This is a genomic window from Aurantivibrio infirmus, assembly GCF_054767315.1.
This window is the reverse complement of the sequence record NZ_BAAFSK010000002.1, coordinates 461,370-519,040: the sequence shown is the minus strand read 5'-3', so window position 1 is coordinate 519,040 and position 57,671 is coordinate 461,370. Positions and strand designations below refer to the sequence as shown.

Below are 57,671 nucleotides of genomic sequence, written 5' to 3'. Positions count from 1 at the left end.
CATGAAGATCCTAGATTGCTGAATAAAATGGAGAGGTGAAAAGGTGGCAAATTATACAAGAATTAGTCCATTTTCGTATGCTTTTATTCTTATATGCTTAACTTGCGCTTGCTTACTTCACCAATAAAAAAGTCGATGGTAAAAGCAATATAGTCCTGCCCTACCATCGACTTGAATTAACCAATAATTAGTAGCCTTCGCTAAACTACGATTTTCGCCCAATTACCACGTTGCCAAATAATCACAAACAACGCCGTTTGCAAAATATAGAACGCAAGCATAATTAAAAATATCGCGATAAGGCCTTGTTCAAAATAAACCCCTATCAACCAGTACAAAGGTAAACGCATCAACCATTGATTGCTAAAAGTGATTTTGAACACCACACCCACGGCACCAGCGCCTACCAAACCCATCGACAACACACGTCCGAAGCTTTCAACCCAAATAGAAACCAACATGATACGCAAGGGCAACACCGCTAACTCGACGGTCTGAGAATCGGCCATAAATACATCGAGTATTGGTCGTGCATAAATACAAGATACAAGACAGAGTAAACCCAGAATCCCACTCGCCACCGTTGATATTTCCCAACCCCAGCGTTTCGCATCAGCAACCGCTTTACGCCCCAACGCACCACTTACTAGAGAAGTAGAGGTAACCCCCAAACCAATCGCGATCATTAAGGAGGTCATCATAATGGTGGCGATAACTTGAAACGCTGCGAGCTCTTTGGTGCCCAAAGTCGCAACAATTCTCACAAACACCAACATGCCTACTGCGAATAAAAATTGCTGCACGCTCATTGGGATAGATATGGTAAGCAAGCCTTTCAATTGTGATTTATCAGGCATCCCTTGCAATATGTGACCACGACCTAATACACGGTAAGCAATACAACAATGCACCAATACACCCACAATATTCGCAAGCGTTGTCCCGAGTCCGGCACCGGTAATTTCCAAACGTGGAAAACCAAAATTACCGAATATCAAAACGTAGTTGAATCCTGCGTTACAAAGAAGTTGGATTAACACGACGATTAATCCATAAATGGGTTTACCAATGCCGAGCCAATATCCACCAAACGCCATTGCTAGACCACCGAAAAATATTGCCGGCAGTACTGCAAATAAATAATCACGCCCGCCAGCGACAACTACTGGGTCGGGAGTCATTAATACGGATAACAAAGGTAATAATAAATAACTTAAGGGTAACAATACCAAAGCAATCATCCCGGCCAACACCATTCCCGAAGTCAAGGTCATCGACAATCCTTCGGTACGCCCTTCTCCGATTCGCCTTGATACAACAGTTTGTACTGCGGCGCTCACTCCCATTAATAACGAAAAAACCATGAAGAATTGATTTCCACCCACGCTCATCGAAGCCAAGGCGCTATCGCCCAACTGCCCGATCATTCCCGTATCAATCGCACCCATTAGATTTTGCGTCAACATCGCTGCCAACACTGGCAATGCGATAACAAAAATTGTTTTAAGTCTCGCTGCACTTAAAAAACCAGCAACAGTGTTTTGCGATTCTCCTGAAATATCGTCGGAAGAATTTTTAGCAACCTCACTCATAATCGACCCCTTGAAAAAAGTTTTGTAAAAACACTTGCAATTGTTTTTGACGGTGTTAAAGTTACTGCACTCCTCGGAATTCACCCGGGGATTTTTTTTGCCCTCCTCCTTCTAAAAACCGCCCATTTACGCATATTGCAAAGTTCAAGTCGAGGAGAAATTTGTTTTTCTACTCGAAGACGATATGAATCATGCGTAGAAACAATTATTTATTTCGTGTTCACCAAAAAATATTACAAGACTTTGATTTACGTTTTGTGAATTAGTGCTTTAACTGATTCGGTCAAATCACGTTATTCTCATTTACTAATAATAAAAATATTCCGAGCAATGGTTTTATGAAAATTCCGAAGCGTCTTAAACCACTTATTGAAGAAGGCTTAGTTGACGATGTCATCAGCCAACTCATGAGCGGCAAAGAAGCCGATGTGTTTATTGTCAGATGCGGTGGCGAAACGCGTTGTGCAAAAGTATACAAGGACGCGGTCACACGCAGCTTTAAAAAAGCCGTTTTGTACCACGAAGGGCGTAAAACTCGCGGTGGCCGCAGTGCTCGCGCAATGACAAAACGTTCACGCTACGGTCGCGAGCAACAGGAAGATGTTTGGCAAAATGCGGAAGTCGATGCGCTATCACGTTTAGCCAATGCGGGCGTTCGCGTTCCCACAACTTATGGCTGTGTCGATGGCGTCCTGCTAATGGAATTAATCCAAGATGAAGAAGGTTATGCCGCACCGCGTTTAAATGATGTCATTCTAACAATTGATCAAGCACTTGAAGATCATGCAGTGATGATGGAATACGTAAAAATGATGTTGTGCGCGGGAATTATTCATGGTGATTTATCTGAATTTAATGTTTTACTTGATGAATATGGTCCAGTGATTATCGATTTACCTCAGGCAGTTAATGCCTCCGCCAATAACAATGCGCAATCAATGTTAGCGAGAGACATTAACAACATGAAAGATTTTTACTCGAAGTTTGCCCCAGAATTAAAGGCCACTCGCTATGCAGAAGAAATGTGGTCTTTATATGAGGAAGGAAAATTGAGACCCGAGACTCAACTAACGGGGCTTTTTACCGACAGCGAAATACTCGCCGATGTCGATGCAGTAGTGGAAGAGATAAAAGCCGTCGAGAAGGAAGAAGAGGAACGCAAAGGTAGAGAGGAATAAATGGAACTGTTGGCTTAATTGATAGCTTTGGGCTGCAAAAATTATTGTAAGTAAAAAGGCCACAGCTAAAAGCGTGGCCTTTTTATTTTTGAGGTTCTATTAGTAAACCCCGAGATTAGCAAGTCGTGCGCGATGAATCGAAACAACTTTGGGTTGTTTCGACCCTTCGGGGGGTAACTCGCAACTTCCTGTTGCTCGGCCTCTGGCCAGCAAGCTGTTCAAATCTGCTCCTGCAGATTTGTCGACTGTCGCTCGTTGCTAACTGTTGCACAGTTAGTCGAACGGGTGCGTTCTTTCGGCGATTCTCTATTGAGGAGATGGCCATACAAAAAAAGGCCACTCCCAAAAGAGTGGCCTTTTTATTTTTGAGGTTCTATTAGTAAACTACCGGGGTTAACGTGCGGTGCGCGATGAATCGAAACAACTTTGGGTTGTTTCGACCCTACGGGGGTTAACTCACAACATCCTGTTGTTCGGCCTTCGGCCAGCAAGCTGTTCAAATCTGCTCCTGCAGATTTGTCGACTGTCGCTCGTTGCTAACTGTTGCACAGTTAGTCGAACGGGTGCGTTCTTTCGGCATGAACCGCCATACAAAAAAAGGCCACTCCCAAAAGAGTGGCCTTTTTTTGTATGGTGGGTCGTGCGCGATTCGAACGCGCGACCAATTGGTTAAAAGCCAACTGCTCTACCGGCTGAGCTAACGACCCATATTTTGTATCTGCGGGCTGACTAATTAGCTCACGCAAAGGAGCGCATATGTTAATGATTTAGGCTTAAAAAACAAGGGCTTTTGTAATTTAATTATTGGCTTGCAGATCAGGCGCTTAGCTTGCTTTGCAAGGGCTTACCAACCCGGTAAGCCGCCGTTTTCTAGGCTTGGTAGCGGGTTGGGTCGACGATGCCAGCTTCAGAGAAACCCGTTTTACGCAATCTACAGCTATCACACTTGCCGCAGGCTTGGCCTTGCGGATTGGCTTGGTAGCAGGACACAGTCATTGCGTAATCAACATTGAGCTCAGTGCCTCGCTTGATGATGTCGGCTTTACTGAGATCGATTAGCGGGGTTTGAATTCTGAGCGTCGATCCTTCGACGGCTGACCGAGTTGCAAGATTGGCCATTGTTTCGTAGGCCTTGATGTAATCAGCTCTGCAATCGGGATAGCCTGAATAATCGACAGCATTGACGCCGATAAATATATCGCCTGCTCCAAGAACCTCGGCCCAGCCTAGAGCAATGGAGAGGAATACGGTATTGCGAGCGGGTACGTAAGTCACCGGGATACCTGGCGTTTCATGCTCCGGCACATCGATACGTTCATCAGTCAGCGCTGAACCACCAATACTGCCTAAATCGAGGCGGACAACTTTATGTTCTGCGGCACCCAATAACTGACTGAGTTTGGCCGCTGCATCTAATTCCGCGCGATGCCTTTGCCCGTAGTCGAAGGCTAGACTGTAGCATTCGTAGCATTTGCTCTTGGCGATAGCGAGCAATGTCGTTGAGTCCAGGCCACCCGAGGTGAGAATAACGGCTTTTTTTGTAGTCATGTTGAAAATGGTCTTACTTACTTTTTATTTAACAATCAAAACTTAAAAGTTTACTGATTTAGAATACTGAGAGCATCTCAATAAACGCTAATGTCCAGGCTTATCGCCCCATAAGAGTTTGTGCTGCTGAAGCTGAAAGCGGACCGACAAATTATCTTCGATAATCCATTCTGCCAATTTTTTCGCCTCTAACTGTTCAAAACTCGGAGAAAACAACACTTCATCAACCTTTTCAGGCAAATCAAATTCAGCCAATTTAAATCGAGACCATTCGTAATCTTCGCGATCACAGATAACAAATTTAACCTGATCGTGGCGATTCAGGTGAGCTAGGTTGCGATATAAGTTTTTAGACACTTCGCCAGAACCCGGCGTTTTCAGATCTACGACTCGACTTACCCGGCTATCGACATTCTCAATCGGCATTGCCCCGCTGGTTTCCAGAGAAACGTTATATCCTTCGTCACACAACGCAACCAACAAAGGCAAACAATCTGGCTGCGCCAAAGGTTCTCCCCCAGTAACACAAATGTAGCGAGGATTAAATTTTTTAACTGCAAGTAATATTTCTTCAATGGTTTTTTGCTCACCACCGTGAAATGCGTATTCTGTGTCGCAATACTGACAGCGTAAGGGACAACCCGTTAAGCGCACAAAAACCGTCGGCAAACCCACTGTACGCGCTTCACCTTGGAGAGAATAAAAGATCTCGTTGATTCGTAAACTATGGTTTTGCATCGCTAAACGTTTGGAATTCTTTTCTGAGAATGAATGACGGTGTAGGGAAGTTTATACGAAAAATACTGAGGACTAAAATTCGGAATCTTGAAAACACAAAAACACGAGCTGCTACAAATAACCCGCGTTTTTTAGCAATTTAAGGGCAATTTTGGCTAACTAGGGAAAATTCTCATTCAGGAATATTTCTGCCAAGCTCGCAGAATCACTACCGCTTTTACTCACCTCGATCATCAAAATTTTCGCTTGAGCTTTGTCGCCCATATCAAAATATATCTTACCAAGCTTATATTTTCCGTCGGGCGTCTTGGAATGATTTGGAAATTTTGTTACCAAATCACTAAACCACTGTCGCGCTTGCTGAGGCTTGCCATCAACCACATACAACTCGCCAAGCCAATAATGCGCGTTCGCGGCATACTGGCCATTAGGGTAAGCAACGAGTAAATCATTCAAGGCCGCTATCGCGTTTTTATAATCCTTCTTATTAAGGGCCATATCCAAGGCTTGCTCGTAACTCACTCGCTCATTTTCGTTGTATTGAGGTGCAGCTTGAGAAGAATTTGGAGCGCCATTACGCGAAGAACTCGACACGGTGTTATTCGATGAAGAACTTATGCCGCCTGCTTGTCCGCCTGAACCAGTATCGGAATTTAGCGTTGGCGCGCCACCACTGAGACGTCGATCTAGATCGATATAGTCGTCAAGATGCTGCTGCTTAAGTTTATTGAGTGTGTAACCCTGCTCCTCAACCAAACCCCGCAACATTTGCACCTCTTGCTGTAGTTGTTGAACTTGAAAGTACAACTCCGCAAGTGCGTTCGCGTCGGGCTGAGTATTTCCGGCAGAATTACCAGTATTTTGGACCACGCTGACCGGAGATCGAGATTGGCCAATAGCGCGGATCGTAGGAGAGGACTCCACCACTTCAACTTGCGCGTTGAGAGCGGACGGCTGAATGACAAACACCGCTGCCAGCATGGCAGCGGTGAAGGTTTTACTTCTAATCATTGTAAAGCTACTTGATTACGACTGAATTTTATTTGAGTTCAACGCGACGGTTCTGAGCCCAAGCATTTTCGCCACTACCTAAAGCCGCTGGACGCTCTTCGCCGTAGCTAACTGTTTCGATGCGTGAACGATCAATTCCTTGCAAAACCAAGAAATCTCGCACGGCATTCGCACGACGCTCACCCAAAGCAATGTTGTATTCGCGAGAACCGCGCTCATCAGCATGACCTTCAAGGCGAATACCTTGCGAGTTGTTGCGGTAGAATTGAGCGTGTCCAGTCAAAGCAGCCCGGCTCTCTGGCTTGATAATTGACTGATCGAAATCGAAGTAGAAAACAGTTGCTAAGTCTGGGGCTTCCATCTCTTCACTGCTTAAACCATTATCATTGCCGCTTCCAACTGTTACAGGCTCTTCAACAGTTGTGTCGACAACAGGCTCATCGACTGTATCGCTGCTGCTGCAGCCCGCAACCAAAGCTAGAACACAAGCCAAAGCCAATAGTTGTTTTAAAGAATTAGTAACCATCTTTCACTCCCAATTGTTGTTAGATGTAGAACGTAGTTATACAAATGAAATTGTTGTTTTTGAACTCTTCGTTTACAAGAAAAGCGTTTAGTTTAGTCTATAAAAGGCGACCATGCCGGTTCTCGTACATCACCCCTGGTCGACAAATCAAACCTTGTCAATGCATCCATGGATACTGCCGCCAAAATTCCGCGACCACGATTGTCTTTGGTTGCATACATTATCATAGCGCCATTCGGTGCGATACTAGGCGATTCATCTAGCTGTCTTCTTGTCTCTCTCGTTAAGGTCCGAATTTCGCCAGACTTGATATCTTGAGAAGCAATATAGTCGACGCCGTTATCACGATGGATAAATACAAAAGATTTCCCATCAGGAGACACCGTCGGCGCAGCGTTGTAATCGCCTGCGAAGGTTAAGCGCTCTACCCGCCCGCTTGCAAGGGTTACTTGATAAATTTGTGGTTTTGCACCGCGATTTGAGGTGAAAATGATAGCTTTTCCGTCTGCTGTCCAACTTGGTTCAGTATCAATTGCTAAATGTCGGGTTACACGGGTTAAGGCTTTTGTTTCGACGTCTAGGATATAAATCTCTGGATCACCATCTTTTGACAGGCTAATTGCCAATTTTCGGCCGTCTGGCGACCAGGCTGGCGCCGCATTTATCCCTCTGAAATTGGTTAATTGCCGACGTTCGCCGGAAAAAATATGCTGGATATAAACGGCAGTTCGCCCGCTTTCCCAAGACACATAGGCGAGCCATTGGCCGTCCGGAGACCACGTGGGAGATACCAAAGGCTGACGTGTTTCCAACAACATTCTCGGCCTTGCGCCATCCGCATCCGATAACATCAATCGATATTGGGTTTGGCTTACTTCTTCGATATATACCAACTGAGTTGAAAAAATACCACGAATACCCGTCGCTTTTTCATAGACCTTATCGCTAACGAAATGCGCAATATCACGCAGTTGATCAGGGCTGCCGTCAACGGCGAGATTTAAGATTTTACGCTGAGCAAAAACATCGAACATTTCGAATTCAAGGCGAAAATCACCGCTCGCGTTTCGAGTGAGATTACCAATCACCAGAAATGCTGCCTGTAAAGCCCGCCAATCTCGGTAAAACACCTCAGATTCTCGACTTGGAGACGAGAGCATATCCGAACGAGGAATTGGCCGTAATTGACCACTGCGCTGTAAATCCGCGCTAACAATTGCAGAAATATCTTCCGCCAAAGGACCTCCACTCCAACCCATGGGCGCGATGGCAATCGGCGTTGGGTTGTTTACCCCACTAGTAATTTCAATGACCAGTTCAGCACGAACAGCGGCACTCAAAGAAATGCCTAGGAGCAAAAATAAAATGTGTTTCATTGACGTAAATCCCCTGGATTAAAAACCATTCTAAATTGGCGAAAATTTTGTTCGAAAACTACAGACGACACTTCTCGTAATTCAGGAAAACGTTCGGCTTTCCTCACCGCCTGTTGTGCGGAACGATCGAAGGCATCGTTACCACTACTTTTCGCAATTGTCACATTGACAACTTGACCGTTAGGTATCAACTGGATGATAAGTTCACAGCTCATGCCGTTGCGAGCTGACGGTGGCCTGCTCCAATTTTGACTCACCCTATCAACCATCAAATCGGAAAAACTTTGCGCCATAACCGCATCTTCCTGCGCTTGCATCAAGGCACGCTCTTGTTCAAGCTGATCTGAGAACGCCTGCTCACGTTTTTTGCGGTCTTCTTCTTCACGCTGTCGCTCTTGCTCAGCTTTCGCTAAGCGTTCTTTTTCCGCAGCCTCTTTTGCCAAGCGTTCTTTTTCAGCTTTATCTTTCGCTTCTTTTTGTTGTCGCTGCTTTAAAGCTTGTGCATCAGCTTGCTTGCGTTTGATTTCTTCCTGACGTTTTTTTTGTTCTTCTTGTTTTTTACGATCTGCCGCGTTATCGACCACTTGTTTTTTTGGTGGAGGTGGGGCCACATTTGGCGCAGTCGCCTTCATTTGCACGAGCTCTGCCGGAATATAACGCGGCGTTTCAGTTTGTTTTTTTGACGTACTTGGAGTCCAACCCCATATCATAAATACCAACACCGCCGAGTGTATGCCAACACTCAGCGTGACCGGAAAAAAATAAGACGATGAATTAGGCATTCGCATTCAATCTTACTCAAAAAAAATTATTAATCGCATAAAAATAAACACAAGGAATCTTTGAAATAAGTAGGAGATTTTTGCGCTAGCAAGGAAGCACCTCGCGGAAAAGCGGAATTGACACGTAGTCAATGAGCATTTGAGCAAGGAGCTGACGCCGCTAGCGTGAAAATATACACTTATTCAAAGGTTCCTTAACTTTTTGGTGGATCTGTTACTAAGCCAACCGCAGGTACACCAGCATTTTGCAATTCAGACATCATCGACACCACCTTGCCATAAGGCACACTGGTATCACCATAAATCAATACCCGGGTGTCTGGCTTCTGGCGAATCACTTTCGACACCAATTCTTTTATATCCGCTAAGGGTTTTTCCGCCTCAGGATCACCACCAACACTCAAAAAATAACTACCATCAGCTTTAATAGAAACAATAAGCGGCTCATCTTCTTTTTGATCTACTGGTGCCGAAGGTGCTTGCGGCAAAGTGACTTCGACACCTTGCATCAACATTGGTGCCGTCACCATAAATATAATTAACAACACCAGCATGACGTCAATGTAGGGCACCACATTGATTTCCGCCATTGGTTTACGCTTACCTTTTCGAAGATCTGCTGACATATGATCCGTAACCGTATAAAACTATTTGGAGTGAACTTGACGATGCAGAATGGAAGAAAATTCTTCCGAAAATGTTTCGTAGTTATTACACAGCGCTTCAGCGCGAGCGGAAAAACGGTTGTAGGCGAGAACTGCAGGAATCGCCGCAAACAAACCAATAGCCGTTGCAATCAACGCTTCAGCAATACCCGGGGCGACAGTTTGCAAAGTTGCTTGTGAAGCGACACCGAGCCCGCGAAAAGAATTAAAAATACCGATAACGGTACCAAACAAACCAATGTAAGGGCTTACAGAAGCAACACTCGCCAAAAACGGTAAATTAGTTTCTAGCTTTTCTTCTTCTCGACGCAGAGCAACACGCATCGCTCGCTGAGTACCTTCCATTACCGCATCTGGATCAGTTGAACCTTTTTGTCGCAAGCGGCCAAACTCTTTAAAACCAGCGCGAAAGATATTTTCGATACCTTCTATACCCTGCTTGCTTGCCCGCGCATTACCATCACGAAACAGTTGATTTAAATCCACACCAGACCAAAATTCCTTTTCGAAGGCAACAAAAGATTTATACGCATGGGATTGATATCGACCGCGCTGCACAATCATGATCCACGAGGTTACCGATGCGGCAAACAAGATTAACATCACGAGTTTTACCGCCAGTGTCGCTCCGGAAATTAAAGCCCACAGCGATAGTGTTTCTGCTTCACCCATATAATAGACGCCTTTATAAATTTACGGGCAACACTAAAAATCATAATTTTTAATACTGCCCTATACCTTTGTATGTTTAATAAAACCACAAGAAAACTTTAATTATTTCTGCTCTCTTATCTACAAAAAATCGGCATTACTGCCGACCAAGTTTTCTATTAATGTTCTAGTGACTGAAGCAAAGCATCGCGGAGTGCCGCCGGCATTGCTGTTGGTTTCATGTTCGCTTGGCTAACACAGGCCACTTTTACTTCTGCCGAACACAAAACGTGATCTTCTCTTTTTACAGCTTGATCAAAAACAACATAGCTGCGGGCTAGTTTTGTTGTCTCTGTTGTCGCCAACAAAAGCTCACCCAATTTTGCAGGTTGCAAAAAATTAATAGCCATAGAGTGCACCACTAACAACATACCACCCTCAATTGTGGCGGGCTTATCATACCCTAACTGGGTAATAAATTCGGTACGGGATCGCTCCATAAACTTGAGGTAGTTAACATGGTAGACAATTCCACCTGCATCCGTATCTTCAATGTAGACTTTAAGGGGTAGAGAAAATTCCCTAATCATAAACAACTCTATAAACCATAAATGTTAATTTTGGGTAAATTTATCATACTATCGCTGCTTCACCACTTCTTTACCCAATACCGAAAACCTTCACAAACGATTTTAATTTTGTATTTTGAGCTCACCCGATCGCGAGGCATGGTTAATCACACTCTATTGATCATCGATCAAGTCAGCTTGATTTTGCCCGCTTTGCGGAGGTGGTTTAATACCAAAATGATTATAGGCAAACTGAGTGACGATTCTGCCTCTCGGCGTGCGAGTAATAAAACCTTGTTGAATTAAATAGGGTTCAACAACATCTTCAAGTGTGCCGCGCTCTTCACTGATTGCCGCTGCGATACTGTCAATACCCACCGGGCCGCCAGCAAATTTTTCGATCATGGTCATTAACATGCGCCGATCTAAATGATCGAAACCCAAATTATCGACCTTGAGCATATTCAAAGCAGCGTCCGCTATCTCACCGGTAATTCTTCCATCTGATTTCACCTCGGCAAAATCTCTCACTCGACGCAATAAGCGATTGGCTATTCGCGGCGTGCCGCGAGAACGCTGGGCGATTTGTTGCGCGCCGCGTGTATCAATTTCAACCTTACTCAGTTTTCCTGAACGACTAACAATGTGAGTTAAATCATCGATAGAATAAAATTCTAGGCGTTGCACAATACCAAAACGATCACGTAAAGGTGACGTTAACAAGCCCGCTCTCGTGGTTGCACCAACCAACGTAAATTGCGGAAGATCTAATTTAATCGACCGCGCCGCTGGCCCCTCGCCGATCATAATATCCAATTGAAAATCTTCCATCGCCGGATAAATAACTTCTTCAACTACAGGACTTAAACGATGTATTTCGTCAATAAACAATACGTCGCCCGGCTCTAAGTTTGTCATCAGTGCCGCGAGATCTCCGGCTTTCTCCAACACTGGACCCGAGGTACTTTTTAAATCCACGCCCATTTCTTCGGCAATAATATTTGCCAAAGTTGTTTTACCTAATCCAGGGGGACCAAAAATAAGCGTATGATCTAAAGCTTCTTTACGATTTTTTGCAGCACTGATAAAAATTTCCATTTGCTCAGCCACAGCAGGCTGACCAATGTAATCGGCAAGAATTTTTGGTCGCACCGTACGATCCTGGTGATCTTCTTTCGGCTGCGCGGACGCTTCTATTAATCGATCGTGTTCTATCATGGAATATATTTTTCTTTAATTTTTCTTCGTTTTTTATGAAAATGTATAGGAGCTTCTGAATAAGCAGGAGATTTCTACGCTAGCACGGAGCCGACGCCGCTAGCGTAGAAATATACTCTTATTCACGGGATCCTAGGCTAGACTGCGTAGGGCTAGGCGTATCAAATCCTCACTGCGTTCCGTTTTATGTTCTTTTTGTGCTGCCATGACAACTTTTGTTGCCTGCACAGGTTTATAACCAAGCGCAATCAAAGCACTTTCTGCTTCGGCTATCAATGCATTTTCAGATATCGCCACCGGCTCATCATTATCTGCCACCGCATTGCCACTATCTCTAGACGTCGCGGGTAAATGCCAATCTTTCAGGCGATCGCGTAATTCAATCACTAAACGTTCTGCAGTTTTTTTGCCAACTCCCGGGACTTTTACCAAAGCATTTGGATCACCTTCGTGAACATGACGAACGATCTCCGAGGCCTCCATCCCCGACAGAATCGCCAAACCGAGTTTTGGGCCGACACCATTCACTTTTATCAAGGTGCGAAATAATTCACGATCTTTTTTATTGTAAAAACCAAACAATTGTTGCGCCGTTTCTTGCACAACAAAGTGAGTATGAAGTACCACCTCAGTATTGATATCGGGCAGGTGATAAATACTCGTCATCGGAACTTGAACTTCATAATACACGCCGTTTACATCCACCAATAATTCGGGAGGGCGCTTTTCAACTAATATTCCTCTTAAACGGCCAATCATAAAACGGGTTTCTCTCTAAACAATTTATACAATTCTTCCGCGCCTGAAAGTTTTTGCGCGCGATACTTTTATCAAATGTTGCTGAGTGTTTGCATGGCAAAGCGCAACCGCCAAGGCATCCGCTGCATCTTCCTGCGGCACGGCAGGAAGCTTTAACAAGGTTTTTACCATGTGCTGAACTTGTGCTTTATCCGCTGCACCATTTCCTACTACAGACTGTTTAACTTTTCGCGCCTCATATTCTGAAACCGGCAACTCCTGATTAACTGCCGCCACAATTGCCGCACCTCTTGCTTGCCCTAACTTCAAAGCAGAGCCAGCACTTTTCGCCATAAATACCTGCTCCACCGCCATTTCTTGCGGTGAAAACTCTTGGATAATTGAGGTAATGGAATCGAAGATTAACTTTAAACGCAGCGGCAGGGAATCGTCGGGGATACGAATGACGCCGCTAGAAACGTACTCTGCTCGCGAGCCAAGTACATTGATAATGCCGAACCCGGTTTTTCTCGAACCAGGATCTATTCCTAAAATCAGCGCCATAAATGAAGTGTTTTACCCGGAATTTCCAGAGTTTATCGCCTTCTATAGATGAATGCCACGATCCTAAAAATAGAATCATGGCCGCTCATAACAAAATCGCTGTTTTTTAGTACTTGGTCTTTTACTAATACGTCTTAACTTTCTGGTTTTTCTTTTTTTCGTAAGCGAATGTTGAGCTCTTGAAGTTGCGGATCATTCACTTCACCCGGCGCATCAGTCATGACGCAACTGGCAGATTGCGTTTTGGGGAAGGCGATCACATCGCGAATCGAGGTTGCGCCGGTCATCCACATCACCAAACGATCTAAACCAAATGCAATACCACCATGAGGCGGCGCACCGTATTTAAGGGCATCGAGTAAGAAACCAAATTTCTCTTGTTGCTCTTCAGGCGTAATTTTTAATACTTTGAACACCGCTTGCTGCATCGCCTTATCGTGGATACGCAGAGAACCGCCACCCAACTCGGTACCATTAAGTACCATGTCATAGGCGCGGGACAAGGCGTTTTCTGGTGCTGCCAATAATTCTTCAGCACTACATGAAGGCGAAGTGAAGGGGTGGTGAGAAGAAGTCAAACTACCATCGCTGTTTTCATCGAACATGGGGAAATCTACTACCCATAATGGCGCCCACTCACAGGTGTATAGATCAAGGTCTTCGCCAAGCTTACAGCGCAATGCACCCAGCGCTTCCGAAACAACTGAGGCTTTATCGGCGCCGAAAAATAATAAATCGCCATTTTCTGCAGCCACACGCTCCAAGATCGCAGCCCGAACATCGTTTGGTAAAAACTTAACGATAGGCGATTGCAAACCTTCTTCGAGATTATCCTTATCGTTAACTTTTATATAAGCCAAGCCTTTCGCGCCGTAGATGCTGACGAACTTGGTGTAATCGTCAATTTGCTTGCGGCTTAGTTTTTCGTTGCCGCCGGGCACTTTCATCACGGTAACGCGGCCTTTCGGATCTTTCGCAGGCGCAGAAAACACTTTGAATTCAACTTCTGTCATCAAGTCTTTAACGTCAACCAACTCTAATGGAATTCGTAGATCAGGCTTATCGCTGCCGTATTTTGCCATCGCATCTTTATAGGTAATACGGGGATACTCACCCAAATCCACGCCTCTGAGTTCTTTGAATAGCGCTCGAATCATGTCTTCGTTAATCGACATAATTTCCTCATCAGAAATAAACGAGGCCTCAATATCAATCTGAGTGAATTCTGGCTGACGGTCTGCGCGCAGGTCTTCATCTCGAAAACATTTAGCGATCTGATAATAACGATCGAAGCCCGACACCATAAGTAACTGCTTAAACAGCTGAGGTGATTGCGGCAACGCGAAGAACTTACCTTGATGAGTTCGCGACGGCACCAAATAATCCCGCGCGCCCTCCGGAGTAGCACGAGTCAGAATCGGTGTTTCTAAATCGATGAAGCCTTGCTGATCCAAATAATTACGTACAAACATCGATACTTTTGAGCGCAAAATCAGAATTTTTTGCATATCTGGTCGACGTAAATCGAGATAACGATACTTCAAGCGAACATCTTCACCCACGGAATTGTGTTCATCTAATGGAAAGGGAGGTGTTTCTGAAGTGTTCAATACCTGCAACTCGGTTCCATAGACTTCAATTTCTCCCGTTGCCATATTCGGGTTTATCGTGCTTTCAGATCGCGCTCGCACTTTCCCTGTCACCTGCAAGACATACTCACTACGCACTTTGTCCGCCAACTCAAAATTGTCTTTGGTGTCAGGATCGAAAACCACTTGTACTATTCCTTCGCGATCGCGCAGGTCGATAAAAATTACCCCGCCATGATCGCGACGGCGGTCAACCCAGCCACATAACGTGACTTCTTTATCGATATATTTGGCATCTATGAGGCCGCAATAGTTACTACGCATAAAATTTCCTAACTCTGGTTGGTTTGCCGTGAAGTAAGGCCTCACGGGCATATAGCGAATTTAACTCGCAGTGGAAGAAGGCTTGGTCGTTGCTCCCTGAGCCTTCGTCGTACTACTTTTGTTGTCTGCGGATTTACCGCTTGAAGATTGGCTGTCAGTTTTCTTATCTGTGCTGGCTTTGGAGCCAGAATCAGATTTGGCGGTATCTCCAGAACCTGATGTTTCATTACTCACACCATTTTTCTTGTTGCCAGTTTTAAAATCCGTCTCGTACCAACCGCCACCTTTTAAGCGAAAGGCTGCAGCCGACACTTTCTTTTTAAGCTCTTCGTTATCGCAGGAGGGGCACTTTGTTAGCAAAGGATCACTCATCTTTTGCAATGCCTCCATTTCGTGGCCGCAGGATTGGCACTGGTATTCATAAATCGGCATTTCTTCACCTATAAAGTCGAGTTTTAATATAACTCGATAATTCTTAATAACGTTTCGGCGACTTTTAGCGTAGCCCAGTCAAATAGCGGCGCATTATACCCTAGCACTGAAGCGGCGAGGAACTGGCATTGTGTCTGTTTTTTCGTTTTTGTTGAGGATTACAAAAAGCGATTTGAAGGACGCCCAAGACCAAATATTTACATCAAGCAAGATTAAACGGCATTTTGAATTTTAATAGATACGCTTATATACAAGCGCCATTTCCTATTCAATCTAAGGAAAATGTAGCCTATCTTCTCAAAATTTTGAAAAAAACACTTAAATCACCTGTTTTTTGGCTTTTTTGTTAATTTTTTGTTGCCGGATCCATTTTTATCCTATATATATAGCGCCAGCCGTAACAATGGTCAGTTTGAAGCTATAAATACAGGGGTTTTTGTTAGTGTAAAGCGACAAGATCCTTGCTGCTGATAACGTAACAACTTAATTACAGAGACATCTGCGACATCGCTGTCCCTGTAAATTAATTACCATCAACTTAATAAAAGGATACTCGAATGGCTGCTCGTAAGACTGCTGCTAAGAAAAAAGCTCCTGCTAAAAAGAAAGCTCCCGCTAAGAAAAAAGTTGCTGCTAAGAAAAAAGCACCAGCTAAAAAACCCGCTACTAAAGCACTTAAGTCAGTAAAAGAGCGATACAGTAAAACTCAGATTCTAAACCACGTTTCTGAGACCTGTGATTTATCTCGCAAGCAGGTTTCTGCGGTCTTAGATGAGTTAACAAACGTCATCTCTGCACACATTTCTAAAAATGCATGCGGCGAGTTCGTTTTACCTGGTTTATTAAAAGTTGTTACCGTTAAGAAGCCAGCACGCAAAGCACGCAAAGGTATTAACCCATTCACTGGTGAAGAAACTATGTTCAAAGCTAAGCCAGCGAGCATTCAGGTTAAGATCCGTCCGCTGAAGAAAATGAAAGAAATGGCAGGCTAAATCTAGCGTGTTGTGATGTTTTCATCGAAAATGCCGCTCCTTTTGAGCGGCATTTTTGTTCTCAAAAAGCGTCTTATTCAAAAACAAGGCATTGCAGAATGTCTTCTTCAATAGACTTGCAAAAGAATTCCTCTGCAGTCAGTTAATACTCGCTTACCTAAGTTTCCAATTCAAAATCATCGCCTTTGAGCGCACTGCGAAGTTTTTGGACGATCTCTTTTTCTGCGGCTTTAGTATAAGCACTCGCCGCAACCGCCCCCCAGACCGGACCAGGCCAAGCGGGATCAGTATCAAAACGAGCAACATGATGCATATGCAACTGGGGCACTATATTTCCTAATACCGCGATATTCATTTTCTCCGGCACAAATACATCCGCCATAACTTCGGCCAGATGGCAGGACTCACGCATTAATTGCATGCGGTCCTCTTTGCCTAAATGATGAATTTCTTTCACTGATCGTCGCTGTGGCACTAAGATACACCAGGGATAATTGGCATCTTTGTGAAGTAAAAGGAGTGAAAGTTCGAATCTTCCAAGGATCAGGGTATCGGCTTCGAGCTTTGCATCTAATACAAATTGGGGATCTCGTGGGAACATGGCCAACCTCGCAATTGTTCTCAACAAACATTAAAATAATTCATTTTTAACGGTGCTTACGCTTGAGCACCACTTTAGAGTACAGAGCAAAACAACTCAATCAATTCAGCAGCCTAAACCGTCGACGTGATCGCGAAAACTGGCATCTGCAATTTAAACTTTATCAAGACCGAGATCTAACTATTATGCGAGCAAGTCGTTTTTTAATAGCTACCCACAAAGAAACTCCTGCCGATGCGGAAGTCATCAGCCATCAACTGATGTTAAGAGCGGGAATGGTTCGCAAACTCGCTTCCGGCCTCTACAACTGGCTCCCCTTGGGTTTACGCGTCCTACGAAAAGTAGAAAATATTGTTCGCGAAGAGATGGATAAATCTGGCGCGCAAGAAGTTTTGATGCCCGTAGTGCAACCCGCCGAGCTTTGGCAAGAATCAGGTCGTTGGCAGAAATACGGCGCCGAATTACTACGCATCACTGATCGTCATGATCGAGAGTTTTGCCTCGGCCCTACTCACGAAGAAGTCATCACCGATCTCGCGCGTCACGAACTGAAAAGTTACAAACAATTACCTGCCAACTTTTATCAAATCCAAACCAAATTTCGCGATGAGCGTCGACCTCGTTTTGGCATAATGCGTGCGCGGGAATTCATGATGAAAGATGCTTACTCTTTTCACAGTAGTGAAGACTGCCTAAATAGCACCTACGATCTGATGCATCAAACATACTGCAATATTTTTGATCGCATCGGCTTGAATTATCGTCCGGTCATGGCCGACACCGGCTCTATCGGCGGCTCAGGCTCTCACGAATTTCACGTGCTCGCTGAAAATGGCGAAGATGCCATTGCCTTCAGCAGTGAAAGTGATTTTGCTGCAAATGTCGAAAAAGCAGAGGCCTTAGCAATTCCAAGTAAAAACGAAGCAGAAAAAGAATTAGTCGAAATTGCCACACCACAACAACATTCTATTAACGACGTTTGTGAATTTCTCAAAACCAGCGCCGACTGCGTTGTAAAAACATTAATCGTTGTTGCGGAAAACGAAGAAAACCCAGAAGAAAAAAGTACTGAGAAAAAACTCATTGCTTTAGTTTTACGTGGTGATCACGAACTCAATGAAATTAAAGCGGGCAAGATTTCTGGCGTCGCTTCACCATTGACTTTTGCAACCGAGCAAGAAATAAAAAATGCTATTGGTTGCGGCACCGGATCAATCGGCCCTTGTGGTCTACCCATTCCCACGATTGTGGATCGTAGCGCCGCCACTTTAGTTAATTTCATTTGCGGCGCTAACAAAGATGGTTTTCATCTCAGCAACGTTAACTGGCAACGCGACGCCACTGCAACGCGCATTGAAGATATTCGCAACGTCGTCAGTGGCGATCCAAGTCCCGACGGCAAAGGTACATTGGAGATTAAACGCGGCATCGAGGTCGGCCATATTTTTCAGCTCGGCACTCAATACAGCCAGGCAATGAATGCAACGGTTCTGGATGAAAATGGCAAAGAAACCGTTATGCTAATGGGCTGTTATGGGATCGGTGTTTCGCGAATTGTGGCCGCCGCCATTGAGCAAAACAATGACGAAAATGGCGTCATCTGGCCAGAGTCTATCGCGCCCTTTCAGGTTGCATTAGTGCCAATCAATATCAAAAAATCCCCTGCCGTCGCGGAGAAATGTGAAAGCCTATATGAACAATTACAATCAGCTGGATTCGACGTCATTTTTATGGATGACCCCAAAGCGCGATTGGGCGGCACCTTGGCGGACATCGAGTTGATGGGCATCCCCCATCGAGTAGTTGTTGGTGACCGCGGCTTAGAAGCTGGAACCCTCGAATATAAATATCGACGCGATGTAGACAAAAAAGATATTCCCTGTGATGAGCTGCTAGACTTTTTATTGGCGAGTCAAAAATAACTTTTTTGCTTAAACGCTAGAACGCAAGTTTAAATGCGCTTCCAAATTGAATTTGAATTATGCCGTACCTCTCACGCCATCATCAAAAAACCTTGTCGTTATTAGCGGCGGGGGTTTTATGGCTGACGATTTCAAGTTTTGCTTACACCGCAGAAAACAATGCCAATTCATTGCAAATCGTCACGCCCTCTGAAGTTGATGACACACGCCCTGAAGTTGATGAAGAGTTACGACGCGCACTGAAATCGGCGATTGAAAGCAGTGATAGTTTTGGTGATCGTTATGATGCCGAAGTCTGGTTGGTGAGTAAATCAGGCCGGCTGGAACGTTTCGTCAAAGATCCCGACAAACGCTTTGAACTATTACGCAGTATTCATCGCGCTGCAACACAAGCCAAAATACAACCTGAAATAGTTTTAGCGGTAATAGAAATTGAAAGCCGTTTTGATCGCTATGCAATTTCCAGAGTCGGCGCTCAAGGGATGATGCAAATTATGCCGTTCTGGAAAGAAGAAATTGGTCACTCTGAAGATAATTTATTTGATATCGAAACCAATCTTAAATATGGCTGCACAATTCTAAAACACTATTTGGATCGCTCCGAAGGTAGGCTTGCCGAAGCACTAGCGCGTTACAACGGTAGCTACGGAAAATATTGGTATCCTGAAAAAGTAATGGTCGCCTGGGAAAAAAATTGGCGTTAATAAAAAATTGGTTTTAATAAAGTACCGTAACCTCTTCTGCAATCATCTGTATCCCTTTTTCAATAACCTCTGCTGACTGGCAATAAGATATACGAATGCATTCGAATTGATGCGGCCAATCTTCTTTAAGCCCGACAAAAAAATGTTCTCCCGCCAACACCAGCAAACCTCGCCGCTTTAATCGCTCGTACAATTCTTGACTGCTGATCGGCAAGCCTTTAAACCACACCCATAAAAACATTGCACCCTCTGGCTGATGGATCGCATAAGGTAAGTCTGCAAAATATTTTCTTACGCAGCGCTCGGCAACATTTGCAGCACCTTGATAGAAAGGTTTTACGAGGTCATTACTCAGTGCAGTGATTTTATTGTCGTCTAATAATTTATCCAAAATAACAGGACCAAGATTTCCCGCCGCTAAACTCAAAATAGTATTCGCCTTAGAAAAGGCGCGAATCACTTTTTCTTGCGCAATAACAATACCTGTTCTTGCCCCAGGCAAGCCTAATTTTGAAAGACTCAACACTAAGATAGTATTTTCACTCCAATAGGGCTTGGCATTTGAAAACACGATATTGGGGAATGGCATACCATAGGCCCCATCAATAATGAGAGGGATATCAAACTGAGCGGCAAGAACATCTAAACGGGATATTTCTTCATCGGTAAGGACGTTGCCCGAAGGGTTTGTCGGTCGAGAAACACAGAGCGCGCCGATGTTATCTTGCAGATCCAAGGTGTCGAAGTTAACGCGGTATTTAAAAGTATGCTCATCAATCGTTTCGATATCAGGTTTGTTCGCAACAAAAAATTCTTCAGACAAACCTGAATCCGCGTATCCAACATACTCTGGAACAACAGGAAGGAGTACACGCTTAAATTGACTGCTCTCGAATTCACCCGCAAACAAATTGAACAATACAAAAAAAGCGGACTGACTACCGTTTGAAAAGGTAATATTTTTTTCGGTAATAGGCCAAGCAAACTGGGTCGACAAGTAGTTAGCCAGTTTGGCAATAACTTCCCCATCGCCTTGCGGCGACTGATAAATTCCCAATAAGTTATGTAAGCCGTCATCACTTTGCATCGTTGCTTCAAGCGCGCGTCGAAACTCCGCTTCAACCTCAGGGATTCTCGCCGGATTCCCACCACCCATAAATAATAATTCTGGGCTGACTCTGAGCGCATCGCCTAAATCATCCATTAAGGGAACAATGGCTGACTCGCCAGTGAACTTACTGCCAAATTTTGAAAACTTCATTTAACTCACTTCGCCTTCTTTAACCAAACTTCAAGTGGGGACAGTAGTTTGAAGATTACTTGGCCTAAACTCAACAAGCTTTTGCGAAAGCCCGCTAATACGTTGATTACTTCAGCTTTAATTGTGCTTGCTCCTATAACACTAGCTGGTAGTATTGCCTGCAAATTTTTAGAGGTCTTCGCTAATTCCAGACTCTATAAGTCGCTTTCTGAAAACGTAAAGGATTCGTCACGATGAACATATTAAAGGCCTATAACTTTCGTCCATTCATTTTATTTTTTATTACCTTTGTCTTTGCATTCCCTGCCCTTGCTGCCAAACCGGAAGTAGTAATACTAGCCACCGGAGGAACAATAGCGGGGGCTGGCGAAACGTCCGTCTCGCAAACTTATACCGCCGCAAAAGTACCAGTCGAAAAACTGCTCGCAGCTGTACCGCAAATACAAGACAAGGCCAACGTAAGAGGTGAGCAAGTCGTGCAAATCGCCAGTCAAGCAATGACCAATGAAATTTGGTTAACCTTGGCCCACCGCGTTCAACATCATCTCAATCAAAAAAAAGTATCTGGCATAGTCATTACCCACGGCACCGACACTATGGAAGAAACCGCTTTTTTCTTAAGTCTTGTTATCGACAGTGATAAGCCGGTCATTCTCGTTGGCTCCATGCGCCCAACAACCAGCTTGAGCGCAGACGGTGCGGTAAACCTGTATAACGCCGTCGCCTTAGCGGCAGATCCGCAAGCAAAAAACTACGGCGTAATGGTGGTAATGAACGATAAAATCTTCGCCGCCAAAGACGTGACCAAATCACACACCACTGCCGTCGATACTTTTGTTGCGCGCAACAATGGCGAACTGGGACGAATCGAATTTGGCAACATTAATTTTTATCAACCCGCCAACACAAAAACGTCATCGCCTTTTACTTTAACGGACATTAAAAGCTTGCCAAGCGTAGACATCGTATACGGCTATGCAAACGCTTCGTCGATCCCCGTAAGCGCTTTAGTCATGAACGGCAGCAAAGGAATTATTCACGCCGGTGTCGGCAATGGAAACCTTTTTCCAGAAGTCGAAGAAGCGCTAATCAACGCAAGAAAAAAAGGCGTTTACGTTGTGCGTAGCACAAGGGTGGGTAGCGGCCACGTTATTCGCAACGCCGAAGTGGAAGATGATAGGTGGGACTTTATTGTTTCTGATGATCTAAGTCCGCAGAAAGCCCGGATATTATTGATGCTGGCTTTAACAAAATCGAAAGATACAAAAGAGATACAAAAGTGGTTCTACCAGTTTTAGTTTTAGAAAGACGTTTTATTACTCTTTATAGCACTTAGCTCTCAAACACTATAAAAACTCAGAAAATGTTGTTTAATATTTCAAAGATAAATTAGAACTGGTATTTCACATAAGCTCTGACGGTACGGGGTTCGAATACGTGAAAGTGACTATCACCAACCGGTGACAACTCTGTTGCCAATTGCGACTCGTAAAAATATTCGACATCGTGATCGTCAGAGTCGAAAAGATTGAGCACGTCTAGAGTGATTGACCATGCTTCACTGGCTTTGTAGCCTAAGCGAAGATTTGCCAAGGTGCTGGCATCAGCCACTTGACCGCCATCGAGCGGGTATTCGCCAAAATGTCGAAACCTTAAATTAATATTTAATTTATCTCCTAAATCTGCATTAACTCCCGCACTAGCCACGTTTTTAAGCGCTCCAGAAATATCTCGCGAGCCATCAACAGCGCGATCATACTTTGCATCCGTATACGCATACTCAAAATCAAAGGTAAAAATATCATTAAGATAATAATACGCGGTTAACTCTAGTCCTCGGCGAGTTGAACTTTCACCAGTATCTTCGGTGCCACCCTCGTCACCGACAAAAATCAATTCCGAATCGACCTGTAAATTCCACAGTGCAATCGAAGCATTGAGTTTGTCACTAACAAACGCGCGCAAGCCCAATTCATAACCCAAAGTTGATACCAAGGGATCAACCGTATCGAGCGCTTGATTTGCATCAGTGGGGTCTACCTGAATAGTTGTGCCCCGCGCATCGTTGCTGTGAAAACCTTCACCAATGCTCGCGTAAGCTTCTACGTTGTCGTTTATTGTGTAGGACAATCCGAGCGTTGTGGTAACAATATCGTCATCGCGACTACCACCATTGACACTCAGGGTAGTGGTATCGCCTGCACGTAAAGGATCAACGTCAAAATCGAAATAGTCGTAACGCAATCCAAACGTCGAACGTAATCTTTCGCTAAAATGTAATTCGTTCTGCCAATATAAACTGCTGCTCCACTCATCAACGGCATCAACGCGACTCACACCAATTTCTTGCCTTGCTTGGGTATTTAATAATCCCACTTCATCAATTTTGTCGTAACGAAATTGCGTACCGAATGTATTAGTGACCGACATACCCGCCCACTTACTATCCAGAGAATAATCTATATCCCAACCGAATATTTTTCTATCGTCTACTTGTTGAAATTGATCGCCCGAGGGATCAGTAAAATATGAAAAATTTGAATAGAGATTGAGTGAATAATCGATAACATATGCCGTGGCATTCACATTCGAGGCCTGCCCCTCGCGACTCCAACTACCCGATAAACTATAACGACTCGATTCACCGCCGACCGTCGTATCTAAGGAACCTAAATCAGAAATTAAACCTTGATCAATTGCGCGTTGGGGGATTTGATCGGCTGAACGCCATTCGTTGTCATAGGCCATCAAACTAACACTGAAAAAATCGTCACCGTTTTGCCAACGTTGTTTCAACCAAAGATTTTTTTTACCAACATCTTCTTCAATGTCTTCCCAGGGACCGTCATACCCTTGAAGTTCAACACCGTAAAATAAATCACCGTTAGCGATCTGAAAATCACCAATAGCCAATACGCGTTGAAAACTGTCCTTGCCTAAACCAACTTCAACACGCTGACGACCTTTATGATCCGTACTACGAATATAACTCGCTCCTGCTCCAGAAAAATCGCCAACGTTAGCGTAGTAAGATCCTTTTTGATAAAAAATTTCTTCGACGGTTTCAGGAATTAAAAAATTTAGGTCCGTATATCCTTGGCCGTGACCATGAGTCCGCATATTGACCGGCATCTTATCGACAAAAGTGGCAAAGTCGGTGCCGTGATCCAAATTAAAACCGCGTAAAAAAAACTGATTGGCTTTACCAGAACCACTGTGCTGTGTTGCCACCATCCCCGGTACCGCTTCAAGAACTTCGCCGGTGCGCAGAATGGGCCGAATTTCTAATTCAGCCTGCGACACCAAACCTTCTGACGCGGAACTGGCATTCCCGACTAAATTCGCCCGGCGACCTACCACTTCTATTTCATCGATATTGCTAGACTGCGCATTCAGGTCAGACATAACCAGACAAGAAAGCGCGATCAAAAACGGAGAGGATTTAGAGGTCATGGCTATTGTCCTTAGGGAAATATCTATATAGCCAGGGTATACGCATAAAGTCGCAGCTTGGATTCCAAAAAATTAAAAAACGAGAAAATGGAAATCAGATCAGATACATATTTATGAGGCGAATAATTATCTTCAGTGATCACAAATACAGGTCACGGGGCAGCCTTCAATTCCTACCCAAGTTCTGGGGGGCAACTCGACATTCCACACGGCCGGCCTCGACAACGTTACCGCTCGAGACGATGGATACCAAGTCGTTAAGAAAAGCGAGCGATTGTTTTTATCTAAATAGATCCTTCAGTTTTCCCCAACAAATCTTCAGTATCAGCTAAGGTCTGAGCAGCCTGCGTAATCAACCAATTTTTAAATGCATCAACATCTGTATCGTCATTTCTATTTTCCGACCATCGAGCAATATGTTTTTTGGTCGAGCGCATCGGCTCGAAATTACTTAGCGGTACTATCAATGTGCCAGCTTTGAGCGCATCGTGAACTAACAGCGATCTAGCCAGCGCCACGCCAGCGCCATTAATTGCGGCGGACACCATTAAACCCATATCGGCGAAACGCAACTGCGCTTCAGCTTTGTTGCGCTCACCGATATTTAAATACTGGAACCACACTGGCCAGCTCCATTCGCCATCTCCGCTTGTGGCCTTATGTAACAAAGGCATATCGACCAGCATGTTTTCATGGCCTAAAAGTTTACCGCCCGGCAACAAGCGGGGACTGCAAACAGGAAATACGAGCTCGGTAAATAGCGGCGAAGAGTTTTCGTTTGTCGCTTTCGTGGATTTTTGCCAACCAATCCAGATATCAATGTCTTTTAATCTATCATCTGGCGCATCTCGCGGAATTAGCTCTACAGTTAATCCAGGGTGGCTCGCCATAAAATCCATCAACCTTGGTGCTAACCATAGTTGGCAGAGCGCAGTTCCCGCGACAACGCGCAAACACCTTTCCTGGTTTTTTCCTATACGACCAAGTGCATCCAACGCGGCGACGATATCCGGTAATAGTTTTTTTCCTTCACGGCTCAACTCGACGCCTGGATTCATCCGATGTATCAACTGTGTGCCGACAAAATTTTCTAAACGGCGAATTCTATGGCTTATCGCACTCTGGCTTAAGCACAATTCTTCCGCTGCGTGGGTAAAACTCAAATGAGTCGCAACGGCTTCAAAGGCAATGCATTCGGGTAAAGGCGGGAGACGTCGCATGAAATAACTCCAATTCGTAGCGCATGACGAAAATTTATTCGCCCATTAATTTCCATCACTTGGCTTTGGCAAAGATAGCGAGGATTATAGACGAAATTGAATTTGCTTATTAAATGTAGAGAATTATCAACATAACCATGAGGCAAACCATGAATACAAACAAGCAATTAATGACAAGAATATTTGAACGAGTTGGACAAGGTGATGGGTCATTATTTTCTGAACACCTCGCAGACAATGTAGAGATGACCATCACCGGCCAGTATTCTTGGTCACAAACTTTTAAAGGAAAAGAATCAGTACTTAATGATCTGTACGCTTATGTCGCGTCTGTAACCGAGTTACCGCGAAAAACAATTGCACTTAATATTATTGCCGAGGGTGAATATGTCGTTGTCGAAGCCAAAGGGCAAATGACATCAAAGAAAGGGATACCCTACAATAATGACTATTGCTTAATATTCCGATTGCAGGAAGGAAAAATTATCGAGTACAAAGAATATCAAGACTCGACACTTTGCGAACGTGTTCTGGGAGCGTATCCAAATAAAGGTGAAGTAAGGAAAAGTCTTATCTGACCCCACTTAATACAACTCAATAAAATCAACAAGAGGAAGAGAGGCACACCAAAAGTTTTACTTGATCTCATTTATTGTTTAATGAGATCCCAATGCTCTCTCTTTAAACGCTTCCGTGGAATTATCTCTGGAATCCCCGTGCTGAAGTGTGTATTTATCATGCTCCAATTTTTCGAAAGCTTTCATCGCAATTAGGCGCTCCTCTTCAGACAACAATCGCCACTCAGCTTCTGTGTGGCCATAATGAATTGCTGTACAAGCGCTACATAGAAAAAGAACTAACACCACGCCAAAATTCCTATACATATTCCTTCCTCGATGATCGATGTGGAAATTAATACGGCGGCTAAAAAAGCATGAGATTCAACACCAGCATGTCTCGATACTTCGGAGCCAATATCATAATTATCTAAAATATTTTTACTGGCTCCGAAAAACGAAACGACATTTTAAACACTACTACTCCAACTTAGCTTTTTCCGCGGCTTCTTTATCGGCTCTTCTTCCTCCCGCCAAAATACCTTCCAAACCAATATTGCCTTCATGACAAGCATATTCATAAAAACCCGGTGAAGCCCAAAATTCATATTCACCACCCCAAGCCTCGCCCCAGGTTTTCGGATCTTCGACTTTAAATTGATATAACAAGCGATCATCCGCTACTCGCGTAAATCGCTCAGTCACTGTTAATTGATCCGAAGCGCCAAAGAAATTTTGACTGGGATGATAATCTTTGGTTTCTACGACCAAGGTATCGCCTTCATACCAACCAATTGAATCACCCAGCCATTGCTTAACGCCATCATTCCGGTGCTCGCCACCGATACGAATAACACGGTTATCATGAATCATCTCGACAGTGAGCGAGACGGCATTTTTGCCTTGGGTAATTAAAAAATTATTGTTATACAGTGTTGGCCGATGTACCGGGCCGGCTGACGAATTCATTAAAATACAACGTTCTGAAATTCCGCGCTCTTCTGGGTTATCGCGTGGCCCGGCAAAAGACGCAGCCTCGGTAAACGCGCCACCCGGCGGTAAACGACGGCGAGCAATTTTTTCAGCGCTAGGAAGACGCGGTGGAATGCGACCGCTTTCTGGAAAAGTAATTAACGAAGATCGCGGCTCACCACCCACCCGCATCACCCGTGTACCGGGATCAGTCCAAAAACGGTTGTAACCCGCTGCAGTATTTTTATCTTGTGGTTCCGGCGCATTTGGATCGGTGGCAACATTACCTGCTTCTCGATAATCTTCAGCCTCCCCTTGAATCTCTCTAGCTTGCTCTTCCGTTAACACTAATTGATTGCCAAATTCCTCAGGCCGCTCAAAGGGCGTAGTCGTCCCATTACTCCAAACGCCACCAATATCCGGTTGCCCCCAAGAATTGCGAGGTGGCGAATAACTAGAAGATTCAGACCTTTGATCACAAGCCGAAAGGGCCAGACCCAAAACAATACTTACTGATAGGAAATGAATTATTTTCATCGAGAATCACCTCATTATGATTTATTGTTTTTATTTTCCGTACTAAGTCTGCAATAACTATATTTGGATGTTGTTATGAATTTATCGCTGTCACTCCGAACAACTTTTTTACCTCTTATCACTTTCGCTAAAAATTTTTAGTCACGCCTGAATGGAATCTAGAGCGATTTTACTTTTACAACTATAAAAATTAAAAACCTTTATGAATTAATCGACCATTTAACTTCAGTCAATACAGAAAGTTCTGCATTCCTTACAGTTTTTTACTTGGGTTGTTTGGCATCACTCACGTACCGTTAGCGCAGGTAACAAAAAATGATTTCCGTAACGTTACTGAATTAGTAATTTTTATACAACTTCCAAATAGACCCCATTGATCATTTTCAGTCATTTTTCTAATGGTATTTTTTACGCCAGTTAAGCAGGTTCTCAATGAAAAACAATAAAGTTAGCTCCACAAGACGTTTGTTGTGTTATTTCAGCTTACTTATACTGTCCTCTCAATACGCGTGCGCTCAACATGCCGGTACTCAGGGCGAAGATGCCCCCGGTGGGGTGGTTGTTAAAATAAAATCACTCGATATTGATATGCATGGTGTTTTATATAAACCCGAACAACTAAAAAGTGATGAACTAAAACCCGCGCTAATATTTGTACACGGGTTCTATCCGTATGGCGCGCGAGCGGGTGAAGCGATGACGTATTGGGCGAAGGATATCGCCAACGAGGGTTATGTAACCCTGGCAATAACCCTGCGTGGCTGGCCAGAAACAGGTGGGCAAGACGACTGTGGTTTGAAACAAGCTGACGATCTCGCTAATGCCATAACATGGCTTTCTAATCATAAAAATGTCGACCCAAATAGAATCGGCTTGATTGGCTCTTCACAGGGTGGAATGACCGTACTCAGTGCGGGCGCACTGAGTGATTCAGTTAAAGCGATTGCAGCTTATTTTCCCGTGACCGACGTTAATTTGTGGGCAGAAGAAACAGACATGGGGGAGATGGGTATAAAATTTTATATCAATGGCATCTGTAACTCAGGTGGAACCCAACGAGAAAGATCGCCATTGTTCGCTGCACCAAATATTACAGCATCTGTTTTACTTCTTCATGGTGACGCTGACACGCGTGTTCCAATTAGACACAGTGAGTTAATGTTACAAGCTCTGCTCGACGCCGGGAAAAATGCATCGCTACACAAAGTCCCAGGTGGAATGCATGGAAGACGAGGGGAAGGATGGAATACTCATGAATCGGTGCTGCTTAAATTCTTTGCAAAAAATCTGTAGCAGATAAATTAATTTGGTAAGGCCAAGGAATAAAGCTTACTCCTAAAGATGACTGATTTATGGAACATTAAGGTCAGATAAAACTTAAATTTATTGTATGGATGGATCTCCTCGAAAAGTCTTATCTGAACCCACTTAATTTTTCTTAATTTTTTTGACTATGTTTGCTATGTATTTTGTAGTCACGACCGGCATTGGTGACGATGAAGAAAGAAAATGAACAGTCCAAAAGCATATTCAATTGCAGCGCCAATAAAAGCTCCCATGTAAAAAGGCACACTCAAATATGCTGAGCTGTAACCTGCAGCTATCAGAGTTAAGCCAAAGGCCCAATAGACTTTACTACCGTATAGGGTAGTAAACATTAAATAGCGGACACCAATGAATATCAACATGGCTGGGAAAAACCATTCGATATGAACCAATGAAACCGCATAGGCGATGGGATAGCAAAAAATCAATATGCCGGTACTTTCTAACCCGAGAAAGCCCAGTGAGTTTCCCTTAGCATTGGCGCCGGGCCTGCCAAAAATTTTACTCAATACTATTGATATGGGAAAAACAAACATGCCCGCAATATATAAAACAATAATGCTAGCAAATTTAGAGAAATTAATTGCAACCAAGCCGGTAATCAGCCAGGCTGAAGCAGAAACCAACGCACCCGTAGCGCCACCGTAAAATGCATATCGCATATCCGCTTGTGCTTTATCTAAATCCATACACAGCCTGTAAAGTTGTCATTGATTGCAGACAATTGATCATTCATAAGTTCGCAATAATTCAATTGTTATCTGACTCTAATTTTTCAACTCCAAAATCATAAACTTCTCTTCCGAGGCTTTATGTTCCCACTGAATACCACGAAAAGTCTTATCTGACCCCACTTAATTTAATTGGACGGCCTTTGTGGGTCGCCGTTACTTCTCATTATTCATTCTAACAAACTATTTACTCTGCATTTGGATCTTGTGGAACTGCAACACTTACCACTCCGTTTTCATACATGCACTCATTCAATTCGACAGCAATTTTATTTGCATTTTTATAATAAGCGTTCTCTTTGTCTAAAAAAAGTTTCTTGTGTCTGCCATCAATATAGTCTCCTGTTCCATAACTTCTACGATCCTCCTCATACGCCAAATCTCTCAGCCTTTTAACCATCCTTGCTTTTTTATCAAAATCGCAATCCGTGCTAGCGGCATTTACCAACTCCGGTGCTGCTTCTTTACCATCTATGGTCAACCAAGTAACTTCATAGCGAGGCGTCCCAGAACATGACGCAACTAATGATGCGGCTAATAATATTGGAAGGTATTTCATACGCTAACTCCATTCAATGTATCGATAAATAATTAGTTTTATTAGAATGTTTTATTTGCCAATAGAGAGATAAAAATCAATTACACCAAAACCCAAGAAATCGCCTAGAAGAAAGTATTTTGGTATCGATTAAAACTAACGTACAAATTTTTTATTAGACCGTTAAGACTATCGGTAAAAATGAGACGAATCAATTTTTAATTAGTTAGAATAAAGTACTGGAAGGTTGTTAATGGGGACCCACAAATTTGTCAGGAACAAATTTGGACAGCTGTTATTTTTAACTGTCGGAAGCGGCAGACTCTGGTCTACCCAGACGAAGTCCAGCTTCATAAAAACTGAGCACTCGAAAATCAATTTACTCTGACCCCATTGATCGCACATTGATCGCATGGATGGACCTCCGAGAAAAGTCTTATCTGAACCTTATTAATTTATTTTTTGCGTAGATATTATTTCCGTTAGTGTATTTTCGACATCGCTTAGCTGATCCAAACAAAGAGCTTTTATACTCTCAAGTTTCTCAGCATCGATAGACTCGATCTTTGATTTTCTATATCCAATCCCTTCTAATTGCGCATCGACCTTATCAACATACCATTCGCCAAAATTTGTTATTCCAAAACAACCAAAGCGCTGCGCGGTGGGGTTATCTTTCCGCCAATCACGCAGCGCCATCAAGTATTTTTCTGGATCAATTGGAGCATATTTACCGGATATCCATGCCAAATCTTCAGTTTTCGTTGCGGAAAATAAATTCTCTTCAACTAACTCCAGCGTTTCTAGAAACGCTTCGTACTCACCGGATGACAATCTTTCGGATAATTCCAATGTTTTATCCCATGTAAGAACGGGAGTAGTGTTTAATGCGGTGATAACCAAAATCGCCACAGTAGACAGTAATCCAACCATGAACATTCTGTACATATTGTTTTCGGCGATCGCTTTACTAGAGTGTTTTAAACGAACAATACAGAAAGTTGCCGTAATCGCCATCAACAAACAATACACAATAAAAAAATGGATGCTAATCCTACTTTCCAAATATTCTGCTTCGATTATTCTATTAGAGTTGGCCGAGAGAAATACAATCAGTAAAAAACTGAAAAATATAATACTGAAAAATGCCAGTCTTGATTTTTTTTCTGCTAACACACCAAGACCATAGTAGAGCGGAAAAGTTACCATTAAAAGTACGATAAGAATCCCATTATTATCTAATAAACCACCAGCAGCGCCGATAAGGAACGCTAACCAAAGCGAAAAAGCCCTCACCTCGATAAATCGCGTATTAGCGGAGTTCCCTCCCGAAAATCCACCACCGTATCTTTTGAATACCATATTTTTATCTTGTTTTAAGTATTTTAAGAAGGAATTAATTTTTCCTAATTGGACGGCCTTTGTGGGTCGCCTTTAATTGACATTATTTATTCTAACGCATAAGGGGACGGAGGGAATAAAGTTTAACCTACGTCAGTTGGTCAAAACATATATCCTCCGCCACCTTTATTGCTAATTCGATTTAGTCTATTAGTAATTTTTTTACCGAATATGTTCGCTTTCTAAATTCAAACTTCTATCTATTTGGCTTTTGTAAATTGAATTATTGAATAGAAGTTACAACGAGGCAGTAGTCCCTTTTCAATAACGAACATCCATTTCCAGTGCGAAATTCGAACCATTATGTATGAACAAGTGTAAAACGCAAATAAGCAGGATTACTTAGTGGCGCCGATATCATCCCATTCGAACACTTCAAATCTCACGGGTGATTCATTGTATGAATGAGCAATCCATACAAGTCACACCTTTTATCTGTCTACTATTTGGATTTGAATCGGATTAAAGACGGGATGATAAAAACTTCGGTGGGCCGAAGCTCGCCCAAAGCTGGGTTCGAGCGACAGCTCGAACGTTAACGACAACTCCGCGCGAAGCGCGAAAAGAGATTGTTAGCTGGGCGTCGCTCTTTTGCGTCCATGCAACCGCGACACTTGTGAATCCATTCACATCGTACTCCGGCTTACGAATTTCAATTTGGTGCCCACAAATTTGTCAGGAACAAATTTGGACAGCGACGATAGGAGCTGGGTGAAACCCGAGCCACAGGGAAGTGGCGAGTCAACCCGGACGAAGTCCGGCTTTGAATGTAAGCGCGCTCGAAGAGCGCACTCAAATATGGTGCCCAAAGCCGGACTTGAACCGGCACGGCTTTCGCCACTACCCCCTCAAGATAGCGTGTCTACCAATTCCACCACTTGGGCATATCTTCATGAAACAAAACTACTGTGTTCTAAACTTCTACTGAGGTAACTTCCCGACACGCTAGCGTGGTCGCTCCTGCGCTTCCTGCGCTCGCGACACTAGTGACTCCATTCACGTCGCCTACATCTTTTTACCTTAAAACAAGCACCACTTGGGCAATAAACTTAAAAATTATTTATTTTCAGCTACGGTTTTCTATATGACCAACACGCGGCGTGGCCGTTCTCGGGAGTCCTGCCCTTCACGGCATTTGCACATCCTGTGCTTCATCTACCAATCCCAAAACTTGGGCATATCTTCATGAAACAAAACTACTGTGTTCTAAACTTCTACTGAGGTAACTTCCCGACACGCTAGCGTGGTCGCTCCTGCGCTTCCTGCGCTTCCTGCGCTTCCTGCGCTCGCGACACTAGTGACTCCATTCACGTCGCCTACATCTTTTTACCTTAAAACAAGCACCACTTGGGCAAAACTTAAAGCAAAAAATTTCTAGCTCTTTATTGCTCCGGTACCGCAGGCACTGCCTCTTCAACTTCTGCTGCGGCTTCTTCTATAACCGGTGCTGTATTTTCGGTGGCTTCAGAAACGGTGTCTTCAATTACGGGGATTCCGGAATTGATTTGTTCTTCGGCGGGAACGCTTGGGATGCCGGTCTCTTCTTGGATGACTGGGATACCCAGGCTTGAAGCAACTTGTGATTTCTCTTTTGCTAATACCGCGAGGCCAAAACTGGTGGCAAAAAAGATGGCGGCGAATACGGCGGTTAAACGGCTGAAAAAACTGCCGCTGCCTTCGCTACCGAAAACAGTTTGTGATGCGCCGGCACCGAAAGATGCGCCTGCGGTTGCGCCTTTACCTTGCTGGATTAGGATAAGGCCAACAATCGCTGCCGCTGCAATGATGTGAATAACTAGGGTAATACTTTCCATAATCTTCTCTCTGACTTCAACGCTTGAGCTGAAGTTTTTTCTAGTGTCTTTTGATTTCTAAGGTTGAAACAAATTTTGAAACTGATCTTAAATAAAACGAATCAAAAAATAAGCCGAACTGTTTTTTACTATTAATTCTGTTTTTGCTGATCAATAGCGTTAATTTTATTTACCGTACTTGGTAGTTCAGCTGCTCGGCAGATATCTAAAAAATCATCTGCGTTTAAGGATGCACCACCCACTAAACCGCCATCAATATTTTGTTGTTCGAACAGTTCTGCTGCGTTGTTGGATTTTACGCTGCCGCCATACAATATTCGAACGGTCAGGCCGCTGCTTTTTAATTGCTCACGGATAAAACTGTGTACCTCTTCCGCTTGCTGTGGTGTTGCAGTGCGACCTGTGCCAATTGCCCAAATGGGTTCGTAGGCTACAACCGCGTGAGACATCTTTTCGATACCGACTCGATCGATGACTGCTTGTAATTGGCGCTCTACCACTTTGAGGGTTTCACCCCCATCGCGCTGCTGTAATGATTCCCCGATACAAAGTACGGGAGTCATTTTTGCTGCTAATACCGCAGCAAATTTTTTTGCTACCAGCTCATCACTTTCTGAATAAAATTGTCGACGCTCTGAATGGCCAACAATCACAAAATGACAAAACATATCCGCTAACATCGCGGCGGAAATATCGCCGGTGTAAGCACCGTCTTCGTACTGACTCACGTCTTGCGCGCCGAAATGAATATTCGATTCGGCGAGCTGTCTCGCGACTTGCCCCAGATGAACGTAGGGGGCACAAACAGCAACTTCAGCTTGATGCATGCCATGCCAATGAGCGAGCGTGCTATCAATTAGCTTAGCAACGCTGCTTTTAGTACCGTTCATTTTCCAGTTGCCGATGACAAGTGGACGGCGCATAGGCTTCTCTCAGCTGATATTCTTTTGTGGCATTCGCCGTCTAGTGGTACGGGGTCGCTAAAAGCGGGCGCCAATGTTAGCTAAGTAGGCCCCATGTGACAAGGGTTTAAAGCGATCAAGGCGAGAAAAGAAAACCCCGGTCTCAGAAGTCTTACCGGGGTTTTCGGTGGTTTTTTACGGCTGTTTTCTGGCTTATTGTCTTCGATCAGGCAACGGCGCGCTCGACGACCTGGGCTAAATCTCGAGCCAGCTGCTTAACCAGTGGTAAGTCTTCGCCTTCGACCATCACCCGAACCACCGGCTCCGTACCAGAAGGTCGCAACAAGACACGGCCTCGGCCCTTCAGTTGAACCTCTGTCTCGGTTAATGCTGACTGAACACTTGGATGGGTATCGAGATCAACAGGCTTATTGATCCGAACGTTGATCATTTCTTGGGGGAGTTTCTGCATCCCAGATTTGGCTTCCCGCAGGCTTTGGCCGCTGGAGATTAGCGCCAATAGCACTTGCAGCGCGGCGATAATGCCATCACCTGTGGTGGTGACGTCGCTACAAATAATGTGGCCGGAGGATTCGCCACCTAAATACCAATCGTTGCTACGCATGGATTCAATGACGTAACGATCACCCACTTTGGCGCGAACGAAGGGGATTTTCAGTTCTTTGAGTGCGAGCTCGAAGCCGAAATTGCTCATTAAGGTGCCGACCACACCGTTACAACCCGACGCGTATTGCTGCCGGAATGCGGCGATTACGAAGAGAAGCTCATCGCCATTGACCTCTTCACCCTTATCATCCACAAAGGCAACACGATCGCCGTCGCCATCAAAAGCGATACCCAAATCGGCTTTTTCTTCTAGTACTTTCGCTTGTAATGCTTGTGGTGCGGTTGAGCCGACTTCGCGATTGATATTTTCGCCGTCTGGCTCAGTGCCGATGGTAACGACCTGGGCGCCGAGTTCTCTAAATACCTCTGGCGCGACGTTGTAAGTGGCACCATGGGCACAATCAAGAACGATTTTTAAGCCTTGTAAGCTAAAGCCCCAGGGCATTGTGCCCTTACAGAATTCAATATAGCGGCCCCGTGCATCACTGATGCGGCGCGCTTTTCCTAATTTATCAGCGGTTTTCATGGGTTGATCGAGGTGATCTTCGATGCTCTTCTCGATATCGTCAGGAAGCTTCATGCCGTGGCCACTAAAGAATTTTATGCCGTTATCACAATAGGGGTTGTGAGAGGCACTAATAACTATGCCTGCTTGCGCTTGAAAAGTTCGCGTGAGGTAGGCAATAGCTGGGGTCGGCATAGGGCCGAGTAAGCCGACGTCGACACCACCGTTAATCAAACCCGCCTCTAGAGCAGACTCAAACATGTAGCCGGATATTCGGGTGTCTTTGCCAATAAGAATTAATTTAGGACCGTTGTAACGCTCGGCTAGTACTCTGCCCGCTGCCCACCCCAGGCGCATCATGAAATCCGGCGTTATCGGCTCAACCCCAACTCGACCGCGAATGCCATCAGTTCCAAAATATTTACGCGACATGCCTAAGCTCCTTTTTTTACTTTCTTGCGGGCTGCTGAAAATTTCTGGCGTAACCAAAGCACTGGCCGCCTCAATAATATTTTTCCGAACTACCCTAACTGTTTTAAATTTTTACTGTGTACCGCGAAAGTGCCTGCTTAACTATGCCTGGCAATTATGAATACTGGGCTGCAATCAAAGCATTTCACCGGTACTGATTTACTGTTAATTATTGGCAATATTTTGATCAATCGCGCTTAAAATGTGTAGAACATCCCGAGTAGCGGCCACATCATGCACCCGAACGATCTTTGCACCGCCTTGAACCGCCAGCATTGCCAAGGCCAAGCTACCAGCCAAACGTTCATCGACTTCACGATCGAGTAATTTTCCAATCATCGATTTTCTTGATAAACCAACCAACAATGGATAACCCAAGGCTTTAAAACGCTTCAGGTTTTGCAATAACTCGATATTGTGTTGAAGGGTTTTACCAAAGCCAAAACCGGGATCAATAATTATTTTTTCTGCGGGTATCCCCGCTTCAATACAGGTGCTCGCTCGATTTTGCAGAAAATCATACACCTCGTCAGTGACATTGTCGTAGCGGGGGTTCGCTTGCATGGCATCGGGCTCACCTTGCATGTGCATAAGGCAAACTGGCAAAGCGGAATCTGCAACTGCCGCTAAAGCGCCAGGACGCTGCAAGGCCCGCACGTCATTAATTAAATCAGCGCCGGCTTTGGCAACACTTGTCATTACTTCCGCGGAGCTAGTGTCGACGGAAACAAATACGTCGAGGTTTTTTTTCAGCGCTTCGACTAAGGGGAGTAAACGATCTAACTCTTCTTGACTACTAACAGGCGAAGCGCCGGGGCGTGTTGATTCCGCACCTAAATCTAGAATCGTTGCGCCTTCTGTGACCATGGTCTCGGCTCGCTGCAGTGCGCTGGACAGATTAAATTTTCCATCACGAAAGTAGGCCCCGCCGTCGGAAAAAGAATCGGTGGTTGCATTTAATACGCCCATGATTTTGGGCAAAGGTTCCGACAGAAAGCGTAAGAATTTATTGTCGTGGATGTTCAAAAACGAGGAGCCCGTATGAAAAATTTTAACTACTTAAAAACTAAATGGGCCTGTTGCCAGACCCATTTAGTTGAATTAAAAATTATTAAATTACCAGGATATACTTTCTAAAAATCAATGCTCATTGGCGGGGCCGCCGATGGGATCAGACTTTTTATCGTCATCAGAGGTTTTTTCTGAAGATCCACCATTCATATGGCTATTAAAATCATCGTCATGCCAATCGCGGGGTGGACGCATTTTCTTGCGCGCCATCAAATCGCTAACTTGCTCAGCATCGATTGTTTCATATTCCATTAATGCATCTTTCATTGCTTCAAGAATGTCGCGGTTCTCCTCTAGAATTTTTTCTGAACGCTTATAACACTCGTCAATAATTGTGCGGATTTCTTCATCAATTAATTTTGAAGTTTCACCAGAATAATTTGTTGAAGACATACCTGGGTAAGCGCCTTCTTCTTCACCGTAATGCAGAGGGCCAAGTTTATTAGACAAGCCCCACTTCATTACCATGTTACGAGCCATTTGCGTTGCGCGCTCGATATCATTTGAAGCACCGGTTGTCACACCCTCTTTACCTAAGGTCATCTCTTCTGCGATTCGACCGCCAAACAGTGAACACAGTTGCGATTCTAATTGGCGTTTACTGATGCTGTACTTATCTTCTTCTGGCAAAAACTGGGTAACACCTAAGGCACGACCGCGAGGAATAATTGATACTTTATGAATAGGATCATGCTCGGGTACAAGACGACCAATAATGGCATGGCCCGCTTCGTGATACGCGGTATTAATTTTTTCTTTTTCATTCATCACCATGGTTTTGCGTTCTGCGCCCATCATGATTTTATCGCGCGCTTTTTCAAATTCTTCCATCGTTACTAAACGCTTATTGGCACGGGCAGCAAACAATGCGGCTTCGTTTACAATATTAGCTAGATCAGCACCGGAGAACCCAGGCGTACCTCGCGCAATAACACTCGGCATAACCGATTCATCGATGGGTACTTTACGCATATGAACTTTTAAAATTTGTTCGCGACCGCGAATGTCTGGCAAGCCCACATAAACTTGTCGATCAAAACGACCGGGGCGCATTAAGGCTTTATCAAGTACATCGGGTCTGTTGGTTGCGGCGATAACAATGACACCATCATTTTCTTCAAAGCCATCCATTTCAACCAATAACTGGTTGAGGGTTTGTTCGCGCTCATCGTGACCACCACCATGACCGCCACCACGATGACGACCAACTGCATCAATCTCATCGATGAAGATAATACAAGGCGCTTGTTTTTTTGCTTGTTCGAACATATCGCGTACGCGAGATGCACCGACACCAACAAACATTTCAACAAAGTCAGAACCAGAAATAGAAAAGAACGGCACTTTCGCTTCACCAGCAATGGCTTTGGCGAGTAAAGTTTTACCAGTACCCGGCTGTCCCGCCATGAGAACACCGCGCGGGATGCGTCCACCTAAGCGTTGAAATTTAGAAGGATCACGCAGGTATTCAACCAGCTCTTGCACTTCTTCTTTCGCTTCATCAACACCGGCAACATCAGCAAAAGTCGTTTTGATTTGGTCTTCGCCCAATAGGCGCGCCTTGCTTTTACCAAAGCTCATTGGCCCGCCACGACCACCGCCGCCGCCCTGCATTTGCCGCATAAAAAACATAAAGATGCCGACAATTAAGAGTATGGGGAGGATAGTTAGGAAGAGGTCAGTCCAGAAACTACGCTCTTGGGGTTCTGCGCCAGAATAAGCAACATTATTGTATTCGAGGGCTTCGACTAAGGCGCCGTTGTCATCAAGGTTGTATGGACGATTCGCTTTAAAACGGGTTCCGTTACGACGTACACCTTGAACTTCGAGAATATCGATGGTGACTTCTTGGAGACCACCATTATCCAACTCCCGAAGGAAATCAGAGTATTCGATCTCTTCTTGCTTCGGCGTGGTATCTAGGCCTTTAAATAGTATGAATAAGACTGACGCTATAACCACCCAAAGGACGATATTCTTAGTGATGTCGTTCAAACGTTTACCCTCACATTCTTGTTAGCTTCTGCCGCTTTTACAGAAACTCTTATTTAGTCTAATTAGTCAGAAACTCTTTGGGGGAAACTCTTTAGTCAGTAAATGACCCTTAGTTAACTAACCCGTTTTTATTGCATTTCGGCAAGTATAGCCTCTATCCGACAACTGCCGGTAGTATCAGTTCTAAGGCTGCGGACTCAGTCACGACTCTTGTTAGACGCGAATTGAGGCTCTTTTTTGTAGGAATCAACCTTGATACCCCTTTGCGACCAAATAGACTTCTTTGGATCGAGGTCGCGATGCATCTGGCTTGCGCGATACTACGCGCTCAAAATTGCTTCGCAGATCTTTGATTAGGGCTTCAAATCCCTCGCCTTGAAATACTTTTGCGACGAAACAACCCTTTTTACGCAAGGTCTGCTTAGCTAGATCAACGGCAAGTTCAACTAAGTACATGGATTTTGGCTGATCAATATTAGTGACTCCACTCATATTGGGGGCCATATCGGATATTACAAGGTCAGCCTTTGCCTCACCTAAGCTTGCCAAGATCTGATTCAAGACCTCCTCCTCAGTGAAATCGCCCTCGATAAACTCCACCCCTGCAATACCATCCATGCTGAGAATGTCTGAGGCAATAACTCGGCCATTCTTACCCACCAGATTCGCCGCCACTTGTGACCAGCCGCCGGGCGCAGCACCTAGATCCAACACTGTGTGGCCCGGGCGAATCAGCTTATCTTTTTCCTGTATTTCTAATAGCTTATAACTGGCCCGCGAGCGGTAGCCGTCTTTGTGAGTCTGTTTCACATAGGGGTCATTAAAATGTTCGCGCAACCAGCGATGGCTGCTTTTAGACTTTGCCATGAGAAATAGTTGACCCTACTACACGAAATTAAAACGAGGAAAGAGGCGAATTGAAACCACTAATAAGCCCGCAAAATGACCGCTATCTTAACAGAAATGAGGATTAAGCTTTGCTAAGAATGGCAAGATTATTGCCATTCTCGCCAAGGTAAATATCGTGACTATTTGACCAGTCATTCTCTGTACTCCAGCGGTCAATATAGGCTCACTTCCGCCGTCAATATCAGGTATCATTCGCCACCCGCTTAAGGCCTACGGCCGCTAGTAAAGCTGTTTTCACGCCATATTTTAGGTTTTCACAATGTTGAGCTCAGATCGTAAAAAACAATTAAGGGCAATTAGCCATAATTTAAAACCCATCGTCACTATCGCGGGCAACGGCTTAACTGAAGCTGTGCTGGCTGAGCTCGAACGAGCCCTTAATGATCACGAACTCATTAAGGTGAAGCTAGCGGTTGGTGAACGTGAGGAGCGGTCTGAACTTATCGAAGCCTTGTGTGAAAAAACCGGAGCGGAAAAAGTCCAGGCGATTGGAAAAGTTATCGTGTTGTTTCGTGCGGCGAAAAAACCAAACGCCAAATTATCAAATCTTTTACGGATGTAAGACTCCCCCCACTTTTCTACAATCAGTTGTAAAAATGTTCGGGCACGTTTTTTTGATGCGCCACAATTTAGTGCGTTTTTGATCTGCTTTGCCTTTGTCGTTATCTTAAATAAATTGCTCTCCTGCATACTTTGTAATCTCCGTCTTGTCTTGACGATAAGCGTTATTAATCGGTATATATTTAATCCCATAATATGGCCAATTTAATTGGTATTGTTATAGAACTAGCCCGTCTATTTATGTATATTCTTTGGACGCTCAAATAAAAATAAAATCTTCTTAAATTCACCCACATCTCGATTTAAATAACTTTTGATCTAATTGGCTATGGCAACGGATTGGCAACTCATATTCTACGGAGAAGAAGGCAAGCTCATTTCTTCCCTCGAATTCCTCTGTAACAAGCGTTTTCCCAGCGATATCAATCTCGCCGAAGAAGCCTTTAACCATGTCATGGCCCAACTCAGCGACAACAACTTTGAAAAGTTACAACGCTTTCGCGGTGATTCGAAACCCACTACCTATGTCATCAGCTGCTTTCGCAACGGAGTAGAAGATTTCGCCCGGCGGAAATTTGGCAGATGTGTTGCACCGGATTGGTTAAAAAAAATCGGCGGTATTTACACCTCTATCCACCGACGCCTATGTTGCGAGCATCGCTCAAGTAAATCGATCCAAGAAGAGTTCGCTAATCCGACCGAGGAAAACAAACAAAAAATTGAAGAAATAGTCGCGCAAATTTTTCGACGAATCCCCGATTGCCTGCATAAAACTGCGCCAAGCCCGCAGTACGATGAATTTTCTGAACACGACATGAGTGACCCACTTGAAACTGAAGAAAAAAGCGCGGACGTCGAATTAGGCAGCGAGGGGCTTATTTCCGCTATCTGGCTTTTTATTTCCAATGATGCGTCGGAAGTCGTTGATCCCGAAATCATTCAACGACTCGAAAAATTACGTGGCAAAGCGCTGCCTAATTTGACATTAAGCGACGATCAAAAATTATTATTGCGCATGGTCGTCATCGATGAAAAATCCGTCACCGATGCGGCAAATTTGTTAAAGCTCAAATACCACACTGCACGAAGACAGTTAGAATCGGCGTTAACGACTTTGAAAGACGCGTTCAGCGCCGGCGGTTTTGACGGAGATGATTTGCTTTAGGCCATTGTTAAACTGACCGTTGTTATCCGTCTAATTAGACCAAGACTAAAAATCGAGTCAAAGATGAAAAGTGATATCTTGTTGAACATAGCTTGGAAAATAGTTGATGAACACTGATCATAAACGAGCATTATTGCATTTCGCACTTTCCGATCACGGTAATAACGACTGTATCGATGCAACAACAGCTCCTGATGATGAGGGCTTGGCGGCTTATATTGATGGCTCAATGCCAAGTGCGCAAATTGCTACCTGCAAAAGTCATCTCGCCAACTGTCATTTTTGTTATCAACGTTTTAGCGAATTGGAATCCACTCTTAGCGCTATCTCCCTCACCAAGACCGCGGCTTCTGCGTCATCCAGCACCGCCACCAATGCATCGATTTTTGAGCTTATCAAATCTCATTGGAGTGCCATAACCACGGGCTTAAGCAGTGCGGTGGCGGTTGCGTTTGTCGCTTTCATCTTTGTGGGTTCCCCAACATCAGATCTCACCACGAGTTTACGCGGCGATCTGAATGACATGGTGCCCTACTCGCAATGGCCGGAAAGTGAAGATGAATTTACTAAAGGCATCAATACCAACGTAGAGGTTTCCGAAGAAACATCGACTTATATTTCAATTGGATTTGCCGACGGCTTAAAAGTGCTTGCCCCACATCGCCAAACGAACCTCAATGAAATACTCGATCACTGTATCAATCATTCGGATACCGAATCTTGTTCTAAGCAACAACGCTGGGCTTACAATGTCGGCTTGTGGTTAGTATTGACGGAGACTTTTTGTCAAAACCCGAGTTTAAACGAAAACAATGCTCCGATTAATTTAAGCTCCTTGAGTAAGCGTTTAAGCGAATTACGTTCCGTTTCGGACTCAAGCTTATTAATTAATATCGATACAACATCGGCACAATCGCTTTGCGAAGATAATGGGGAGACTTTAGAAAGCCTCGGCTTACAAATTTAAATTAAATTTTTGTTAAAAATTCAGGCGGTATCCGTCTACTTACCATTAAAGAGTAATAATTAACAATTGGCGTTATTTGCCTAACCAAAAATGTCAGCTGACTTATTTAGATCCACCTGGGGAGGGGGGAAGAAATGAATCTTGTAATCTCACGGAAAAATACCGGATTATTGGCATTAGCGAGTGTAGCGACTCTTGCGTTGATAGCACCTTCGGCAAACGCGGAAAGTTTTTTCGAACGGAAAGCAAGGGAAGCCCGAGAAAAGATCGAACGTAGTATTCGACGGGAAGCGCCAAAGTTAGAAGAACCAAAACCTGTCGTTGCAACCCCCGTAGCTGAAACCCCCGCTAGCTCTCCCCTACAAAATACTGCCGCCACGAATGTTAGCGGCCAACAAATTGGTGAACAAAACACGGCAAAGCTCGCCGAAGATACCTGCATCAAAGCCGGGGAAGAAGACAAAGCCGCAAAAATCGCTTTATTGTTTACCACGGAATACACCGGTAAGAGTCTCGCTTCGGACGATGTTTCCTCCTACCTAGTCGGCCTTTGCGTACCCAAAGATTTTGATTCGCAATTCTCATTAAATCAATTTTTAGTAACCAAGGGCTCTGCTTACAGTTTTTATACCGAACGCTCTTTGGAAGAACTTGCAGAGTATCTTGACAAATCCGGTGTCGAACTCAGCGTTAAAATTGATGCTTTACAAAAAGATAGTAAATTACAACAAGATTTAGCCAAAGAAAATGATATGGAAAAAGCAGAATATTTGCTTAACCAAGAACATCATTATTCCGAAAATGTTGATAAATTCCTCCCTGCAATTGGACAATTAAAAGATGAGCAAAAAGCAGAAGCGTTAGCCATTGCAGCGAAAGCAAGGGCACACTCGACTCGTTCAACATTTTTTCTCGCTCGTAGTCTCTATGTATCTGAAAAAATGGCGGGAACGATGATGGAAAACGCCAAAATCGAATATAAGGAAAATGAATCAACGGTTAGAAAAATACGCGATAGCGAAGACGGAAACTATAAAATATCCGTCCTCGAACAAGGTGTCAGCTGGCTGAAAAACCGAAACAAAAAAGAAAAAAGTAGCTTGCAGTTATTCACCGAGTTTGTCGGCGACAACGCTGAAGTTCTCAGCGATACCCTGAGCAGCGGGGCCGGAATTGTGAGAACCTTTGATACCGAAGCCAGCGAAATTCCTACGCTTTCTGATGAGGACTTAGAAGAAGACGTACGGCGCTTAAATGAAGAATGGGATTTCCCAGCGGAATTTGCTGACGAAGACGCTTACGCAGAAACCAATCACTATACGGCTAGCTAAGCGCGGCGACTCAAAACTGTAAAAACGATTCATCAATAAACCAAAGTGCCATGATAATTGAGGAAGCAAAGTGAAAAGGGAAACAAGTAAACAAATATACCGGCACTATTTGCGTTGTTTACTTGTTTTTATGGTATTGGCTGGCAACGCGGGCAACATTAAAGCCCAGAACGACATATCGAACGCCGCTTGCAATCGGGGACTCACGAATTACGTTTCTGCTTTGATTAATCGCGCACCGTTAATATTGGCGGATTTCAAAATCGGCACCGACGGTAGTTCCGATCCAAGCTTGGCAAGTGCTCTTGCGGTCAGCAACACACCCAGAGAAACCATCGACAATTTGGAGTACCCCAGCGAACTCGAAGTTAAAATTGGCGAATCACTACATGACGATCCTTGCTTTCAAGTTTATGGTCGCATTATCCGCCAAGGTGAACAGGAGAGTTCGGGTAAAAGCCGCGCTATCCTACAAATGCAAATGCCTTTCGCAAAAATGGACACCTTGGCCGTTGAATATCTCGAAGGCCAATTTCGACGCAACTATTTTTTCCAAGCAACCTTTTCATTCGAGCTACGCGATGGCAAAGGTAGAGTCGTGTTCGCAAAATCTTCTGCGAATAATTATCGACGTACTTGTTTTTGGAATTTACCGCAAACTGACTGTCTCGACTTGCAAAATAATCCTGTAAACCCCGACGATGCGTGGCGACTAGTGATCGCTAGCGGAATCAACTCCTTACTCAACGAAGTCGCCATTGAATTGGTTGCTTGGCATGACATGCTGGAGGAGCAAAGTGGTGATTTTTATGATCGCCGCTATAGCCAAGATATTGAGCTCGATGGCAGACAAGTAAGAACACGGGAACAGCTCGCACTTCCCTATCTGTTTGTGCAAAGTCCGCAACCCCGAATTAATATCAATGGCTTATTGGCAGGCTTATCTGAAAGAAAATTTTTAACCGAAGAACATAAGCGCGACGATTTTCAAAACTATTTTAATGTTTTATTCCGCAGCGAATTAGATAAAGCATTAAGACTCACCATCGAGAAACATCAGGCGCTCGAAAACACACGGATCATGTTGCTTTCTGACACCAACAGTGCCGCTTTCCAGAATGCGATGATGATCGCCTGTGCGGAGATGGGCAGAGGATTCAATTCCGAGGACTGTTTAGAACCGGTCAAATTAATTGAGAATCTTTGCAGTGAAGAACCAAAAGCGGCTTCGTCAGAGCGCGCAAAAATAAACGACCAATGCCTTTTGAGTTCACTCAGTTTTGGTCGCTCCTTGACGAGAGCGAATGACGAGAGTCTCGACAAACTACGTGACGCTCAGCAGCGAATACAAATGGCCAGCCACTTACGGCTACCGGAAGAGCGCGACAATAAAGAAACCGTTAAGTGTATCAATCTTGAAACAGAAGAGATCAGTGGACATTTGGTTGGCGTCAGTGAAAATTATTATCGTGTCGACAACGAAAATGAAAATGATGATGGCTACTATTTGATGGATGCTGCGCATAAAGTTGTGGAATTGCAATCACATTGCTTAGCCGACGAAATAGTTAATCGATACCAAGACCAACTTTCTAAAGATTAAATCAACTTCGGTATTTTTAAAACGTAAAAATGCCCCTGGAGTATCCTGATGATTCGCTTTAATAAACGTACTATTAAATCCTTCGGCTTGGTTTCAATACTGAGCTTAAGCGGTATCGTTTTGGCGGCGGATCGTTTTACCGGTGATTTTGCAGAAATGGAAACAACGCGAGAGCAAGCTTATGACAGCGCTGTGATCAGTGTTACCCGAGATGCGCTGGCTAACTTACTCAGAGATGAAAATTGGAACCCTGAAATTCTCGACTGCATGGAAACCTGGATTAATCAGGAACTCGCCCCCGATTACAAATACTTGGTTAGCAATACGCTTTTCGATGTTGACCAAGAAATTCGGAACCAATGGGCTCTTGAAGGCAGCATGCGTATTGAAATGGGGTTTCTTAATCGCTGGGTGAGAAAGCAATTAACTAATCCCGATTGTGGTCCACGGATACAACAACGGCGCACGATTTATCTCGAATCTGTTTTTTTACCCAATCATGAAGACCAAGCACTCGCGGAACTCGCACTAAAGCAAATCCAACAGCAATTTTCGCGAAATGGTTATGAGTTCGTAGACGAGTCTCGGCGGCAGTCAGCGCAATACCGAATGAATATCGATGGCATAAGAAGCGATGCCCGCAGTTCAGTAAAAACATTAAATTTAACCGGATACTACGTCGACAACCGCGTCGACAACCAACCCTACCTGAGTATTAACTCAACGGTCGACGCGCGATTAAAAACGACGGCTACGGAATTAGATATGCAGTTAGCTGAACGTCAATCCCAATCAGTATTAGCGCAAGTGAGAGAATGGGAAGCGACCCACGTCGTCGAAAATCGACAAATTGAAATTATTTTTATCTCAAAAAGATCCGCGACACGTTCTTTGGATGCATTGCTTGATGAAGTCGTCGCACGCTTTGAACTACCTGCGGAATTTTCCGAACAAGCGGACGTCATTCAAACGACGGAGCTTGACGATGAATTAATGGAAGTCTCCATAATTATTCCCGCACGTTATGGCGCTAACCTTAATCGCAGTCGCATGCGCGAGCTCCAAGAAATTGCGCGAGACGTGCTTTCTTATGAAATCGCCGCGAGCAACTTCAGCAATAACGCCACCAAGTTAACCATTTTCGATAGTAGTTCCGTCAAGGCAGAATGGGAAAAACAAGTGTGGGCTTATTTGGATACGGGGAAATTAGTATTTCCTGAGAATAGAAATGCCCTCGCCGTTACCAGAAGTCAGTTACGCAATAATCCCCGCGATGAAAAAGCACTTTATTTTATTGATGAAATCGTAAACCGGTTAGTTCAAAGAGCCATATACAAAATGGGGCAAGGTGCACTGAACAGCGCCAATGCGGATCTTACCCAAGCGCAAAGTATCGGCGCGGATCGACCGAATAAACCCTGGGCCACTGCGCGGGAGCAGCTGGACGCAGCCATTGCACGACAAAAACAACAACAATCGCCAAGTGGCAACATTATTGTTGCGAATAGCAACGGTGCATCGGCAAACGATAAACCACTTGTGCTATTTCCAGAGCTCGAATCATGGTCCACGCGAGCAATTGGCATTCAAGAAAACCGTGGCATCTTAGGAGTCGCTGCGGACATTCAAGGTATTAAACGAATTGAATTAAATGGCCAGAATATTGAATTTGAAGTCGGTAGCGAACAACAAACGCGGTTTTTGTCAGTGCCTGGCGCACAAACACAAGTATTTTATTTACCGCCAGATTTAACTGCAGGACAGCGTCAACTAAGTATCATCGTAACGGATGGCAATAACGAAAAAACTGAAAAAACACTGAGTGCTCACGACGGTAATTTTATCGTTAGCAATACGCAAAACGACTCATCAAACAGCAAAGAAAGTAATAGCGAAACCATTAAAGAAGGTGAACAAGCATTAACGGGTCGCTATCACGCGCTTATTATTGCCAACCAAGAATATCTTGAAGTTCCGGATCTCGCGACACCGACCAACGACGCGAATCAATTACGAAAAGTATTAATCGAACAATACAATTTTAGCGATGAACACATAACCACTGTCGTGAACGGTACTCGTGAAGAAATGGTTTTAGCGATTGATCAACTGCAAGATGAAGTTGGCCCCAACGACAGCGTATTAATTTATTACGCGGGGCACGGTTACCAAGACAAAGGCCACGCTGGCACTGGCTATTGGATTCCCGTGGACGGCAAAGATATTCATAAAAAGGGCCATCGTACATCTTGGGTGCCCAATGGTTATGTCGCAGATTATGTTGAAAAAGTGAAGGCCCGTCACGTACTGTTAATCAGCGATTCATGTTACGCCGGTACCTTTGCGCAACGAGGCAACGAAAGCGATTTCTTTATCGCAACGGGTGATTACATTAAAACCAAAGCGGGGCAAAACTCACGGCGCGCGATCACCAGCGGCGATATCGAGCCGGTCTCTGACGGTGGTGGTAACGGCCACTCGATCTTTGCTCACCATTTATTAACCGCATTACGCGGCCAGAACGAGCCCTACTTAACGGCTGAACAGCTATACAAACAACTTTATGGGCCAGTGAGTTCTGGTGCAGCACAAACACCGCAATACTTTGTTATGTCAGACAATGATAAAGGCGGAGATTTTGTATTCGTTAGGCGCTAGTCACAAAAGATATTGCTAATTTTTGGGGTTCTTACCGTCTAATGTAAATAATTACTTAACAGGGAATTAGGGGAACAACCATGAAATTTCTATCGACACTTTTATTGGCTACTTCATCAGTGGCTTTTTGTAACTTAGGGTTTACTGAAGACCGAGTTTTGTTGGTTGGTGTCGGTGACTATCAGTACGGCGACAATGACTTGCCTGGAATCAATTACGACATTGATGCGATGGTCAATGTCTCTAAGCTGATGGGCTTTAAAGATAATCAAATTAAAATCTTACGTGATACTGAGGCCACAGAAAAAAATGTTGCCAATGCAATGCTCACCTGGTTGGTAGATGGTGTGAAAGCCGATGACCGTGTGCTTTTTTATTTTAGCGGTCACGGCTCCCGCTTTAAAGATTCCAGTGGCGATGAAACCGATGACAAAAAAGATGAAACAATTCTTACTTCTGATTTCAGAATCGTTAACGAAAATGGCAAGCGCTATGTTGCCGGCGCGATCGTTGATGACACATTGGGAAAGATACTAGAAAAAATTCCGAGCAAGCATGTAATGGTGTTTATAGATGCCTGTAACAGTGGAACTGCAACACGCAGTTTGGATGCCGATCCCTCTTTACTGGGCGTCAGCAAAACCTACTCTAAATATCTTCATCACGGGTTTGATGATGTAGCAGCCGATCCAGATATTGAAGCCGCTACTTCTTCGCAGCGTGCAATTGGTGTTAAAGCTGCAGTTCTAGATGGATCGAGCGATAACTATGTTGCTCTCACCGCGGCAAAGGATGACGAAAAAGCGCTGGCAACAAGCAAAGGTAGTTTATTTACCTTAGGTCTCAAGCAAACTGTACGCAATGCTGTGAACAGCAACGCGAATATTACGCCGGCGCAAATCCAAAAGGCAGTACAAAACTATATCAACAGCAGAACTTCACCGGCGAAAATATTTCACCCTCAGTTAAGCGGCAATCCAAATAAGTTTAACAGCAACTTACCTTTAGCTTCTATTTCCAATGGTGCTGCAAATGTTGCCGGCACCAACTGGTCCAATTTAGTTGAGCTTTCTAATAAAATTTCCAGCCAGCAAGATGGAATTAAAATTACCACTAATGCTCAGCAATACAAGTTAGGTGAATCAATTGTGATCAGTGTGGATGTTCCTGGAAACGGCTATTTAAATGTTATTACTGTGGACTCCAAAGACGGCGATACTATTTTATTTCCCAACCAGTTCCATAAAGACAATCGAGTGTCTGCGGGAATGATGACAATTCCGACGGATAAAATGAAGTTTACTTTACCCGCCACAGAGCCCGCCGGTGACGCATTGGTAGTGGTTGTCTTTTCAGAAGATCCCATTAATCTTTACAATGAACAAGTTGGCGGAAAGCGAAAAGCAAACGGAGAGTATGACGAAGTATTCGCGCAAATATCTGAACCCGGGATGCGTGCTATTGGCGTCGCTGCAAAAAAATCTAATGTTATGCGCTCTAGCTACTTAAAAGTAAATACCGTCAAATAGTTTCTAGAATTAACCAACTAAGCATAAAAAAGGCCGATGAATAAAATCATCGGCCTTTTTTTGCTTAGCTCTTTTAAGTGTTAATGCGATCAAATGTGCTGTACTTTTTCAATCTCGTAATACACTTCACCAGCGGGAGTTTGAATAGCCACTTCATCACCCACAAACTTACCGATCAAACCTCGCGCTATAGGTGAATTAATTGAAATCTTGTTAGCTTTAACATCGGCTTCATCATCACCCACGATCTGGTAAGTTACCGATTCTTCGGTATCAACATTGACGATATCAACAGTCACGCCGAAAATAACTTTTTCGGTATTAGGAATGTTGGTGACATCAATAATCTGAGCGAAACTGAGTTTGCCTTCGATTTCTTGAATTCGGCCTTCGCAAAAACTCTGCTGTTCACGAGCAGCATGATATTCAGCGTTTTCTTTCAAATCACCATGCTCTCGTGCTTCGGCGATCGCTTTAACAATACGAGGACGAACAACTTTTTTAAGTTCATCCAATTCTTTTTGCAAGGCATCAGCCCCGGCTTTTGTCATGGGTACTTTACTCATACAGCAATTCTCCGATGAAGCTCTTGTAAGCGACGAACAGTTTGTTGTTGCCCAAAACGAAGCGCCATACAAATTGCATTCGCTCCCGCCAGTGTTGTCGTGTAATAAACACGATGATTCTCGGCGCTGCGACGAATTGATGAAGAATCCTTAATCGCCTGACGCCCTTCCGTGGTGTTAATGACAATATTAATTTCGTCGTTTTTTATCATATCTACGATATGAGGTCGACCTTCGGCGACTTTATTAACTTGCTGCACAGTTAAGCCAGCATCTTCAATAATTTTCGCTGTTCCCCGTGTGGCTACCAATTTAAAACCTAAATTAGTTAACTCATTCGCGACTGGCACAATCGCTTTTTTATCAAAGTCACGAACACTAATAAATACCGTACCCGACGTAGGAATTGGGCCACCCGTCGCCTGCTCAGCTTTCGCATATGCTTCGGCAAATGTATCGCCGACGCCCATCACTTCACCAGTCGATTTCATTTCTGGCCCAAGTATCGGGTCAACCGCAGGAAATTTATTGAAGGGGAATACCGCTTCTTTAACACTGAAATAATCTGGCACTACTTCTTTAGTAAAACCCTGCTCCGCTAGACTTGTACCAGCCTGACAGCGCGCTGCAATTTTCGCCAAGGAAACGCCAATACACTTAGAAACAAAGGGTACAGTACGCGACGCACGAGGGTTTACTTCGATAACATAAATTTCGCCGTCTTGATAAGCAAGTTGAACGTTCATCAAGCCAATGACGCCCAGCTCCAATGCCATACATTTAACTTGCTCACGCATATCATTTTGAACGTTTTCTGGCAAAGAATATGGCGGCAAAGAACAAGCGGAATCACCGGAGTGAACACCACACTGTTCAATATGTTGCATAATTGCGCCGATAATAACTTCTTTGCCATCACTCACCGCGTCGATGTCGACTTCGATGGCATTATTCAAAAAGTGATCCAACAACACTGGCGCTTCTTCGGAAACCTGTACGGCTTCTGTCATATAAGTGCGCAGCTCTTCCTCGTTATAAACAATTTCCATTGCACGACCACCCAGCACATAGGAAGGCCTTACGACTAAAGGATATTTCACTTGCAGCGCGGCAACTACCGCCTCATCCGTCGATCTTACAATCGCATTCGAGGGTTGTTTTAATTTCAAATTTTGAATCATCTGCTGAAAGCGCTCGCGATCTTCTGCACGATCAATGGCGTCCGCGCTCGTACCAATAATTGGCACGCCCTCTTCTTCTAGTGCGGCAACAATTCGTAGCGGCGTTTGACCACCAAACTGAACAATTACGCCCTTGGGCTTTTCTTTATGAACGATTTCCAAGACATCTTCTAAGGTGACTGGCTCGAAAAACAATCTATCAGAAGTATCGTAATCCGTTGAAACAGTCTCTGGATTACAATTCACCATAATGGTTTCGTAACCGTCTTCTCGCATTGCTAGGGCAGCGTGCACACAGCAATAATCAAACTCGATACCTTGACCGATACGATTGGGTCCACCGCCTAAAACTAATATTTTGTCTCGGTTACTGGGCTCGGCTTCGCACTCTTCTTCATAGGTTGAATACATGTACGCAGTAGACGTTGAAAATTCTGCTGCACAAGTATCAACTCGCTTATAAACCGGTCGCACATCTAAGGATTGACGATAGTTACGCACCGCACGTTGTTTTTGTCCAAGCAACGCACCTAAGCGACGATCAGAAAAACCTTTGCGTTTTAGTAAAAATAATTCTTGTTTAGAAATTTCAGTTAACTTGCGACCTTCTAATGCCTGCTCGGTTTTTATAAGGTCTTCGATTTGCACTAAGAACCAGGGATCAATAGCCGATGCTTCGAATACTTCTTCAACTGTCATTCCCGCTCTAAACGCATCACCCACATACCAAAGGCGATTCGCGCCAGGTGTGGTTAAATCGCGACGAATTTTATTCATCGCATCAGGGCTGGCCAAATCTACATGAGGTTCGAAACCACACGAGCCCACCTCTAAACCGCGTAAGGCTTTTTGGATTGATTCTTGGAACGTGCGGCCGATCGCCATCACTTCCCCAACTGATTTCATTTGCGTGGTCAATCGTGCGTCTGCTTCACCAAATTTTTCAAAAGTAAAACGCGGCACTTTGGTTACCACATAATCGATTGATGGCTCGAACGATGCCGGTGTCGCACCGCCGGTAATATCGTTTTTCAATTCGTCGAGGGTGTAACCGACAGCAAGCTTTGCGGCAATTTTTGCGATGGGGAATCCTGTTGCTTTTGAAGCTAAGGCAGAAGAGCGAGACACCCTAGGATTCATTTCAATAATAACGAGACGACCGTCTTTTGGATTTACCGCGAACTGAACATTTGATCCACCAGTCTCAACACCAATTTCGCGCAAGACTGCAATCGATGCGTCGCGCATGATTTGATATTCTTTGTCGGTAAGCGTTTGCGCCGGTGCAACAGTAATAGAATCACCGGTATGCACTCCCATTGGGTCAAAATTTTCTATCGCGCAAACGATAATACAGTTGTCGTTCTTGTCGCGAACAACTTCCATTTCAAATTCTTTCCAACCAATTAAAGACTCATCGATTAATAATTCATTGGTTGGTGATAAATCGATTCCGCGTAAACAGATTTCTTCGAACTCTTCCCAGTTGTATGCAATACCGCCGCCAGAACCACCCATTGTGAACGAAGGACGAATAATACAAGGGAAGCCAAATTCTTTTGGCACTTCTAAAGCGTCTTCTAAGGTTTTAACAATTTTTGCGCGGGGACATTCTAAGCCGATAGACTTCATCGCTTTATCAAAACGACTGCGATCTTCCGCCTTATCAATTGCGTCTTCGTTTGCACCAATTAATTCAACACCAAACTCTTCCAACACACCGTTGCGATGTAAATCTAGGGCACAATTTAAGGCGGTTTGCCCCCCCATGGTTGGCAGTACTGCATCAGGGCGCTCACGTTCAATAATTTTTTTAACGGCTTGCCAATTGATCGGTTCGATATACGTTGCATCCGCCATCGCGGGGTCAGTCATGATGGTAGCGGGATTTGAATTTACCAAGATAACGCGAAAGCCTTCTTCTCTTAAGGCTTTACACGCTTGCGCTCCTGAGTAATCAAACTCACAGGCCTGCCCTATAACGATAGGGCCTGCGCCAATAATTAAAATAGAATTGATATCGGTTCTTTTAGGCATTCTTACTCCGCTCGTCAGGCAAATTATTTTGCGAGACAGTTTTTACTAATCACTTAAATCTAAATAAATTGTGTTTTGATAAACGACTATTTATTTTTTCTCTGATCCATTAATTCAATAAAATGTTCAAACAAAGGCGCAGCATCTCGCGGCCCCGGACTGGCTTCAGGATGGCCCTGAAAACTAAATGCCGCCTTGTCCGTGCGATGCATACCTTGCAAAGAACCATCGAATAAAGAGCGGTGTGTCGCTAGTAAATTTTCAGTCAAGCTATCGTCATCGACAGCAAAGCCGTGGTTCTGACTAGTGATCATGACATTTTTATGAGTTAAATCTTGTACGGGATGATTCGCGCCGTGATGACCGAACTTCATTTTTTTAGTGCGCGCTCCGCTGGCCAAACCTAACAACTGATGGCCCAAACATATACCGAAGACGGGAATATCGGTTTCAAGAATTTCTTTGATTGCCGCAACTGCGTAATCACAAGGCTCAGGATCGCCAGGGCCATTGGATAGGAAAACACCGTCAGGTTGCATAGCCAAGACTTCAGCAGCGGGTGTTTGCGCGGGAACCACAGTCACTTCGCAACCATGATCAACCAAGATACGGAGAATATTTCGTTTGACGCCAAAATCATAAGCGACAACTTTAAATTTAGCTGGCTCGGTAGGAATCGTATGTCCTACACCTAAACGCCACGTCCCTTCTTGCCAAGAATATTTTTCTTTGCAAGAAACCACCTTCGCCAAATCCATACCTTTGAGACCGGGAAATTCTTTCGCTGCTAAAAGCGCTTTTTCATCGTCGACCTCACCGGCCATCAAGCAACCATTTTGCGCGCCTTTATCCCGCAAAATTCTCGTTAACTTACGGGTATCAATATCGGCGATGCCGAGAATATTTCTCTGCTTCAAATAATCATCTAATGACTGTTGGTTCCGAAAGTTACTCGCCAATAAGGGTAAGTCTCTTATCACTAAACCTGCAGCCCAAATAGTCTCGCACTCTTCATCTTCGGAGTTGGTGCCAACATTGCCAATATGGGGATAAGTTAAGGTGATAATTTGTTTTGCATAAGAAGGGTCAGTCAGAATTTCTTGATAGCCGGTGAGCGCTGTATTAAAAACAACTTCACCGGTAGAAACGCCTTCTGCACCAATCGCAGTGCCGCGAAATATTGTGCCATCTTCAAGAACGAGTATGGCGGGTCGATGACTCAAAATATTCTCCTCAGATTACATCTCTGGCTCATCTAAGACGAGCCAGCAATTTTTTAAGTATGCGCAGCTAAACTGTCGTACTCGCTAGATTAAGTACGCCTGTCTTCATAGTCATTATGGGTAACGAGGGAAGCCCCGGAACGGATCAGTGACGCTTGATTACATAAACTTGGGATCGAAAAAAAGCGAGATGAAGAATTAACTCCTATCTCGCTTCTTGTATGTTTATTCCCAAAGCCACAGGCCCTTGCCTTCAATCGATTCGCTGGATTTATCCGTTATATGCGGCATTGCATCGGTAAGGACTTAGATAGGACTTATGTCGTAAGATGGCCTGAATCTAGTCACCTACAAGGTGCAAACTCAGGCCGCGATTCTAGACGAAAACGCCTATTGTTGTCCAATCTAATCCACCGACAAAACCCATATCGGCGGTGAAAAATAGGCGGAAAAACTATAACGAAGCCACTAAACAAGCCACAGATCACAAATATCGCTGCATGGCTAGCAAGCAGACAAATACAGGGTTATTGTTAGTGAATTGTCGCCCTCAATTAGGTAGCGAATCTCGGCAGTCAAGAACTCCGCTGATAGCGGTTTTTCGAGACAAGATTTCCTATCCAGTCATATAAATGTCGGCTTCATGAGGACTACGAGGATCAACGACAGTGGTCGACGGGAGAAAGATGGCGTTTTTATCAACTCTAAAACAAATTCCGAGTCCTAATGCCGAACGCAGACATCCGAAAATAAAATAAATTCGTATCTTTCTTGTTAACTATTTCGATGTAATCCGCGAATACGAGAATTGATGGTTTCATACAATCAAACGCAAAGGAATTAACATGCAATTGAGCCAAACGAGACACTCTCTGAAGAATTTGTCAGCGCGACCTACAGTACTCACTGTTGGAGGTCTCAGATGTTTTGGCTTAGTTACGGCGCTATTTTTACTTTCTAATATCTTCACTCTCTCCCATGCCGCTGAAACCAATCAGGATACGGCGTCAGTTATAAGCAAACAAAACCTGAGCAGTCCAAAACGCGATAACGCAGAGCTACTTAAATACCCACATGCTCCCGGGCAGCTGCTAGTGCGCTTTAAACGTAATGCGAATTTTACTAACGCAGGCTCCGCCCAAGTCGAGCGCCACATCCATAAACAGGTAGGAAGTAAAACAGTTAAACGCTTCTCACAGAATCAAGATCTTGAGCTTGTGGAATTCAACACCAGCGCATCAATGTTAGAGATGCTAGAGGCATTCCAACAAGATCCTTCCGTCGATTACGTCGAGCCAAATTATTTTCTCCACACCTTCGCCACCCCCCTAGACCCCTCCTATACCTCACAATGGAATTTAAACAATATTGGTCAAAGTGGAGGTACTCTGGACGCCGACATCAATGCCCCTCTCGCTTGGGACATGACGACGGGAAGTAGTAACACTGTCGTTGGCGTAATCGATTCCGGCGTCGACTACACCCACCCAGACCTTGCTGCAAATATGTGGACAAACTCCAGGGAAATTCCTAACAACAATATTGATGATGACAACAACGGCTATATCGATGACATCTTTGGCGTTAACACCATTAATGAATCAGGAGACCCTTTCGACGATGACGGGCACGGCACACATGTCGCAGGCATTCTTGGTGCTAGAGGAAACAACGGCGTTGGGATCGCAGGCGTTAATTGGCAGGTTGAAATTATTGCCTGTAAGTTTTTAGTCGCGGAAGATTCCGGCCTAACCTCAGACGCCGTTGAATGTTTGGATTATTTTCTTGCGTTAAAAAATAGAGCGATTGACCCGGTCAACATTGTGGTAACAAATAACTCATGGGGTGGTGCCGGTTTTTCTCAAGCACTTTTCGACGCGATTGAAGCGCATCAAAATGCTGGTATCTTATTCGTCGCCGCTGCTGGTAACGATGGAGAAGATATTGACCTGAATCCGTCTTACCCTGCGAGCTATGAATTAGGTAATGTGATATCAGTTGCAGCGACAGACGACGACGATCAGTTATCTAGCTTTTCTAATTTCGGCCGCTTTTCAGTTGATGTCGGCGCTCCAGGGTCAGGTATTCTTTCAACCGTCCCCACCGGCAGCTGTCCGTCTTGTAGTCCGAGTGGCTATGCTTTCTTTAGCGGAACGTCGATGGCGACTCCTCATGTCGCTGGGCTTGCCGCGTTACTCCATACGCAAGATCCAGCGAGAAATGCAACGACGATTCGCAATTTGATCCTGAGCAGTGGAACAACATTGAATGCGCTTAACCAAACGGCAACCAGTAAACGCATTCGCGCCGCCGATAATAATGGCGTTGGCGCTTTGAGCTGCAACAACCAAATCCTAACCCGCCGAACCAAACCCAATAACAACAGAGCGATCGTACTTAGGGATAGCGCTCTGGATTTAAATGTTTTGAATATAAACTGCGGCAATGCGGCAGGAAATGTTTCTGTCTCCGTTACGCCGGCAAACGATAGCGTTACCTTGCTCGACAACGGAGTGAACGCAGACGCTGATTCAGGGGACGGCGTTTATTCTGCTTCTTACATACCGCTCGGGCCCTCCACTTTAGTTTTTCCCGGAAACGATTTACTACCCGTCGATATTATTTATAACTACCAAACACCTGTAATGACTAGTTTTGTTTTTCGGACCATAAGCAGTCCAACTAACTTGAATTTAGCTGATGATGAATTCGCAACAATCAGCATTCCGTTTTCAATCCCCTTTGGTCTTGTCGAGAACGGATTTACGGAATTATTTGTTAGCAGTAACGGCGTATTAAGTTTCGATAGTAATTTTGAAGAAAGCCTCGGGCTTTTCGCA

The 57,671-nt window shown here is 44.3% G+C and carries 49 protein-coding genes and 2 tRNA genes (2 of these 51 cut by a window edge); 15 read left to right on the top strand and 36 right to left on the bottom strand.

Annotated elements, in window-relative coordinates:
* Both ACYUCY_RS06015 and ACYUCY_RS06010 read right to left on the bottom strand, forming a co-directional pair.
* Nucleotides 1-3, bottom strand: the 5' end (the start) of a protein-coding gene (locus ACYUCY_RS06015; RefSeq protein ID WP_460225550.1) for an MFS transporter. Its footprint begins 1,245 nt before the window's first position; the window shows 3 of its 1,248 coding nt (coding positions 1-3); it begins with the start codon at nt 1-3; the stop codon falls past the left edge of the window.
* 197 nt (nt 4-200) lie between these two features.
* On the bottom strand, nt 201-1,592 hold the full coding sequence (locus ACYUCY_RS06010) for an MATE family efflux transporter (protein WP_460225549.1): 1,392 nt from the start codon (nt 1,590-1,592) through the stop codon (nt 201-203).
* Between the two features lie 338 nt (nt 1,593-1,930).
* Between ACYUCY_RS06010 and ACYUCY_RS06005 the strand changes: the two genes are divergently transcribed.
* Complete coding sequence (locus ACYUCY_RS06005) at nt 1,931-2,770, top strand: PA4780 family RIO1-like protein kinase (protein ID WP_460225548.1); 840 nt, start codon at nt 1,931-1,933, stop codon at nt 2,768-2,770.
* Between the two features lie 631 nt (nt 2,771-3,401).
* Here the strand turns inward: ACYUCY_RS06005 and ACYUCY_RS06000 are convergent.
* The 15 genes from ACYUCY_RS06000 to ACYUCY_RS05930 form a co-directional block, all read right to left on the bottom strand.
* Nucleotides 3,402-3,477 (bottom strand) — tRNA-Lys (locus tag ACYUCY_RS06000).
* Nucleotides 3,478-3,640: 163 nt separating this feature from the next.
* On the bottom strand, nt 3,641-4,318 hold the full coding sequence (queC, locus tag ACYUCY_RS05995) for a 7-cyano-7-deazaguanine synthase QueC (protein ID WP_460225547.1): 678 nt from the start codon (nt 4,316-4,318) through the stop codon (nt 3,641-3,643).
* A gap of 87 nt (nt 4,319-4,405) precedes the next feature.
* Nucleotides 4,406-5,056: a 7-carboxy-7-deazaguanine synthase QueE gene (gene queE, locus ACYUCY_RS05990; protein WP_460225546.1), complete on the bottom strand. Its 651-nt coding sequence runs from the start codon at nt 5,054-5,056 to the stop codon at nt 4,406-4,408.
* Nucleotides 5,057-5,215: 159 nt separating this feature from the next.
* Nucleotides 5,216-6,067 (bottom strand): tol-pal system protein YbgF, encoded by an 852-nt coding sequence (gene ybgF, locus ACYUCY_RS05985; RefSeq protein ID WP_460225545.1) that lies wholly within the window; start codon nt 6,065-6,067, stop codon nt 5,216-5,218.
* A 28-nt stretch (nt 6,068-6,095) separates the two neighbouring features.
* Nucleotides 6,096-6,593, bottom strand: coding sequence for a peptidoglycan-associated lipoprotein Pal (pal, locus tag ACYUCY_RS05980; RefSeq protein ID WP_460225544.1), 498 nt, complete (start codon nt 6,591-6,593; stop codon nt 6,096-6,098).
* A gap of 92 nt (nt 6,594-6,685) precedes the next feature.
* Nucleotides 6,686-7,969 (bottom strand): Tol-Pal system beta propeller repeat protein TolB, encoded by a 1,284-nt coding sequence (gene tolB, locus ACYUCY_RS05975; RefSeq protein ID WP_460225543.1) that lies wholly within the window; start codon nt 7,967-7,969, stop codon nt 6,686-6,688.
* Nucleotides 7,966-8,751 (bottom strand): cell envelope integrity protein TolA, encoded by a 786-nt coding sequence (tolA, locus tag ACYUCY_RS05970; RefSeq protein ID WP_460225542.1) that lies wholly within the window; start codon nt 8,749-8,751, stop codon nt 7,966-7,968. The genes tolB and tolA overlap by 4 nt, the downstream gene beginning before the upstream one ends.
* A 194-nt stretch (nt 8,752-8,945) precedes the next feature.
* A complete protein-coding gene (gene tolR, locus ACYUCY_RS05965) occupies nt 8,946-9,377 on the bottom strand; it encodes a protein TolR (RefSeq protein ID WP_460225541.1) in 432 nt (143 codons plus the stop codon).
* 21 nt (nt 9,378-9,398) lie between these two features.
* On the bottom strand, nt 9,399-10,088 hold the full coding sequence (tolQ, locus tag ACYUCY_RS05960; RefSeq protein WP_460225540.1) for a protein TolQ: 690 nt from the start codon (nt 10,086-10,088) through the stop codon (nt 9,399-9,401).
* A gap of 158 nt (nt 10,089-10,246) precedes the next feature.
* Nucleotides 10,247-10,657, bottom strand: a complete 411-nt coding sequence (locus ACYUCY_RS05955) for a YbgC/FadM family acyl-CoA thioesterase (protein ID WP_460225539.1) — start codon at nt 10,655-10,657, stop codon at nt 10,247-10,249.
* 153 nt (nt 10,658-10,810) lie between these two features.
* A complete protein-coding gene (ruvB, locus tag ACYUCY_RS05950; RefSeq protein WP_460225538.1) occupies nt 10,811-11,854 on the bottom strand; it encodes a Holliday junction branch migration DNA helicase RuvB in 1,044 nt (347 codons plus the stop codon).
* 132 nt (nt 11,855-11,986) lie between these two features.
* Nucleotides 11,987-12,613, bottom strand: coding sequence for a Holliday junction branch migration protein RuvA (gene ruvA, locus ACYUCY_RS05945; RefSeq protein ID WP_460225537.1), 627 nt, complete (start codon nt 12,611-12,613; stop codon nt 11,987-11,989).
* 24 nt (nt 12,614-12,637) lie between these two features.
* Nucleotides 12,638-13,156, bottom strand: a complete 519-nt coding sequence (gene ruvC / locus ACYUCY_RS05940; protein ID WP_460225536.1) for a crossover junction endodeoxyribonuclease RuvC — start codon at nt 13,154-13,156, stop codon at nt 12,638-12,640.
* 134 nt (nt 13,157-13,290) lie between these two features.
* On the bottom strand, nt 13,291-15,069 hold the full coding sequence (gene aspS / locus ACYUCY_RS05935) for an aspartate--tRNA ligase (protein WP_460225535.1): 1,779 nt from the start codon (nt 15,067-15,069) through the stop codon (nt 13,291-13,293).
* A gap of 60 nt (nt 15,070-15,129) precedes the next feature.
* A complete protein-coding gene (locus ACYUCY_RS05930) occupies nt 15,130-15,501 on the bottom strand; it encodes an FmdB family zinc ribbon protein (protein WP_460225534.1) in 372 nt (123 codons plus the stop codon).
* Nucleotides 15,502-16,058: 557 nt separating this feature from the next.
* Between ACYUCY_RS05930 and ACYUCY_RS05925 the strand changes: the two genes are divergently transcribed.
* On the top strand, nt 16,059-16,493 hold the full coding sequence (locus tag ACYUCY_RS05925; RefSeq protein ID WP_460225533.1) for an HU family DNA-binding protein: 435 nt from the start codon (nt 16,059-16,061) through the stop codon (nt 16,491-16,493).
* A gap of 157 nt (nt 16,494-16,650) precedes the next feature.
* On the opposite strand, the gene ACYUCY_RS05920 is transcribed toward ACYUCY_RS05925, so the two are convergent.
* Nucleotides 16,651-17,094 (bottom strand): HIT domain-containing protein, encoded by a 444-nt coding sequence (locus ACYUCY_RS05920; protein WP_460225532.1) that lies wholly within the window; start codon nt 17,092-17,094, stop codon nt 16,651-16,653.
* A gap of 185 nt (nt 17,095-17,279) precedes the next feature.
* On the opposite strand from ACYUCY_RS05920, the gene ACYUCY_RS05915 reads away from it, so the two are divergent.
* Together ACYUCY_RS05915 and ACYUCY_RS05910 are read left to right on the top strand one after the other, a co-directional pair.
* Entirely contained in the window at nt 17,280-19,016 is a 1,737-nt protein-coding gene (locus ACYUCY_RS05915; RefSeq protein ID WP_460225714.1) for a proline--tRNA ligase, read from the top strand.
* 59 nt (nt 19,017-19,075) lie between these two features.
* A complete protein-coding gene (locus ACYUCY_RS05910; protein WP_460225531.1) occupies nt 19,076-19,720 on the top strand; it encodes a lytic transglycosylase domain-containing protein in 645 nt (214 codons plus the stop codon).
* Between the two features lie 13 nt (nt 19,721-19,733).
* On the opposite strand, the gene ACYUCY_RS05905 is transcribed toward ACYUCY_RS05910, so the two are convergent.
* Entirely contained in the window at nt 19,734-20,981 is a 1,248-nt protein-coding gene (locus ACYUCY_RS05905) for a valine--pyruvate transaminase (RefSeq protein ID WP_460225530.1), read from the bottom strand.
* A gap of 233 nt (nt 20,982-21,214) precedes the next feature.
* Here ACYUCY_RS05905 and ACYUCY_RS05900 point away from each other — a divergent pair, with 233 nt between their 5' ends.
* Nucleotides 21,215-22,279, top strand: a complete 1,065-nt coding sequence (locus tag ACYUCY_RS05900) for a type II asparaginase (protein WP_460225529.1) — start codon at nt 21,215-21,217, stop codon at nt 22,277-22,279.
* A 91-nt stretch (nt 22,280-22,370) separates the two neighbouring features.
* Here ACYUCY_RS05900 and ACYUCY_RS05895 read toward each other — a convergent pair whose 3' ends face one another.
* Entirely contained in the window at nt 22,371-24,434 is a 2,064-nt protein-coding gene (locus ACYUCY_RS05895) for a TonB-dependent receptor (RefSeq protein WP_460225528.1), read from the bottom strand.
* A 284-nt stretch (nt 24,435-24,718) separates the two neighbouring features.
* Nucleotides 24,719-25,654, bottom strand: a complete 936-nt coding sequence (locus ACYUCY_RS05890) for a LysR family transcriptional regulator (RefSeq protein ID WP_460225527.1) — start codon at nt 25,652-25,654, stop codon at nt 24,719-24,721.
* Between the two features lie 149 nt (nt 25,655-25,803).
* Between ACYUCY_RS05890 and ACYUCY_RS05885 the strand changes: the two genes are divergently transcribed.
* Entirely contained in the window at nt 25,804-26,232 is a 429-nt protein-coding gene (locus ACYUCY_RS05885) for a nuclear transport factor 2 family protein (protein ID WP_460225526.1), read from the top strand.
* Between the two features lie 78 nt (nt 26,233-26,310).
* On the opposite strand, the gene ACYUCY_RS05880 is transcribed toward ACYUCY_RS05885, so the two are convergent.
* Nucleotides 26,311-26,538 carry a hypothetical protein gene (locus ACYUCY_RS05880; protein WP_460225525.1) on the bottom strand — a complete coding sequence of 76 codons (228 nt, stop codon included), beginning with the start codon at nt 26,536-26,538 and terminating at the stop codon, nt 26,311-26,313.
* Nucleotides 26,539-26,691: 153 nt separating this feature from the next.
* Nucleotides 26,692-27,720 (bottom strand): hypothetical protein, encoded by a 1,029-nt coding sequence (locus tag ACYUCY_RS05875; RefSeq protein ID WP_460225524.1) that lies wholly within the window; start codon nt 27,718-27,720, stop codon nt 26,692-26,694.
* A gap of 432 nt (nt 27,721-28,152) precedes the next feature.
* Between ACYUCY_RS05875 and ACYUCY_RS05870 the strand changes: the two genes are divergently transcribed.
* Nucleotides 28,153-29,013 carry an alpha/beta hydrolase family protein gene (locus ACYUCY_RS05870; protein ID WP_460225523.1) on the top strand — a complete coding sequence of 287 codons (861 nt, stop codon included), beginning with the start codon at nt 28,153-28,155 and terminating at the stop codon, nt 29,011-29,013.
* A gap of 182 nt (nt 29,014-29,195) precedes the next feature.
* Here ACYUCY_RS05870 and ACYUCY_RS05865 read toward each other — a convergent pair whose 3' ends face one another.
* From ACYUCY_RS05865 to rlmE, 10 genes are all read right to left on the bottom strand, one after another.
* The gene (locus tag ACYUCY_RS05865; RefSeq protein WP_460225522.1) at nt 29,196-29,735 is read right to left on the bottom strand and encodes a DUF7010 family protein; all 540 of its coding nucleotides are present in this window, start codon (nt 29,733-29,735) and stop codon (nt 29,196-29,198) included.
* 229 nt (nt 29,736-29,964) lie between these two features.
* Nucleotides 29,965-30,336, bottom strand: coding sequence for a hypothetical protein (locus ACYUCY_RS05860; RefSeq protein ID WP_460225521.1), 372 nt, complete (start codon nt 30,334-30,336; stop codon nt 29,965-29,967).
* A gap of 429 nt (nt 30,337-30,765) precedes the next feature.
* Nucleotides 30,766-31,677, bottom strand: a complete 912-nt coding sequence (locus tag ACYUCY_RS05855) for a hypothetical protein (RefSeq protein WP_460225520.1) — start codon at nt 31,675-31,677, stop codon at nt 30,766-30,768.
* An 838-nt stretch (nt 31,678-32,515) separates the two neighbouring features.
* Nucleotides 32,516-32,600, bottom strand: a tRNA-Leu gene (locus tag ACYUCY_RS05850).
* Between the two features lie 498 nt (nt 32,601-33,098).
* Complete coding sequence (secG, locus tag ACYUCY_RS05845) at nt 33,099-33,530, bottom strand: preprotein translocase subunit SecG (RefSeq protein WP_460225519.1); 432 nt, start codon at nt 33,528-33,530, stop codon at nt 33,099-33,101.
* A 131-nt stretch (nt 33,531-33,661) separates the two neighbouring features.
* Nucleotides 33,662-34,453, bottom strand: coding sequence for a triose-phosphate isomerase (tpiA, locus tag ACYUCY_RS05840; protein WP_460225518.1), 792 nt, complete (start codon nt 34,451-34,453; stop codon nt 33,662-33,664).
* A gap of 205 nt (nt 34,454-34,658) precedes the next feature.
* Complete coding sequence (gene glmM / locus ACYUCY_RS05835) at nt 34,659-35,996, bottom strand: phosphoglucosamine mutase (protein ID WP_460225517.1); 1,338 nt, start codon at nt 35,994-35,996, stop codon at nt 34,659-34,661.
* 204 nt (nt 35,997-36,200) lie between these two features.
* Nucleotides 36,201-37,061 (bottom strand): dihydropteroate synthase, encoded by an 861-nt coding sequence (folP, locus tag ACYUCY_RS05830; RefSeq protein ID WP_460225516.1) that lies wholly within the window; start codon nt 37,059-37,061, stop codon nt 36,201-36,203.
* Between the two features lie 114 nt (nt 37,062-37,175).
* Complete coding sequence (gene ftsH / locus ACYUCY_RS05825; RefSeq protein WP_460225515.1) at nt 37,176-39,101, bottom strand: ATP-dependent zinc metalloprotease FtsH; 1,926 nt, start codon at nt 39,099-39,101, stop codon at nt 37,176-37,178.
* Nucleotides 39,102-39,347: 246 nt separating this feature from the next.
* Nucleotides 39,348-39,968 (bottom strand): 23S rRNA (uridine(2552)-2'-O)-methyltransferase RlmE, encoded by a 621-nt coding sequence (gene rlmE / locus ACYUCY_RS05820; protein ID WP_460225514.1) that lies wholly within the window; start codon nt 39,966-39,968, stop codon nt 39,348-39,350.
* Nucleotides 39,969-40,269: 301 nt separating this feature from the next.
* On the opposite strand from rlmE, the gene yhbY reads away from it, so the two are divergent.
* The 7 genes from yhbY to ACYUCY_RS05785 all read left to right on the top strand — a co-directional run bounded on the left by yhbY (nt 40,270) and on the right by ACYUCY_RS05785 (nt 49,824).
* Complete coding sequence (gene yhbY, locus ACYUCY_RS05815; protein ID WP_460225513.1) at nt 40,270-40,572, top strand: ribosome assembly RNA-binding protein YhbY; 303 nt, start codon at nt 40,270-40,272, stop codon at nt 40,570-40,572.
* A 327-nt stretch (nt 40,573-40,899) separates the two neighbouring features.
* A complete protein-coding gene (locus ACYUCY_RS05810) occupies nt 40,900-41,736 on the top strand; it encodes a hypothetical protein (protein WP_460225512.1) in 837 nt (278 codons plus the stop codon).
* Nucleotides 41,737-41,842: 106 nt separating this feature from the next.
* A complete protein-coding gene (locus ACYUCY_RS05805; protein ID WP_460225511.1) occupies nt 41,843-42,703 on the top strand; it encodes an anti-sigma factor family protein in 861 nt (286 codons plus the stop codon).
* Between the two features lie 134 nt (nt 42,704-42,837).
* Nucleotides 42,838-44,034, top strand: a complete 1,197-nt coding sequence (locus tag ACYUCY_RS05800; protein ID WP_460225510.1) for a hypothetical protein — start codon at nt 42,838-42,840, stop codon at nt 44,032-44,034.
* Nucleotides 44,035-44,104: 70 nt separating this feature from the next.
* Nucleotides 44,105-45,637 (top strand): hypothetical protein, encoded by a 1,533-nt coding sequence (locus tag ACYUCY_RS05795; protein WP_460225509.1) that lies wholly within the window; start codon nt 44,105-44,107, stop codon nt 45,635-45,637.
* A gap of 48 nt (nt 45,638-45,685) precedes the next feature.
* Complete coding sequence (locus ACYUCY_RS05790) at nt 45,686-48,295, top strand: caspase family protein (RefSeq protein ID WP_460225508.1); 2,610 nt, start codon at nt 45,686-45,688, stop codon at nt 48,293-48,295.
* 80 nt (nt 48,296-48,375) lie between these two features.
* On the top strand, nt 48,376-49,824 hold the full coding sequence (locus ACYUCY_RS05785; RefSeq protein WP_460225507.1) for a caspase family protein: 1,449 nt from the start codon (nt 48,376-48,378) through the stop codon (nt 49,822-49,824).
* 89 nt (nt 49,825-49,913) lie between these two features.
* On the opposite strand, the gene greA is transcribed toward ACYUCY_RS05785, so the two are convergent.
* The 3 genes from greA to carA form a co-directional block, all read right to left on the bottom strand.
* Entirely contained in the window at nt 49,914-50,390 is a 477-nt protein-coding gene (gene greA, locus ACYUCY_RS05780) for a transcription elongation factor GreA (protein ID WP_460225506.1), read from the bottom strand.
* Nucleotides 50,387-53,608: a carbamoyl-phosphate synthase large subunit gene (gene carB / locus ACYUCY_RS05775; protein WP_460225505.1), complete on the bottom strand. Its 3,222-nt coding sequence runs from the start codon at nt 53,606-53,608 to the stop codon at nt 50,387-50,389. Before carB ends, greA begins: the two co-directional genes overlap by 4 nt.
* Before the next feature lie 86 nt (nt 53,609-53,694).
* Entirely contained in the window at nt 53,695-54,831 is a 1,137-nt protein-coding gene (carA, locus tag ACYUCY_RS05770) for a glutamine-hydrolyzing carbamoyl-phosphate synthase small subunit (protein ID WP_460225504.1), read from the bottom strand.
* Between the two features lie 845 nt (nt 54,832-55,676).
* On the opposite strand from carA, the gene ACYUCY_RS05765 reads away from it, so the two are divergent.
* On the top strand, nt 55,677-57,671 hold the 5' portion of the coding sequence (locus ACYUCY_RS05765) for a S8 family peptidase (RefSeq protein WP_460225503.1). It continues 1,134 nt past the right edge of the window; the window shows 1,995 of its 3,129 coding nt (coding positions 1-1,995); the start codon lies at nt 55,677-55,679; its stop codon lies beyond the right edge, outside the window.

Bases quoted from the DNA above. Each gene is read 5' to 3' on its own strand.
- ACYUCY_RS06010 (WP_460225549.1), bottom strand. From the start codon at position 1,592: ATGAGTGAGGTTGCTAAAAATTCTTCCGACGATATTTCAGGAGAATCG.
- ACYUCY_RS06005 (WP_460225548.1), top strand. From the start codon at position 1,931: ATGAAAATTCCGAAGCGTCTTAAACCACTTATTGAAGAAGGCTTAGTT.
- queC (WP_460225547.1), bottom strand. From the start codon at position 4,318: ATGACTACAAAAAAAGCCGTTATTCTCACCTCGGGTGGCCTGGACTCA.
- queE (WP_460225546.1), bottom strand. From the start codon at position 5,056: ATGCAAAACCATAGTTTACGAATCAACGAGATCTTTTATTCTCTCCAA.
- ybgF (WP_460225545.1), bottom strand. From the start codon at position 6,067: ATGATTAGAAGTAAAACCTTCACCGCTGCCATGCTGGCAGCGGTGTTT.
- pal (WP_460225544.1), bottom strand. From the start codon at position 6,593: ATGGTTACTAATTCTTTAAAACAACTATTGGCTTTGGCTTGTGTTCTA.
- tolB (WP_460225543.1), bottom strand. From the start codon at position 7,969: ATGAAACACATTTTATTTTTGCTCCTAGGCATTTCTTTGAGTGCCGCT.
- tolA (WP_460225542.1), bottom strand. From the start codon at position 8,751: ATGCCTAATTCATCGTCTTATTTTTTTCCGGTCACGCTGAGTGTTGGC.
- tolR (WP_460225541.1), bottom strand. From the start codon at position 9,377: ATGTCAGCAGATCTTCGAAAAGGTAAGCGTAAACCAATGGCGGAAATC.
- tolQ (WP_460225540.1), bottom strand. From the start codon at position 10,088: ATGGGTGAAGCAGAAACACTATCGCTGTGGGCTTTAATTTCCGGAGCG.
- ACYUCY_RS05955 (WP_460225539.1), bottom strand. From the start codon at position 10,657: ATGATTAGGGAATTTTCTCTACCCCTTAAAGTCTACATTGAAGATACG.
- ruvB (WP_460225538.1), bottom strand. From the start codon at position 11,854: ATGATAGAACACGATCGATTAATAGAAGCGTCCGCGCAGCCGAAAGAA.
- ruvA (WP_460225537.1), bottom strand. From the start codon at position 12,613: ATGATTGGCCGTTTAAGAGGAATATTAGTTGAAAAGCGCCCTCCCGAA.
- ruvC (WP_460225536.1), bottom strand. From the start codon at position 13,156: ATGGCGCTGATTTTAGGAATAGATCCTGGTTCGAGAAAAACCGGGTTC.
- aspS (WP_460225535.1), bottom strand. From the start codon at position 15,069: ATGCGTAGTAACTATTGCGGCCTCATAGATGCCAAATATATCGATAAA.
- ACYUCY_RS05930 (WP_460225534.1), bottom strand. From the start codon at position 15,501: ATGCCGATTTATGAATACCAGTGCCAATCCTGCGGCCACGAAATGGAG.
- ACYUCY_RS05925 (WP_460225533.1), top strand. From the start codon at position 16,059: ATGGCTGCTCGTAAGACTGCTGCTAAGAAAAAAGCTCCTGCTAAAAAG.
- ACYUCY_RS05920 (WP_460225532.1), bottom strand. From the start codon at position 17,094: ATGTTCCCACGAGATCCCCAATTTGTATTAGATGCAAAGCTCGAAGCC.
- ACYUCY_RS05915 (WP_460225714.1), top strand. From the start codon at position 17,280: ATGCGAGCAAGTCGTTTTTTAATAGCTACCCACAAAGAAACTCCTGCC.
- ACYUCY_RS05910 (WP_460225531.1), top strand. From the start codon at position 19,076: ATGCCGTACCTCTCACGCCATCATCAAAAAACCTTGTCGTTATTAGCG.
- ACYUCY_RS05905 (WP_460225530.1), bottom strand. From the start codon at position 20,981: ATGAAGTTTTCAAAATTTGGCAGTAAGTTCACTGGCGAGTCAGCCATT.
- ACYUCY_RS05900 (WP_460225529.1), top strand. From the start codon at position 21,215: ATGAACATATTAAAGGCCTATAACTTTCGTCCATTCATTTTATTTTTT.
- ACYUCY_RS05895 (WP_460225528.1), bottom strand. From the start codon at position 24,434: ATGACCTCTAAATCCTCTCCGTTTTTGATCGCGCTTTCTTGTCTGGTT.
- ACYUCY_RS05890 (WP_460225527.1), bottom strand. From the start codon at position 25,654: ATGCGACGTCTCCCGCCTTTACCCGAATGCATTGCCTTTGAAGCCGTT.
- ACYUCY_RS05885 (WP_460225526.1), top strand. From the start codon at position 25,804: ATGAATACAAACAAGCAATTAATGACAAGAATATTTGAACGAGTTGGA.
- ACYUCY_RS05880 (WP_460225525.1), bottom strand. From the start codon at position 26,538: ATGTATAGGAATTTTGGCGTGGTGTTAGTTCTTTTTCTATGTAGCGCT.
- ACYUCY_RS05875 (WP_460225524.1), bottom strand. From the start codon at position 27,720: ATGAAAATAATTCATTTCCTATCAGTAAGTATTGTTTTGGGTCTGGCC.
- ACYUCY_RS05870 (WP_460225523.1), top strand. From the start codon at position 28,153: ATGAAAAACAATAAAGTTAGCTCCACAAGACGTTTGTTGTGTTATTTC.
- ACYUCY_RS05865 (WP_460225522.1), bottom strand. From the start codon at position 29,735: ATGGATTTAGATAAAGCACAAGCGGATATGCGATATGCATTTTACGGT.
- ACYUCY_RS05860 (WP_460225521.1), bottom strand. From the start codon at position 30,336: ATGAAATACCTTCCAATATTATTAGCCGCATCATTAGTTGCGTCATGT.
- ACYUCY_RS05855 (WP_460225520.1), bottom strand. From the start codon at position 31,677: ATGGTATTCAAAAGATACGGTGGTGGATTTTCGGGAGGGAACTCCGCT.
- secG (WP_460225519.1), bottom strand. From the start codon at position 33,530: ATGGAAAGTATTACCCTAGTTATTCACATCATTGCAGCGGCAGCGATT.
- tpiA (WP_460225518.1), bottom strand. From the start codon at position 34,453: ATGCGCCGTCCACTTGTCATCGGCAACTGGAAAATGAACGGTACTAAA.
- glmM (WP_460225517.1), bottom strand. From the start codon at position 35,996: ATGTCGCGTAAATATTTTGGAACTGATGGCATTCGCGGTCGAGTTGGG.
- rlmE (WP_460225514.1), bottom strand. From the start codon at position 39,968: ATGGCAAAGTCTAAAAGCAGCCATCGCTGGTTGCGCGAACATTTTAAT.
- yhbY (WP_460225513.1), top strand. From the start codon at position 40,270: ATGTTGAGCTCAGATCGTAAAAAACAATTAAGGGCAATTAGCCATAAT.
- ACYUCY_RS05810 (WP_460225512.1), top strand. From the start codon at position 40,900: ATGGCAACGGATTGGCAACTCATATTCTACGGAGAAGAAGGCAAGCTC.
- ACYUCY_RS05805 (WP_460225511.1), top strand. From the start codon at position 41,843: ATGAACACTGATCATAAACGAGCATTATTGCATTTCGCACTTTCCGAT.
- ACYUCY_RS05800 (WP_460225510.1), top strand. From the start codon at position 42,838: ATGAATCTTGTAATCTCACGGAAAAATACCGGATTATTGGCATTAGCG.
- ACYUCY_RS05790 (WP_460225508.1), top strand. From the start codon at position 45,686: ATGATTCGCTTTAATAAACGTACTATTAAATCCTTCGGCTTGGTTTCA.
- ACYUCY_RS05785 (WP_460225507.1), top strand. From the start codon at position 48,376: ATGAAATTTCTATCGACACTTTTATTGGCTACTTCATCAGTGGCTTTT.
- greA (WP_460225506.1), bottom strand. From the start codon at position 50,390: ATGAGTAAAGTACCCATGACAAAAGCCGGGGCTGATGCCTTGCAAAAA.
- carB (WP_460225505.1), bottom strand. From the start codon at position 53,608: ATGCCTAAAAGAACCGATATCAATTCTATTTTAATTATTGGCGCAGGC.